Annotated in this window: 32 protein-coding genes (1 of these 32 cut by a window edge); 16 read left to right on the top strand and 16 right to left on the bottom strand. The window is 70.0% G+C overall.

The features are described 5' to 3' along the window. Positions 1 to 481: 481 nt before the first annotated feature. Positions 482 to 1,297, top strand: a complete 816-nt coding sequence (locus tag D7W82_RS02475) for a hypothetical protein (RefSeq protein WP_120616781.1) — start codon at positions 482 to 484, stop codon at positions 1,295 to 1,297. Positions 1,298 to 1,344: 47 nt separating this feature from the next. Here D7W82_RS02475 and D7W82_RS02470 read toward each other — a convergent pair whose 3' ends face one another. Continuing rightward, on the bottom strand, positions 1,345 to 3,795 hold the full coding sequence (locus D7W82_RS02470) for a transglycosylase SLT domain-containing protein (RefSeq protein WP_120616780.1): 2,451 nt from the start codon (positions 3,793 to 3,795) through the stop codon (positions 1,345 to 1,347). A gap of 209 nt (positions 3,796 to 4,004) precedes the next feature. Beyond that, positions 4,005 to 4,694 (bottom strand): DNA-binding protein, encoded by a 690-nt coding sequence (locus tag D7W82_RS02465; RefSeq protein WP_120616779.1) that lies wholly within the window; start codon positions 4,692 to 4,694, stop codon positions 4,005 to 4,007. Positions 4,695 to 4,948: 254 nt separating this feature from the next. Here D7W82_RS02465 and menA point away from each other — a divergent pair, with 254 nt between their 5' ends. The 5 genes from menA (at position 4,949) to D7W82_RS02440 (ending at position 11,644) form a co-directional block, all read left to right on the top strand. After that, positions 4,949 to 5,875 (top strand): 1,4-dihydroxy-2-naphthoate octaprenyltransferase, encoded by a 927-nt coding sequence (gene menA / locus D7W82_RS02460; protein ID WP_120567802.1) that lies wholly within the window; start codon positions 4,949 to 4,951, stop codon positions 5,873 to 5,875. 248 nt (positions 5,876 to 6,123) lie between these two features. After that, on the top strand, positions 6,124 to 8,034 hold the full coding sequence (locus D7W82_RS02455; protein WP_120616778.1) for a hypothetical protein: 1,911 nt from the start codon (positions 6,124 to 6,126) through the stop codon (positions 8,032 to 8,034). A gap of 16 nt (positions 8,035 to 8,050) precedes the next feature. Continuing rightward, complete coding sequence (locus D7W82_RS02450) at positions 8,051 to 9,175, top strand: hypothetical protein (RefSeq protein ID WP_120616777.1); 1,125 nt, start codon at positions 8,051 to 8,053, stop codon at positions 9,173 to 9,175. Positions 9,176 to 9,276: 101 nt separating this feature from the next. Continuing rightward, the gene (locus D7W82_RS02445; protein WP_120616776.1) at positions 9,277 to 10,530 is read left to right on the top strand and encodes a cytochrome c; all 1,254 of its coding nucleotides are present in this window, start codon (positions 9,277 to 9,279) and stop codon (positions 10,528 to 10,530) included. Positions 10,531 to 10,798: 268 nt separating this feature from the next. Next, on the top strand, positions 10,799 to 11,644 hold the full coding sequence (locus D7W82_RS02440; RefSeq protein ID WP_147439188.1) for a DUF5995 family protein: 846 nt from the start codon (positions 10,799 to 10,801) through the stop codon (positions 11,642 to 11,644). An 11-nt stretch (positions 11,645 to 11,655) separates the two neighbouring features. Here the strand turns inward: D7W82_RS02440 and D7W82_RS02435 are convergent, their stop codons facing one another. After that, positions 11,656 to 13,053, bottom strand: a complete 1,398-nt coding sequence (locus D7W82_RS02435) for a BamA/TamA family outer membrane protein (protein ID WP_370450922.1) — start codon at positions 13,051 to 13,053, stop codon at positions 11,656 to 11,658. Positions 13,054 to 13,257: 204 nt separating this feature from the next. Between D7W82_RS02435 and D7W82_RS02430 the strand changes: the two genes are divergently transcribed. Both D7W82_RS02430 and D7W82_RS02425 read left to right on the top strand, forming a co-directional pair. Beyond that, on the top strand, positions 13,258 to 13,734 hold the full coding sequence (locus D7W82_RS02430) for a MaoC family dehydratase (protein WP_120616773.1): 477 nt from the start codon (positions 13,258 to 13,260) through the stop codon (positions 13,732 to 13,734). A 94-nt stretch (positions 13,735 to 13,828) separates the two neighbouring features. After that, positions 13,829 to 14,980, top strand: coding sequence for a fatty acid desaturase (locus D7W82_RS02425; protein WP_120616772.1), 1,152 nt, complete (start codon positions 13,829 to 13,831; stop codon positions 14,978 to 14,980). Positions 14,981 to 14,983: 3 nt separating this feature from the next. Here D7W82_RS02425 and D7W82_RS02420 read toward each other — a convergent pair whose 3' ends face one another. Next, the gene (locus D7W82_RS02420; RefSeq protein WP_120616771.1) at positions 14,984 to 15,481 is read right to left on the bottom strand and encodes a hypothetical protein; all 498 of its coding nucleotides are present in this window, start codon (positions 15,479 to 15,481) and stop codon (positions 14,984 to 14,986) included. Positions 15,482 to 15,619: 138 nt separating this feature from the next. On the opposite strand from D7W82_RS02420, the gene def reads away from it, so the two are divergent. The 5 genes from def to D7W82_RS02395 all read left to right on the top strand — a co-directional run bounded on the left by def (position 15,620) and on the right by D7W82_RS02395 (position 19,934). Beyond that, positions 15,620 to 16,246 (top strand): peptide deformylase, encoded by a 627-nt coding sequence (gene def, locus D7W82_RS02415; RefSeq protein ID WP_120616770.1) that lies wholly within the window; start codon positions 15,620 to 15,622, stop codon positions 16,244 to 16,246. After that, positions 16,243 to 17,310 (top strand): NADH:flavin oxidoreductase/NADH oxidase, encoded by a 1,068-nt coding sequence (locus D7W82_RS02410; RefSeq protein WP_120616769.1) that lies wholly within the window; start codon positions 16,243 to 16,245, stop codon positions 17,308 to 17,310. The genes def and D7W82_RS02410 overlap by 4 nt, the downstream gene beginning before the upstream one ends. Before the next feature lie 19 nt (positions 17,311 to 17,329). Beyond that, the gene (locus D7W82_RS02405; RefSeq protein WP_120616768.1) at positions 17,330 to 18,178 is read left to right on the top strand and encodes an MBL fold metallo-hydrolase; all 849 of its coding nucleotides are present in this window, start codon (positions 17,330 to 17,332) and stop codon (positions 18,176 to 18,178) included. Positions 18,179 to 18,208: 30 nt separating this feature from the next. Next, positions 18,209 to 19,369, top strand: a complete 1,161-nt coding sequence (locus D7W82_RS02400; RefSeq protein ID WP_120616767.1) for an FAD-dependent monooxygenase — start codon at positions 18,209 to 18,211, stop codon at positions 19,367 to 19,369. A 142-nt stretch (positions 19,370 to 19,511) separates the two neighbouring features. Continuing rightward, entirely contained in the window at positions 19,512 to 19,934 is a 423-nt protein-coding gene (locus D7W82_RS02395) for a hypothetical protein (protein ID WP_120616766.1), read from the top strand. A 9-nt stretch (positions 19,935 to 19,943) separates the two neighbouring features. On the opposite strand, the gene D7W82_RS02390 is transcribed toward D7W82_RS02395, so the two are convergent. The 5 genes from D7W82_RS02390 to D7W82_RS40870 form a co-directional block, all read right to left on the bottom strand. Next, a complete protein-coding gene (locus D7W82_RS02390; protein WP_120616765.1) occupies positions 19,944 to 21,143 on the bottom strand; it encodes a DUF6348 family protein in 1,200 nt (399 codons plus the stop codon). Positions 21,144 to 21,150: 7 nt separating this feature from the next. After that, positions 21,151 to 21,915, bottom strand: coding sequence for an alpha/beta fold hydrolase (locus D7W82_RS02385; protein ID WP_120616764.1), 765 nt, complete (start codon positions 21,913 to 21,915; stop codon positions 21,151 to 21,153). Between the two features lie 14 nt (positions 21,916 to 21,929). Continuing rightward, entirely contained in the window at positions 21,930 to 23,489 is a 1,560-nt protein-coding gene (locus D7W82_RS02380; RefSeq protein WP_120616763.1) for a mucoidy inhibitor MuiA family protein, read from the bottom strand. After that, complete coding sequence (locus D7W82_RS02375; protein WP_120616762.1) at positions 23,489 to 25,702, bottom strand: DUF4139 domain-containing protein; 2,214 nt, start codon at positions 25,700 to 25,702, stop codon at positions 23,489 to 23,491. The genes D7W82_RS02380 and D7W82_RS02375 overlap by 1 nt, the downstream gene beginning before the upstream one ends. Before the next feature lie 125 nt (positions 25,703 to 25,827). Next, complete coding sequence (locus D7W82_RS40870; protein ID WP_171423287.1) at positions 25,828 to 25,965, bottom strand: hypothetical protein; 138 nt, start codon at positions 25,963 to 25,965, stop codon at positions 25,828 to 25,830. A 288-nt stretch (positions 25,966 to 26,253) separates the two neighbouring features. Here D7W82_RS40870 and D7W82_RS02370 point away from each other — a divergent pair, with 288 nt between their 5' ends. Beyond that, positions 26,254 to 27,246 carry an alpha/beta fold hydrolase gene (locus D7W82_RS02370; protein ID WP_120616785.1) on the top strand — a complete coding sequence of 331 codons (993 nt, stop codon included), beginning with the start codon at positions 26,254 to 26,256 and terminating at the stop codon, positions 27,244 to 27,246. A gap of 4 nt (positions 27,247 to 27,250) precedes the next feature. Here the strand turns inward: D7W82_RS02370 and D7W82_RS02365 are convergent, their stop codons facing one another. From D7W82_RS02365 to D7W82_RS02355, 3 genes are read right to left on the bottom strand one after another with little or no spacing between them, the layout of a single operon-like run. Continuing rightward, the gene (locus D7W82_RS02365; RefSeq protein WP_120616761.1) at positions 27,251 to 30,565 is read right to left on the bottom strand and encodes a helicase-related protein; all 3,315 of its coding nucleotides are present in this window, start codon (positions 30,563 to 30,565) and stop codon (positions 27,251 to 27,253) included. Continuing rightward, positions 30,562 to 32,448, bottom strand: coding sequence for a phospholipase D family protein (locus D7W82_RS02360; protein ID WP_120616760.1), 1,887 nt, complete (start codon positions 32,446 to 32,448; stop codon positions 30,562 to 30,564). Before D7W82_RS02360 ends, D7W82_RS02365 begins: the two co-directional genes overlap by 4 nt. Next, complete coding sequence (locus D7W82_RS02355; protein WP_147439185.1) at positions 32,435 to 33,658, bottom strand: DUF6361 family protein; 1,224 nt, start codon at positions 33,656 to 33,658, stop codon at positions 32,435 to 32,437. Before D7W82_RS02355 ends, D7W82_RS02360 begins: the two co-directional genes overlap by 14 nt. Before the next feature lie 204 nt (positions 33,659 to 33,862). Here D7W82_RS02355 and D7W82_RS02350 point away from each other — a divergent pair, with 204 nt between their 5' ends. Next, entirely contained in the window at positions 33,863 to 35,071 is a 1,209-nt protein-coding gene (locus D7W82_RS02350) for an extracellular solute-binding protein (protein ID WP_120616758.1), read from the top strand. Between the two features lie 3 nt (positions 35,072 to 35,074). Here D7W82_RS02350 and D7W82_RS02345 read toward each other — a convergent pair whose 3' ends face one another. Next, on the bottom strand, positions 35,075 to 36,880 hold the full coding sequence (locus D7W82_RS02345) for a serine/threonine-protein kinase (RefSeq protein WP_233587248.1): 1,806 nt from the start codon (positions 36,878 to 36,880) through the stop codon (positions 35,075 to 35,077). 192 nt (positions 36,881 to 37,072) lie between these two features. On the opposite strand from D7W82_RS02345, the gene D7W82_RS02340 reads away from it, so the two are divergent. Further along, positions 37,073 to 39,484: a PAS domain S-box protein gene (locus D7W82_RS02340; RefSeq protein ID WP_233587247.1), complete on the top strand. Its 2,412-nt coding sequence runs from the start codon at positions 37,073 to 37,075 to the stop codon at positions 39,482 to 39,484. Here D7W82_RS02340 and D7W82_RS02335 read toward each other — a convergent pair. The 3 genes from D7W82_RS02335 to D7W82_RS02325 form a co-directional block, all read right to left on the bottom strand. Next, positions 39,481 to 40,026, bottom strand: coding sequence for a D-alanyl-D-alanine carboxypeptidase family protein (locus D7W82_RS02335; protein WP_120616756.1), 546 nt, complete (start codon positions 40,024 to 40,026; stop codon positions 39,481 to 39,483). The two genes, D7W82_RS02340 and D7W82_RS02335, sit on opposite strands and share 4 nt — an antisense overlap. A 121-nt stretch (positions 40,027 to 40,147) precedes the next feature. Continuing rightward, positions 40,148 to 40,549 (bottom strand): MGMT family protein, encoded by a 402-nt coding sequence (locus tag D7W82_RS02330; RefSeq protein WP_120616755.1) that lies wholly within the window; start codon positions 40,547 to 40,549, stop codon positions 40,148 to 40,150. 88 nt (positions 40,550 to 40,637) lie between these two features. Beyond that, a protein-coding gene (locus D7W82_RS02325; RefSeq protein ID WP_233587246.1) for a patatin-like phospholipase family protein crosses the window boundary here: on the bottom strand, positions 40,638 to 41,826 show its 3' portion. 419 nt of this gene lie beyond the right edge of the window; the window shows 1,189 of its 1,608 coding nt (coding positions 420-1,608); its start codon lies off the right edge, out of view; its stop codon occupies positions 40,638 to 40,640.

Genomic DNA, 41,826 nt, shown 5'->3' with positions numbered 1-41,826 from the left:
AGCTGGCCGGGGGCGGGGCGCGTGCTGCTGGAGGACTCGAAGCCGTCCTTGAACGCAAGGGGGCGGTTCCGGGACTTCGTCTCCGTCGTCCGGGCGTCCTGCGAGGACAGCCGCGAGACGGAGGTGAGGGGACGCGAGCTGTCGTTGATCTTCGAGGCCATGGTGGGGTGTCCGGGGGGGAGGAACCGCGCTCCCCAGATTATCCGCCGAACCCCCTGGGGAGTTGTGCGTCACGGCAAAGTTCCGCCCGCGTCCGGTTCATCCCCTGAATCCCCGTTTCAAAACCGCGCCCATGAGTGCGACGTCCTGACGCTCCGTGTGAGACCCGGCTTGCTACAAATCACATGTTTCATGTGACGCCCGGCGCTACTCCATTTTCTCAATCAATGAATGACACGAGTGAAAACAGACAGGCTCCGGGTGTTGGCGCGAGGGGTGCAGTGGGGCGGTGGGCAGTCCACCCCACACCATGAGGTAGCGGATGCATTTGAAGATCACGGGTTCCCTGCTGGCTTCCGTGCTGCTGAGCATCACGGGTTGCGCGGGCGGTGCCGACGACGGCCAGGCCTCCGGTTCCCTGGGCGCGCAGGAAGCCGCGGCGTCCCAGTGCGTGAAGAAGTTCGACGGCATCACCAGCTGCGCGCTGGGCGGCGCGAAGGTGGATGCCGTCGCGGACGGGCTGGCGGTGTCCAACCTCAAGACCCAGAAGGACGGCGTCTCCAGCGGCTTCACGCAGGCCGTGAAGTGGGAGCAGCGCGTGGCGATGAGCCTGGGGGCGCAGGGCGGCTACCAGCTGTCCGCGCGTGATGGCGACCAGGTCGTCAGCACGCTGAAGGTGACGCCGGGCCGCGAGGCGAACACGGTCAACATGCTGCCCACCTTCACGGGCTCGCCGGGCGGCTCCGCGTACCGGATGAACATCTACCGGGGCGGCGTGCTCCAGGGCTCCAGCCCCCAGCCGGCCGGGCTGATGATCACCTTCACCAACTGGCGGGACTTCCTGCGCTGGGCGGAGATGCACCACCACTTCCTGAACGACTTCGACATCGACGGGCTGTCCACCGGCTCCGCGGAGACGAACGTGGGCGCGTGCGTGTGGCGCCTGGACTCGGAGAAGAACACCTTCACCGTGAACATCGACGGCAAGTCCATCACCGGTGACTCGGTGGAGTTCATCGAGACCATCGCGGATGGCGCGTACCCGTACCGTCACTTCACGGGCATCGACACGAACGCCATCGCCGGTGAGTACACCATCCGCTCCGAGTCCATCACCCAGCCCAAGGGCGTGAAGTAGTCACGACCGCGCCGGATGGGGATGTGCCTCCCGTCCGGCGTGAGCCGCTAGCGTCTCCCGGAGACGGAGGACGTGGGCGTCGCCGCGTTCCGGCCGCTGCCGCCCACGCCCGTGGCGGGGCTCAACGTGGGCGTGCGCGCGGCCTCCAGCGGCGCCTTGCGGGCCGGCGCGAAGGAGGCGGGGACCTGGTTGGCGTAGAGCAGCTTGTAGGCGCTGTAGCTGCTGAGCACGCGCTTCACGTAGTCGCGGGTCTCGTCGAAGGCGATGTGCTCCACCCACTCGTCAAGCTCCGCGTCGGGCAGGGCCTTGCGCCAGCGCTCCACCGCGTTGGGGCCCGCGTTGTAGGCGGCCACCGCGTAGGCGGGGTTGCCGTTGAAGTGCTTGAGCAGCGAGCCCAGGTACGCGGCCCCCAGCCGGATGTTCGGTGCGGGCTGGAGCAGCGACGACATCTCGAACGACGCCAGCTTGAGCGAGTCCGCCACCGCCTGCGCCGTCGTGGGCATCAGCTGCGCGAGCCCCAGCGCGCCAGTGGACGAGCGCGCGCGCGGGTTGAACCGGCTCTCCTCGCGGATGAGGCCCTGCAGGAGGTCGGGGTCCACGCGCGCGGCCTTCGAGTAGCTCTGGATGAGCGGCCGGAACGCGAGCGGCCACGTCGCCTCCCACACCGGACGGGACGCGGCGCTCAAGGGGCCCGCGGCCTCCTGGCGCAGCGTCACGCGAGCCACCTGCCGCGTGGCCCGGCCCCGGCCGGTGCGGCGCATGGTCTGGTAGAGCAGCCGTGCGGGCGCTTCCGCCAGGCCGCGCGTGTCCACCGCGAGCAGCTCCTCCACCACGCCCCGCTGTCCCAGGCGCAAGAGCTCCACGCCCGCGGCGAAGCGCGGATCCTTCTGGAGTGGGCCCGGGGGCAGGGGCCAGACCTCGTCGTTGGCCGGCGCGGCGGTGTTCACGCTCTTCGCCACCGCCGGTTGCGCGGCGGTCTCCGTCAGCCGCGCCAGTCGCTCCGGCGCGTGCTGCGCCAGCCGCGTCCGGGACAGGAGCCCGTACCAGGCCGTGGGGCGCTCGGTGGCGATGAGTTCGTAGCGCGCGAGCGCCGGTTCCACCGCGCCGGCGTTCTCCTGGGTCCGCGCCTGCCAGTAGCGCGCGCGCCAGAGGGCGTCGTCGGTGCGCGCGGACTCCGGCAGCTGCTCCACCGACATCAGCGACGCCAGGCCCGGCTGCGTCTCGCCCTTGCGCAGGTGCAGCCAGAAGGCGCGGAAGAGGGCCTCGGCGGCGAAGTTGCCGGCCGGGTAGCGCTTCGCCAGCGCCTCGTAGTTCTCCAGCGCTTCGTCCGCGCGGCCCAGGCGCTGCTGCGTCCAGGCCTCGAAGAACAGCGCGTCGTCCGCGTAGCCGTGCTCCGGGTAGTCTCTGGCCAGCGTGGCGTACGTCTCCACCGCCGCTTCCGGCTGCACCACGGACTGCGAATAGGCGAGCAGGTAAAGCGCCTGCGGCCGCTGCTCGGGCGACTGGCACTCGCGCGCCACCGGCTCCAGCACCTGGATGGCGCGGCGGTGCTGACGCTCCTTGCGCAGCGCGCGGCCCAGGGTGAGCTGGGCGCGGCAGGCCAGCTCGTCCGGGAGCTCCGTGCGGGGCCCCGAGCGGGCCAGCATGTTCATGGCGGCGACGTTCTGGTGCAGCTCCACCAGCGCCTCCGCGCGGCGCACGCGCCACTTCATGGGCAGGGGCAGGTCGCGCAAGAGGGCCTTCGCGCGGTCCGCCTCCGGCGACAGGGGCGCGGTGGCCCAGACCTCCAGCAGCGCTCGGTGCTCGGCGTTGTACTGCCCCGCCGCGCGAGCCAGGTCGCAGTACGCGAGCAGCGCCTTCATCCGCAGCGCGTCCGGCCCGCGGGCCTGCCGGTGGTCGATGAACTCCTGGAGCGCGGTCAGCGCCTCGGGGATCTTCAGCTGGCGCTTGAGCACGCGCGCCATGGTGAAGCGGGCCTCCGGATAGAGCGGGGAGCTGGGGCTCACCTGGCCATACTGCTCCGCCGCGCGCAGCGGCTTGCGCAGCCGTTCATGCGACTGCGCGGCCTTCATCAGGCAGTGGTCGCGCAAGGGGACGTAGTCCTCCGCGAGCGCGGTGAACTCCGTGGCGGCGGTCGCGAAGTCGCGCGCGAGGAACGCGCTCTGCGCCTGGAGGAAGCGGCCGGGGAGGGAAGGGGGAGACTCGGCCGCGAGCAGCGCCCGCGCGGACCTGTACCGGCCGCGGTCGAACTCCGCCTTCGCCTTCGCCAGCAGGCCCTCCGCGAAATAGGACGTGAGCCGCTCCGGCCCGAAGGCCTCCGCCGTCACCTCGTCCTGGGAGGGCTGCGCCGTGGGCGTGTCGAGCAGGGCCTCCAGCTTCTCCTCCGACATCACGTCGCCGGAGTCGTCCTCGTCCGGCGCCTGTGCCCACGTGGTGCCCGGGGCCCACAGGCCCGCGCACGCGAGCAACACCGCTGCTGTTCCTCGAAGTCCGTCCATGCCAGCCCTCGTTCGTCCGCCAGGGACCCGGATGGATTGGCACTGCCCGTGAGCTTGGAACCTGCCCGCCTGTCCGCTTGCCAGGCTCGCGTTGGCTTTCGTGCATCCGCTCCCAGGCACACATCCGGAGCGCTGCACGAAAGCCAACGGCCCGCGGACCCTGCGGCTGGCGTCTGGGGTGCTACATACCCAGGGGCGCCTGCCTGCTGTCAGGGCGCGGCGTTCTGCACCGAGAGGTCGCTGGGCATGCGGGGCGCCACCTCGTAGGTCGCCTCATACTGCGCGGCGAGCCCCACCACGGTGATGCTCTGTCCCACGGTGAGGGCCTGGAGCGCGGCCTTGTCGAACCCGGCGGACACGTGGACGAACACCTGCACCTCGCCGGTGCCGTCGTCGATGTAGAGCTTGTAGCCGTAGGGCGAGTCGTCCTGGAACGCCTGGGTGATCGCGCCGCTCACGCGGATCAGCTGGCCTTCCACGGACTCGCTCACGCCGCCGGTGGTGACCCCCTTGGGTGACACCTGCTCCGTGCCCGACTTCAGGTCCACGTCCTCGGGCACGCTCTTGAGGATGCGCAGCAGGTTCTGCTCATCCAGCGTGCCGGTGACGCGCACGCGGGCACCCAGGCCGAAGGACAGCTTCTCCTCCAGCTTGACGTAGATGCCGCCGGTGTCGTCCTGGATGGCGAAGCCCTCGTCGCCCAGGGCGGAGGAGAACGTGCCCGGCGCCACGGTGACCGAGCCCTCCACCGTCACCTCCGAGCCGTTGGAGCGCGAGCGCGCATCCTCGATGGAGAGCACCGGATGACAGCCGGCGAGTGCGAGCACGAACGCGCCCAGCACCGTCAGGGTGCGCCGGCGCGAAAGGGGAGGGGAGGAAGGGAAGGAGTTCGGGTTCATGGCCTCCTTCTAGCATCCAGCGCGCAGGAATGGCTGGTATTTCTGATTGTTCTCGAATTTAACCGAAATAGGACTGGCGTCTGCCTTTGTGTCGCATTGAGGCCGGGCGGATTGTCGACACACTGCGTCTGCGACGGAGCGTGGGGGCTTGCGACAGGTGATACATGAGGAGAACCGATGTGAATCATTGGCTCCTCTTGCGGTTCACGGGCCTGTAGCTTTACCGTGCGCCTGCTGCTCTCCCCCGGACATCAATGACCACTTCGAGTCTCCCTTCGTCGAGTGTCGCGGTCGAAGCCAAGCCCTCGCTGGCCCGCATCTGGTGGCTCGCGCTGCGACCCAAGACGTTGACGGCCTCCATCGCGCCCACGGTGCTGGGGTGGGCCTTCGCCAACGCGGAGGGGCAATGGCGGCTCGCTCCGGCGCTCACGTTCCTGGTGGGCTTCGTGCTCATGCAGATCGTGAGCAACCTGGTGAACGACTACGCGGACTTCGAGCGGGGCGCGGACACCGAGGCGCGCCTGGGGCCCGCGCGCGTCACGCAGAAGGGTTGGCTCACCGCGCGTGAGGTGGCGACGGCCGCGGCGCTGGCGTTCACCGGCTCGTCGCTGGCGCTGCTGCTGCTGACCCGGGCGGAGGGCTGGACGGTGTTCGCGGGCGGCGCCTTCTGTCTGGCGGGCGCGGTCCTCTACTCCGCGGGCCCCATCCCCCTGGGCTACCTGGGGATGGGGGACGTGCTGGTGCTGATCATCTTCGGCCTGCTGGGGGTGAGCGGCAGCTACGTCGTGCTCACCCACCACGTCACGCCGGCCGTGCTGCTGGCGGGGCTGTCCATGGGGCTGTTCTCCGCCGGCATCCTCGCGGTGAACAACCTGCGCGACCGCGAGACGGACGTGGTCGCCGGCAAGCGCACGCTGGTGGTGCGCTTCGGCCAACGCTTCGGGCGTTGGGAGTACACGGTGGCGGTGGGGGGCGCGTTCGCGCTCCCGGTAGCGGCCTGGCTGCTCATGCCCGAGCACGGCCGGGCCTGGCTCTTCACGCTGCCGGCCCTGCCGCTCGCGGTGAGGCAGATCCGCGCCATCTGGCGTGAGGATGGCGGTGCGCTCAACCCCCACCTGGGGAAGACGGCGGCGCTGGGGCTCGTCTTCGCGCTGCTCCTGTCCGCCGGCCTCAGCCTCTAGTCCGACGCCCTGGGTCACCCGCCCGCGGGGCTCAAGTCCTCCGCGCGATCTGAAGTCCACGAATTGCGCGGACTCTCATAATGTGGTCAGTTTGAACCGATGAGGTGTTCTCCTCCCAACCCTTCCCGATCCTCACCATCTCCGCGTGGCGGAGCGCTGGCGTCGTCGGGAAGGGTGGGTCGCGTGGGCCCGCGCGTGAGGATACCTGCTCCCTTTCCTCCCCCTGACTCCCCCCGGCCTCGTCTTCCATGAACCGCTCAATCCTGCTGAAGAGCGCGTGGTGCGCCCTGCTGGTGCCCCTGCTGTCCTGCAACCTCCTCAAGGTCACTGACGACGAGGGGTCCACCACGGGCCGCGGTGCCAAACGGTTCGACCCGTACCAGGGCCTCAACTCCGGCGCGATCCGGCTGAGCCTCCAGTACATCAACGGCTGCGCCTTCCTGCCCAACGGGCAGATGGTGGCGAAGAACAGCGTGACCGGCTCGTACCCGGACATGTGCATCACGCCGCTCGCGCAGAACCCGCTGACGCTGTCGCCTCCTACTGGGACGCTGCAGATCCTGTCGGACACCCAGTACTTCCTGAACCAGTTCTCCGTGTCGGAGACCGTGGTCAACCAGCACAACGACCCCAACGACCAGACCGCCGCGCTGGGGTGGATCAAGAACGAGTCCGTGTTCGCGGGCCTGGACTGGACCAACGTCAACCAGGGTCCGGACGAGTGGAGCTTCTACAGCCTCGCGGGCGCCGTGGAGGACTGCTGGACCCGCGAGGTGCAGTTCGGCAACGCGAACTGGCAGAAGGTGAAGGACGACACCATCACCGTGGAGGTGCTGGACGAGACGGGCACCCCGCGCGCGAGCCAGACGTACCTGCGCTCGGAGCTGCTGGCCTCCTCGCCCTACGCCGGCCACAGCCGCTTCTCCTGGCGGTCGGAGAACCTGAAGCCGCCGCGCTTCCCCGGCGACAAGGACCCCGGCACCGTGACGGGCTTCGCGGGCGGCCTGGACCAGAGCGCCATCACGCGCACCATCGCGCGCGTGGACTGGGTGGGCAGCACCAACCCCTTCAAGGTGCTGCGCGTGCCGCGCCTGTCGGGTCCCGGCGCGCTCAAGGCCACCTGGAGCCAGCTGCCGGACAAGCCGTTCTTCTTCCCCGTCACGTACATCATCCCGGATGACCGCCCGTCCACCTGCACCGACGACGCCGGCAACCCGGTGCAGTGCAGCCCGGGCCTGGACTCGCGGCTGGTGTTCTCGCCTCCGAAGGAGGGCAGCTTCTACAAGCCCGGCGAGGACGTGAGCGTCTACGTGGACCTGCGCGACAGCGCGGGCGCGCACCTGCACTCGCGCGACCTGTTGCCCAGCGCTCGGGAGATCATCGCCGGCCAGTCCAACGGCATCCAGACCTTCGTCCCCAACGTCATCGCGACCGTCACGGAGAACGACTCCATCTCCAACGTGGCCATCGCCGGCCCCATCCAGGACCTGAAGGTGCTGGGCAACCCCAGCGACAAGCCCGAGTTCTTCGCCCGGCCGTTCCCGTTCGCCATGCTGGATGACGCCACGCTCACGGGGCTGACGCCGGGCCTCATCGACTACAAGTGGCCCACCCGCCAGACGTTCACGCTGCCCGCGAACGCGAAGCCGGGCACCTACGTGGCGCTGGTGAAGTTCAACCGCGCGTCCCTGGGTGAGCGCGTCGCCAAGTTGAACCCGTTCTTCTTCCAGGTGGGCCAGGACGAGCCGACGACGTACCCGGGCAACGTGGGCAACTGCCAACTCTGCCACCGCGGCGTGCTGTCGCTGGACAACCTGCGCCACGGCCTGTCGGTGGACCACATCGAGAGCTGCAAGGTCTGCCACCACTACGACACGGACACGGTGGGCCGCACGCAGGAGATGGTGCACCGCATCCACATGAACTCGCCCAGCTATCCGGCCAACCGCGCGGACTGCACCGTGTGCCACCTGACGCGCAAGAGCACGGAGCGTCCCAGCCTGTCGCTGTGCGGCTCGTGCCACATCTCCCAGCACGGGGATGAGTTCTTCCAGATCGCCTTCAAACAGCGCGGCACGCCCAGCAAGTTCGGCAACTGCGCGCAGACCTGCCACGGCGGCGATCAGCTTCCCGCCAGGCACATCCTCCCCGCGAAGTAGGGGAAAGCAACCCGCCATGCACAGAGCTCTCTTCGTCGGAACGCTCCTCGGCGCGGCCCTGCTGAACGCCGGCTGCCAGGAATCCAACAACCCCTCGTCGTCCACCTTCACGCCGCGCCCCACGTATGAAAACCGCGAGCCGGAGGGCCTCACCTCCCGGCTGACCGGCTTCACCGTGGACCCGGAGGCCTACTTCTTCAACCTGGCCGGCTGCGCGCCAACGCCCGAGCAGTGCCAGCTGCCGCCGCTGTACGCGGAGTTCAGCCCGCTGTTGCAGCGCGCGGTGGTGCAGAACGCGCCCATCTCCCTGCTGGACAGCGCCACGGGCCAGGTGCTCGCGGAAGGCGGCGTGGTCGCGCCGTCGGACCCCAACGGTGTCTGGACCCTGGACAAGGTGCCCACGCGCCGGGGCGCGCCGTACTTCGTGCTGTCGCTGGGGGGGCCGCAGGCCGCGCTCGCCAACAACGCCGTGATGCCGCTGCCGCCGCCGATGTTGACGCTGCAGCCCGTGCCGGCGGGCAACTACGTGCCCACGCTGACGGTGCGGCCGGTGGTGCCGGCGCACAGCGCCTGCGTGGGCCTGGAGGCCCTGCAGATGAGCGACAAGGGCATCCTGGAGGCGGTCGCGAAGTACCTGACCGCGGAGGGCACGGCCACCACGGTGGCGGACCTGCTCGACCCGGGCCGCTTCGGCGGCGTGACGGTGTTCTGGCTGTACCGGCCGGGCTTCCCCGTGTTCCGCGTACCGGCGGCGAACACCACCGTGGTGGCCAGCGCGGGCCGCGTGCTGAACATCGAGTGGGCGCCCGTGGGGGTCCTGCCGCCGCCGCTGGCGCCGTTCCAGTCCACGCGCGGCTTCTTCATCCCGCCGGGGCCGCCGGCGCCCTACAGCTCCCTGGGCCTCGTCGCCGTGGTCCACCCGCCGCTGCCGCTGCCGCCCATGGGGCCGCCGCCGGTGGTCCACTACGAAGCGAAGGACTCCACCACGAGCGACCCGGAAGGGCGCCCGTGGGTGCTCCAGCCGCTGGATCTTCCCGTGGCCCCGGGCAGCGTGACGTTCGCCGGCCTCCAGATGTACAGCAAGACGCCCTCGACGACGCCCCAGATTCCCCCGCCCAGCACCTGCCTGCCGGGCCAGTAGCCGCCTCACCCGTTCCAACACCGGCGCTGCTGTCCACTCCTCCCCGTGGAGCAGACAGCGGCGCCGTTTGCCGTCCCCGTTGATCCGGAGAAGCGTTCCCCATGATGAAGAAGATCCTGATCGCCATTGGTGCGTTGGTCGCCCTGGTCCTGATTGGCGCGGGTACCGCCATGGGCGTGGCCAGCCACAAGATCAACAAGACGTATGACTATGTCGCGCTGCCCAACATCACGCGCGACAGCTCGCCGGAGGGCATTGCCCGCGGTGAGCAGGTGTTCCGCGCGGTGTGCGCGGAGTGTCACGCGGGCGGTGGCAATACCAAGCCCGTGGGCGGCCGGATGCACGACTTCCCGCCAGACCTGGGCACGTTCTACTCCGCGAACATCACCTCCGACATGGAGAAGGGCGTGGGGGCCTGGACGGACCAGGAGATCGCCCGGATGGTGATCAACGGCATCGACAAGAGCCACCACTTCCGTCCCATGCCCGCGTTCCCCAACATGGGTGACAAGGACATCGCGGCGGTCATCGGCTTCATGCGCTCAGGCCACCCGGACTTCGCGCCGGAGAAGTCCCAGCCGCCGCGCTCCGAGCTGACGCCCCCGGGCCGGATGGTGTTCGCGTTCGCCATGGGCATCAACGACAAGGGCCGCACGGAGCCGGTGCCCGTGCCCGCGAAGGCGGCGGACTCCGTGGAGTACGGCCGCTACCTGGCCGGCAGCGTCTACGACTGCGTCTTCTGCCACTCGCCGGGCTTCGACGGCAGCGCCGTGAAGTTGCAGCACCCGGACACGGTGCTGAGCGGCGGCTTCGAGTTCGACCTGGTGCCGCTGGGCGGCGAGGGCAAGCTGCTGTCACCCAACATCACCGTCAGCGAGACGGCCGGCATCGGCAAGTGGACGCTGGATGAGTTCAAGCACGCCATGATCACGGGCGTGACGCCGGGCGGCTACATCCTGCGCCCGCCCATGCCCAAGTACCGCTACGCGGACGACGTGGAGCTCGCGGCCCTCTACACCTTCCTGCGCTCCATGAAGCCCAACGACACGGTCGTGCCGCCGCCCTCCGGTGGCCGTCCCAAGGCGGAGCCCTCCGCCGATCCGGAGAAGATGTTCAGCTCCCTGGGCTGCGCCACCTGCCACGCCCCCGGCAAGGCCTTCGAGGCCAAGCTCCAGGGCGCCAAGGGCAAGGCCCCGGAGGAAGTGGCGAAGTGGATCCGCAACCCGGAGTCCTTCAAGCCCGGCACGCAGATGCCCACCTACGAGTCCCTCGTCGACGAGAACAACGCCCTGGCGCTGGCCAGGTACGTGCTGGGCAGGACGGGCGGCACCGTGAGTGAAGGCACCGCGCCCTGAGTTTGACAGCGGTGTGACATTGGCCCCCGCGTGAGTGTCAACACGCGGGGGTCCGGTGAAACATCACGTTTCTTCCGGGGGGTGGGCGTCACAGGAAGTACAGGTTCAGATAAGCTTTCATGTGAAGTCGTTCCCCCACCCCGCGGAGCGTCAGTCCATGAATGTTTCACCGGCCTCTCCCTCGGCTCACCGGTCGCAGCGCCCCCAGCCGCTTCACCTCCACGAGACAAAAGCCCCGGATGCGCAGGGGCCCATCCGGTTGGATGACGTGCTCTGGAATCCGGTCAACGCGGAGGAGGCGCTGGAGGGGCTGGAGAAGATCCTCGCCCGGCTGAACGCGCGCAATGACTCACGCGCCATCTTCCTGGACATCTACGCCATCGTCACGCGCAAGGTCGTCCACCTGCTGAGCCGGGAGGACGCGGGCGGCTTCCTCGAACCCGAGTGGCTGTCTCACCTGACGGGCCGCTTCGCGGAAGAGGCGCTCATCGCGGTGCGGGACTCGCTGAAGAACCTGCCGCTGCCCACCGCGGCGTGGCGCTTCGCGACGCACTACCCGGCCCAGCGCCTCACGCAGCCGTACCAGGACGCGCTCCTGGGCGTGAGCGCCCACATCAACCACGACCTGGGGATGGTCGTCTACGACAACATCGCCCACCAGTCGCCGCCGGCGGATGCGCGCCGCATGGCGCGCTACCGGCACGACTACTTCCACGTGAACGAGATCCTCCGCTCGTGCATCCCGGAGTGCGTGGACCTGCTCGCGGAGCGCTACCAGTGCGCGTCCACGCGGCTGCTCTTGCGCGTGCCCTTCAGCCGCCCGGTGGTGGAGCGGGCGGTGATGCGGATGCTCATCGTCTGGCGCCAGCGCGTCTGGGACAACGTCGTCGCGATGCTGGAGGCGCAGACGCCCGAGGAGCACCAGGCCGTCGTGGAGCGCGTCCGCACGACGTCCGGCCGCATCGCGCAGGCGCTGTGCGCGGACAAGGCGCTCTGGTGGACGGTGCGCGGCGAGTCGCCGCCGTTCAGCCTGGACCTGCCGCCGGAGGCGTGGCCCGGCGTGGTGCCGCCTCCGGAGCCGGAAGTGGACGCGAGCGCTGCCCGCGCCGGCTAGCAGCGCCGCCTTCAGGAGGGCGTCACTCCGGCCACGAGGTAGAAGCGCACCTGGCCGGAGTTGACGGCGTAGGCGACGTCCACGCCCAACAGGGGCAGCACGACGTTGTTGAGGTACAGCCGCAGGCCCCCGCCCACGCCCTGGGCCACGGTGACGGGGTTCTGGCCCGTGATGGTCACCCGCAGGTAGTCGCGGATGACGCGTCCGTTGGCGTCGAGCAGGAGCCCATCCTCGGCCACGTCCCGCCACGCGATGGCTCCCGTGTCGGAGAAGGCCACGCCCCGGAAGGCCAGCGACTTCACCTTGAAGAGGGGGAAGTGGTACTCGGCCGTGAAGGTGAGCCGGCTGTCGCCGCGGAACTGCCGGTACTGGAAGCCGCGCAGCGTGGTGCCGCCCATCACGAACTCCTGCTGGAAGGGCAGGTCCCTGCCCAGGACCAGCTCGCCGCGCAGCACCAGGTTGTTCTCCTCGAAGAAGCGGATGCCGTGGCGGTAGAGGAGGCCGACCTTGCGGTAGTCGAACTCGCTCCACACGCCCGGGCTGGACACCTCGTAGGAGGCCTCCAGGTTGAGCCCCTCCGTTACGGCGTGCAGCGTCTGGCGCGAGTCCAGGCCCACCATGAGGCGCAGGGACGTGTCCCGCATGGCGGGGCCGGTGGAGAACGGCGGCACCGTCACCGGCTTCTCCGGGTCCGGAGACTTCGCGTCGATGCTGGACAGGCGGTACTTCGCCGCCGCGCGCACGCGCTCGAAGAGGATGAAGCCCAGCTCGGAGCTGATGGACGCGGAGTTGAAGCGCGTGCGCCGGAGGACCTCCGGGTCGTCCTCGCTGGGGTCCATGCTGTACTCGTCCACACGGTCGCTCTTCAGCTGCCCCTCCAGGCTGAACTTGAGCTGCGGCAGGCCGAAGAGGATGGGATCCAGGAAGCCCACGTACAGGCCGCTCTCGCCGGTGCTCACCTGCGCCGCGACGGCGAACTTCTTCGCGCGGCCGCCCAGGTTGTTCTCCGCGTAGAGCAGCCCGCCGCCGGTGTTCGCGGAGGACAGCGCCACCGTGGGGGCCACCACCCACGACGCCTTGTCCTTCACCCGCAGCACCAGCCGTACGCGTCCGTCGGCCATCGGCTCGGTGCCCACACGGACGTCCTGGAAGAGGCCGGTGGCCAGGAGGCGCCGCTCCACCTTCTCCAGCTCCTCGCTGTCCACCTCGTCGCCCACGCCCACCTGTCCGAACGAGCGCACCGTCGAGGACCGCGTCTTGTTCGCGCCCTCCACCGTCACGTCTCCGACCTGGGAGCGTTGAGGGGTGGACACGGGCGTGTCCTCGTCCGCGTGGGCCATGGGGGCGCCCAGGCCCGTCAGGGCCACGGCGAGGACGGACAGGTGACGGCGCAGGCAGGAGAGAGGCACGCACTGCTCATACTCCACGGGCCGCGGGCGCTGGTTGTTTCGGCGTGTGGCGAGCGGCGCGGGCGCGCGATGTTCAACGTTCGGCCCGGCCTGCCAGCGGCTTCCCGTGCGCCCTGGAGCACAGTGGCCTCTGGACGAGCGCCCCGCATCCGGACGTATTATGGTCGTAATTCATACGGACATCCGTCCTGGAGGGACGCGGGCATGGCATCGACGGCAGAGGGCGGGCGGCAGGAGCTGTTTCTGGACGACCTGTCCGTGGGGCAGAGGTTCACCAGCGGCACGCACACGCTGGACGCGGCGCAGATTGTCGCCTTCGCGCGGGAGTTCGACCCGCAGGGCTTCCATCTGGACGACGCCACGGCGAAGGACACGCTGTTCGAAGGGCTGGCGGCGAGCGGCTGGCACACGGCCGCCATCACCATGAAGCTCAACGTCCAGAGCGGTCTGCCCTTCAAGGGCGGTATCGTGGGGGCGGGCGGGGACCTCCGCTGGCCCATGCCGACGCGCCCGGGGGACGTCCTTCACGTGGAGAGCGAGGTGCTGGAGGTGACTCCCTCGCGCACGCGGCCGGACCGGGGCATCGCCACCGTGCGCAGCGAGACGCGCACCCAGAGGGGCGACGTGGTGCAGGTGCTGGTCGCGAAGCTGGTGCTGCCCCGCCGCCCGGCGAGCGGGTGAGCGGGACGGGACGCTTTGCGTGAGCGCGGGCGGAGGCTACGGTGCGGCCGGCATCGGCCGTGGTCCCCGTCCTGCTCCCGAGGAGTCTCTTCACATGTCCCGCGCTGCCCCCGACTTCGACCTGGCCTCCGTGGACGTGGAGGGCTTCTACCGGGAGCTGAAGGAACTGCGCGCCCGGCTGGACGCGAACCTGGGGGAGGCGGACGCCGCGCACCTGCGGAAGCTGGAGCGCTGGGGGAAGGTCGCGTCGGTGCTGGGCGTGGCCACGGCGTGGATCGCGCCCAACCCGCTCTCCGCGGTGGCGCTGGGCCTGGGCCGCTCCACGCGCTGGCTGCTGATGCACCACGTGGGGCACCGGGGCTATGACCGCGTGCCGGGCATGCCCGCGTCGCGCACCAGCAAGGGCTTCGCGAAGGGCCACCGCCGGTTCGTGGACTGGCTGGACTGGATGCTGCCGGAGGCGTGGGTCTTCGAGCACAACGTGCTGCACCACTCGCACACCGGCGAGGAGGCGGATCCGGACCTGCTGGAGCGCAACGCGGAGGGCACGCTGAGGGACACCGGCCGGCCGCTGGCCCTGCGCTACGTGCAGCTGGCGCTGCTGGCCGTCACCTGGCGCGCGAGCTACTACGCGCCGGAGACGCTGGGCTCGCTTCGCCGCAAGGGGCGGCGCGAGGGTGGGGCGCTGACGCGCGCGGAGCAGTGGGAGCTCTTCACGCGCTGCTACCTGCCGTACGCGACCGTCTTCTTCGGGCTGTACCCGGCGGCGTTCCTGCTGGTGTCGCCGTGGGCGGCGTTCAGCGTGTTCTGCAACTCCGTGCTGGCGGACGTCGTCACCAACCTGCACACGTTCTTCGTGGTGGGCCCCAACCACACCGGCGAGGACCTGTACCGCTTCGACTCCGCGCCCGCGAACAAGGCGGAGCGCATGGTGCAGCAGGTGGTGGGCAGCGCGAACTACCGCACGGGCGGCGACGTCAACGACTTCGCCCACCTGTGGCTGAACTACCAGATTGAGCACCACCTCTGGCCGGACCTGCCGATGCTCAAGTACCGCGAGGCGCAGCCGCACGTGAAGGCCCTCTGCGAGAAGTACGGCATCCCGTACGTGCAGGAGAGCGTCTGGACGCGCGCGCGGAAGATGGTGGACATCGTCGTGGGCAAGGCGTCCATGAAGCGGCTGGTGAAGCCCGTGGCGCCCGGGATGTCGGCCGCGGACGCCCGGGCGGAGGCCTCCGCGGCCTGAGCGTCACGCGGGCGGCGCGCGGCGGCGGCGGGGCAGCGGGGCGAGCGCCACGGGCGTTCCTTCCGTGGCCGTGTCCTCCTGGCGCACGGCCTCCGCGTTCACCACGCGCACGCCGTCGGGTTGGACGGGCAGCCCCAGGGTCTCCACGAAGAGGCGGTAGCTCTCCTCCAGGCGGCGGTGCAGCGCGTTGAAGGTCTGGTGCGCGGTGCCGGGCATGTCCTCGGTGTACGTGAAGTACCAGCGCAGCTCGTCCAGGCGTCCGTAGAAGTGGTCCACCACCGCCTGCTCCTGTTCGGTCAGGTGGATGAGCTGGGCGAAGGCGCCGTCCGCGTAGCGTGAGGCCACCGTCTCCACCAGCGGGCCGCGGCTGCGCAGGCGGGAGAAGAGGAGGAACATCTCCTCCCGGCGTGCGGCCAGCCGCCGCATGATGCCGGCGGCGTCGAGGGCGAGCAGGTTGCGCACGCGCGCGGTGGTTTCGTCGGCCTTCTTGCGGCGAGCCATGGTGCGACACAGCCTACCGTCAGTGGCACCCCTCCACGCCAGGGGCTGCCCTCTTCGTGGGGAACCGGGCGGCCGGGCCCATGCCCGTCCTACGGCGATGCGGCGCGGCGGGAGAGCGGTTGTTACGGTGGGGCCACCATGGTGCTCAAGATCGTCCAGGCGGGGGAACCGGTGCTGCGCCAGCGCGCGCGGGAGCTGACCCCGGAAGAAATCGGCAGCGAAGCGACGCGGCAGCTCATCCAGTTGATGCGCGACACGATGCGGGACGCGCCCGGCGTGGGGCTCGCGGCACCCCAGGTGGGCGTGGGCCTGCGGCTGGTGGTCATCGAGGACCGCGCCGAGTACCAGGCCGGCGCGTCGCCCGCGGACCTGGCGCTGCGCGAGCGCGCACCGGTGGCCTTCCACGTGTTGATCAACCCGAAGCTCGTGGTGGAGGACCCCACGCCGATGGAGTTCCACGAGGGCTGCCTGAGCGTGAACGGCCTGGCGGCGCTGGTGGCCCGGGCGCGGGGCGTGCGGGTGGAGGCGCTGGATGAGCACGGGCAGCCGGTGACGGTGTCCGCGCGCGGCTGGTACGCGCGCATCCTCCAGCACGAGCTGGATCACCTGGACGGCACGCTCTACGTGGACCGCATGGAGACGCGCAGCCTCACGACGCAGGAGAACCACCGCCGGCACTGGCTGGGCAAGAGCACGGCCCAGGTGCGCGCGGCGCTGGGATTGCCAGAGCAGACCCCTTCGCTTCCCCGAAAGGACCCGACATGAGCAGCAAGCTGTTCTCCCCCTTGAAGCTGCGGGACATCACGCTGCGCAACCGCGTGGTGGTTTCGCCCATGTGCCAGTACTCGAGCGACGACGGCTTCGCGAACGAGTGGCACGTGGTGCACCTGGGCAGCCGCGCGGTGGGGGGCGCGGGGCTGGTGGTGACGGAGGCCACGGCGGTGGAGCCGGAGGGCCGCATCTCGCCGCAGGACCTGGGGCTGTGGAAGGACGCGCACGTGGAGCAGCTGGCGCGCATCAACCGCTTCATGCACCAGAACGGCGCCGCGTCCGGCGTGCAGCTGGCGCACGCGGGCCGCAAGGCCTCCACGCCGCGGCCCTGGGACGCGGGCAAGCGCGTGGAGCCGGAGCACGGCGGCTGGCAGGTGCTGGGGCCCACGACGGAGGCGTTCGAGGAGGGCTACCCGGTGCCCACGGCGCTGGACGAGGCGGGCATCCAGCGCATCGTGAAGGCGTTCGCGGACGCGGCGGTGCGCGCGAAGGCCGCGGGCTTCCAGGTCATCGAGCTGCACGCGGCGCACGGCTACCTGCTGCACGAGTTCCTGTCGCCGCTGTCGAACAAGCGGACGGACAGGTACGGCGGCACGTTCGAGAACCGGACGCGCTTCGCGCTGGAGGTGACGCGCGCCGTGCGGGCGAAGTGGCCGGAGTCGCTGCCGCTCTTCATGCGCGTCTCCGCGACGGACTGGGTGGAGGGCGGCTGGACGCCGGAGGACTCGGTGGCGCTGGCGCGGCTGGTGGCGAAGGAGGGCGTGGACCTGCTGGATTGCTCGTCCGGCGGCGTGGTGCCTTACGCGAAGATCCCGGTGGGGCCGGGCTACCAGACGCAGCTGGCGGAGCAGGTGCGCAAGGAGACGGGCCTGCTCACGGGCGCGGTGGGGATGATCCGCTCCGCGTACCAGGCCGAGCACATCCTGGCCACGGGACAGGCGGACGTCGTCTTCCTGGCGCGCGAGCTGCTGAGGGATCCGTACTGGCCGCTGCGCGCCGCGAAGGAGCTGCGCGCGGACGTGCTGTGGCCGCACCAGTACGAGCGCGCGAAGAACTGATCGGCGTAGGCTTCCGCGCATGCTGACCGAGGTGCAGGCGGGGCCCTATACCGTGCGCGGCGTGTCCGTGGGCGGCGTGTACACGTCGCTCCTGGTGCCGGAGCTGGGGGTGCTGCTCGACGCGGGCATCCCCATCCGCTCCTTCGCCACCACGGACCGCATCTTCCTCAGCCACGGGCATGCGGACCATGCGAGCGCGCTGGGCTCGCTGCTGGGCATCCGCGCGCTCGTGGGCAGGGGGCCGCCGTTCGTCTACCTGCCGGCGGAGATTGAAGCGCCCGTGCAGGAGGCGCTCGCGGCCCTGGGGCGCCTGCACCGGATGAAGTCCGACATCCGCACTGTTCCCATGCGCCCCGGTGACACCGTGAAGGTGCAGCAGGACCTGTGGGTCCGCGCCTTTCGCACGCACCATCCCGTGCCGTCGTTGGGCTACCAGTTCCTGCGCCGCGTCGCGAAGCTCAAGCCCGAGTTCCGCGAGCTGCCTCCGGCGGAGATTGGCCGCCGCCGTCAGGCAGGCGAGCCGCTGTTCGATGAAGTCGAACGCCTGGAGCTGGCCTACTGCACGGACACCCTCTCCAACGTGCTGGAGCGCCAGCCGTCCCTGTTCGACAGCCGCGTGCTCATCCTCGAATGCACGTTCATCGACGCGGAGCGCACCGTGCGCGACGCGCAGGAGCGGGCCCACATCCACCTGGAGGAGATCGCCTCCATGGCGGACCGCTTTCAGAACGAGGCCCTGGTCCTGATGCATTTCAGTCAGGCTTACAGCCCCGCGCAGGTCCACGCGACGCTCCAGGCCCGGCTGCCGGCGTCGCTGTTGGAACGCGTGCGAGTCTTCGCGCCTGACGCCGGCCGCTGGTTCGGTTGACCCGTGGCGCCGGCGCGACTGGAGGCCGCCATGACGTCCGCATCCCCTCGCCACGTCCTCATCGCTGGAGCCGGCATTGGAGGCCTCACCCTGGCCTGTGCGCTCCAGCGCGCGGGCCTTCGCGCCACGGTGTTCGAGCGCGCCGAAGCCCTGCGGCCGGTGGGCGCGGGCATCATCGTGCAGATGAACGCCGCGGTCGCCCTGCGCCGCATCGGCCTGTGTGACGCGGTGGTCGCGGAGGGCGAACGCGCGGAGCAGACGCTCATCCTGGATTCGACGGGCGCCCGGATCACCGCCGTCGATGTCCGCTCGCTCCAGGAGGAGCTGGATATCCCGATGGTGGCCATGCACCGCGCGCGCCTCCAGGCCGTCCTTCGCGCCCACGCGGGCCCGGAGGAGGCCGTGCGGCTGGGTGTCAGCGTGACGGGCTTCGAGGACGACGGGGCCCGCGTCACGGTGACGCTGTCCCATGGCGAGACCGTCACTGGCGACGTCCTGGTGGGCGCGGATGGCCTGCGCTCCGCCGTGCGGACCGGCCTGCTGGGCGCGCAGCCCACGCGTTACTCCGGCTACACCAGCTGGCGCGGTGTGTGCCCGGGGGCGGACCTCGTGGAGGCGGGGAAGGTCACCGAGACGTGGGGCCCCGGGGCCCGCTTCGGCATCGTGCCCATTGGCCATGGCGAGGTGTACTGGTTCGCCACGCTGAATGCGCCCGCGGGGGCGGAGGATGCTCCGGGACAGACGCTCGCCATCCTCCAGGAGCGCTTCGCGGGATGGCACGCGCCCATCGCGAAGCTGCTCGCGGCGACGCCGTCCGCGCGCGTCCTGCGCACGGACATCCACGACCGTCCTCCAGTGTCGCACTGGAGCCGGGGCCGGGTGACGCTGCTGGGTGACGCCGCGCACCCGATGACGCCGAACCTGGGGCAGGGCGGCTGTCAGGCCATCGAGGATGGCGTGGTGCTGGGGGAATGTCTCGCGGCTCCGGGCAGCGTGGAAGACGCACTGCGTGCATACGAGTCCCGCCGGGTGAAACGTGCCAACGCGCTGGTCGTGCGCTCACATCAGGTGGGACGTGTGGCCCAGTGGGAGAATGGCGCCGCGCGCTTTGTCCGTGACGCACTATTTCGGCGAGTCCCGCAGTCGGCCGCGAAACGTCAGCTTTGGACGCTGGTCCAAGGCATGCGCTGAGACGTATCAAGCGCTGTAGAGTTTGTCTTTGCCAGGGGAGTGCAGCCTGTCCTGGCGGGGGGAACTCATGCAGACGAAGCCCACGCGGCTGGCCGCCTTGGTACTCGTGTCATCTGCTTCCTGTCAGCGCGCTGAAGTACCCGTGGCAGCCGCTCCCAACGTCGTCACCGGGGCGCCGGATGCTGGAACCGCCGACGTCAACACTCGAATCCAGCGCATCCTCGGGGAGCCCGCGAAGTATGAGCAGGTCTTCACGGCGTTCAAGAAGGCGGTGGCCGCGCACGACGCGAAGGCGGTGGCCGCCCTGGTGGCGTATCCCTTCGCCGCGACCGTGGGCGGCAGGAAGGTGAAGCTGCCAGACGCAGCCGCGTTCGTGAGGCACTACGACGTCATCGTCACGCCGGCCATCGCCAACGTCATCACCCGGCAGCGCTACGCGGACCTCTTCGTCAACGCCGACGGTGTGATGTTTGGCCAGGGCGAAGCGTGGCTCAATGGCATCTGCAAGGACGATGCTTGCAAGGACTTCGACGTCCGCGTCATCGCCATCCAGTCCGCGAATTGATCAGGGCCGCTACCAGAACTTCCACCAGGGACGCCGGGGGGGCGCGGGCGCCTCGGAAATCGTGAGTATCGCGGGGGTCGCGGGTGTAGCGACGGGAGGCGACACGAAGGGCTCGGACGTCAACCATTCCGCCATCGCCTTGGGCGAGAGCGTGATGAGTGGCGGAGTGAACTGGAGGTCCTTGGGGTCCGAGCCCTGATTCAGGAAGTCGTTGAGGACTCGGACCGTCGCTCCAGAAGTGGAGAGGCGGATCAATTGCTCGCGCGTCAGGGCGGTATTCCCCTGGAAGGCCTGCTCCGCCAGATGGACGGCATCGCGCCACAGCGGATCCTCCGCCAACACCACGGTTCGCTGGACAATCGGAGGATTGGCGGTGAATTCGGCGGTGCGCGAAGACTCCGCGCCCAGCTTCTTCATCACGGGCTCGCCAAAGGCCAGGGGCAGATACGCGTCGAGTTTCTCCGCTTCCAGTCGGGTCGCGCCCTGTTCCTGGAGGAGTGCAACCGGATCGCCGTCCTCGGGAACGTCAAACCAGGCCGCGACCGCGCGGCTCACGTCCACGCCGCCCTGGAGCACCAGGAACAGCCTCCGGCTGAGAAACCCGGGGGCAGCGGGCCAGGAGGCGGTCTCGAGCAGATCCGCCAGCGCCTGCCACGGCTCGTTGTCGAGCAGCACCTCCAGCGCCATGCGCTTCTCTTCCCTCTGGGCGTAATAGACGCGCACCCAATGGGTGCCGGAGGTCAGCGGCAGCGACCGGAGCGCGCTCTCGAAGGCCTTGAACCACGGCTCCTCGAGTTGCGGGCCGGGGTTGTCGCCTCGGGTGATGATATTGCCCAGGATGACCTTCCGGTCGATGCCACCCACCTGCCAGGTCTCGACGGTGACGTGCTCATCGGGAGGACGAACGAAGGCGGCCAGGAGCACGTGCAGGCTCGCCTGGGCGAAGTGCATCAGGGCATCGTTCAAGGCCTCTTCTTCCGTCTTGCCAACTCCCACCACGGACTCGACGACCCTCCGGCCGGTCCATGGCTCCAGCCAGACGTCGAGTCGTCGTGTGCAGATGCCTGGCTCGGTTCGCGTGTCGGTGAACGTTGCCTGGAGGCGCGGGCCCCGGGGGCTCACGCGGAGCCATTCCCCCTCCTCCTGGAGGGCGAGGTCGTGAGCACGGAGGAGTTCCGCTAGTTGCTCGTTCGCGGGAGTCGACGTCATGGAAACCTCAGGTTCGCGCGACGGATGCGAGGAACGGCAGCACGTGTGGCAGCACCTTGGGCGCCTTCGCCCAGGCGCCGCCGTGGTCGGCGTGCTCGATGGTCGCGAACGCCACGCCGGCCCGCTGCGCCACGGCCTTCATGGAGTCGTGGTACGGGTCCATCGCGCCGCAATAGAGCAGCCCCGGCTTGCTGGAGCCCACCAGCGCCTCATCCAGGCCCGCCGACGTCTCACAGGCCTTCATGCATAGCCGGAGCGCGTCCAGGTCTCCCGCGTCGATGGCCTCTGCCAGCTCCGGCGCGCGCCGTGCTCCCATCAGGAGCATCTGGAACCAGTCCACGGTCGTTCCCGGCTTGAGCTGCTTCGCCAGGGCCGCGTAGGCCGCGGGCAGGCCGACCGCCGGATCCCAGCCGCCCACCACGTATGACGCCAGCCGCTCCGGCGCGAAGGACGCCAGGCCACACACCGTCCATCCGCCCATCGAATAGCCCCACGCATGCGCCCGGTCGATGGACAGCGTGTCGAGCACCGACAGCGCGTCCTCCACGCGATGCCTCAGCGCGTAGGCCTCCAGGTCGTGCGGCGTGTCGCTCTGGCCGTGCCCCAGCGAGTCGAACGTCACCACCGTGTACGCATCCGTCAGCGCGGGCAGGTACCCCTTGAGCGACCAGTGCGAGCCCAGCTGGAGCAGGCCGTGCAGGAGCAGCAGGGGAGGGCCGTGGCCCTGGACCTCGTAGTGGATGCGGCGGCCGGACCTGGTCGCGAAGGGCATGGCGTGGTGATTCCCTACAGGCCCGCGACCTTCGCGGCTCTGGCCACCGTGAAGCCGAAGGCCACCGTCTGGCGGGAGCGCGCCGGCACGCTCAGCTCGAAGCGCACGATGCCCTCGTCGCTCACCTTGGTGGGCGCGGGCTTCGTGGCGTCCTTGAGCAGCGCCGCCTCCACGGCCTCTACCTCCGACACCGGCATGCGCTCCTCCACCGCGAGCGCCGCGGGCTTCGCGCCCATGTTGGAGATGAACAGCTTCACCTTCTGCGTGCGCGTGCGCCGGCCGGTGATGCGAGCGACCTCCTCGCCCACGTCCACCTGCCTGGACACGCGCAGCGAGTCCTCGCTTCCGAAGCCCAGCTTCACGCGCTCGCCCCGGCCCGCGAACTTGAGCTGCGCGCGGCCCACGTAGCCGTTGGCGCGCACCAGTTCCACCGGCCCCGCGAGCAACACCGCCGGCCCCGAGTTGTCGAACTTCGCCACGCGGTGCACCAGCGGCGACTGCTCAGGGCAGGCCACCAGCTCCGATGTGGCCGGTGACGTGAACGCGAACAGCGCCACGCGGTGCGCCTCTCCATCCGACGGCACCGTGGCCTTGTGCGGCGCGGACAGCGTCACCGCTTCGCCGCCGTCGTCCATGCCCGGCAGCGCGTCCGCGGCCTTCGTCGCTCCCGCCTCGCCCGTCTCCTGGAGGGACTCCTCGCGCATGGAGACGTCCACCACCTGCTTCTCGCGCGACGTCTTCTCCCGCAGGGAGAGCCAGTCCTCCGTGAGCCGGGGCGGCGTGGCGCCCAGCGTGGGCCGCGCCGTGGAGAAGGCCAGCGTCACTTCCTTCCACGCCTCGCCGGTGTTCTGCCAGACCACGGCTTCGCACTCCAACTTCACCGAGGACGCCGCCTCCGCGAGGCCCAGCACCGCGCGGTAGGCCGGCCGCCACGCGGCGCACGGCACCAGGTAGCTGAGCGTCAACGTCGCTTCACCGCCCGCGGCGTGGCTCACGTCCAGCTCGGCGCGCACGTCCAGCTTGGGCTCCGGCACCTCCGTGCGGGACAGCACGTCGCGGCTCTCCTGGATGTGCTGCCGCTCCAGGCGCCCCAGCTCACGGCGGGCCTGCCGCAGTTGATCGTCGGCCGCGGTCTGCTCCTGGCGGACCGTCGCGAGCTGTTCCTTCCATTTCGCAGGATCCGCCTCGCCCGCGCCGGTGCGCTCGGAGATGGCGCGGAGGATGTCCCGGCGCGCGGTCTCCAGCAGGCCGTGCCTCGCCTCCAGGCGCCGCACCTCGGCCTGGGCGCGTGCCAGCACCTGCTCGCGTTCGAAGGCGCGGCGTGCCAGCTCCGAGTGGTGCTCGCGCAGCGCTTCGGGCAGCACCGCGCGCATGGAGCGGCGCAGGCTGGCCTGGGTCACCATGCCGCCGGTGAGCTTCGCCTGGAGCGAGCGGTCCACCGCCACCGCCGGCAGCCCGTCCACCACGAGGCGGCAGGGGCCCGGGGGCAGCGTCACCGTGCCGCTGCGCTCGACGAGCGCCCGGTCCTCCAGGACCGTCACCTTGACCAGGGGCAACAGAATGGAAGTGCGCATCACGTCCTCCGGTTCCCGCCGTTCAGCATCTTGCTGGCGGGCAGCTTCACGACCCACGTCGCCTTCATCGAACGCTTCTCTCCAGCGGGGACGCTCACGCGCCACACCCGCTCGCCCTCCACCGCCTCTTCACCCGGCAGCGGCGTGGGCTTCTGCCAGGGCGGCGCCACCTCCGCCTCCTCCACCTTGATGTCCTTCTGGGATTCAGGGACCGCGCTGATCCGCTCGGAGATGGCGATGTTCGCGGCGCGGGAGAGGTGGTTGGCCACCTCCACGGAGACGTGGTGCGTGAGCACCGTGCTGTTGCCGAACATGCCGCCCGACGCCTCGTCGAAGCGGGTGTTGCGCGCCACCTGGAGCGCCTCCTCCACGCCCAATCCCAGCCGCTGCGTCTCGCCCGGCCCCAGCGTGGGCATGGGGGACGTCATCAGGAACTCGTCGCCGAGCGTCACGTCCACCGGCCCCGCGAGCAGCGGGTGCGGCGAGGCGTTGTCCAGGCGCACCGTGCGGAAGACGCGCGGCTCCACGGAGGGCACGCACACGTATTCGGCCTTGAGCTCCAGGGGCACCGTCAGCATGGGCACGGTGTGCCACGCGCCATCGGACGGCACGTCCGCGACGGCCTCCGCGTCGAAGCGCGCATCGAAGTGACGGGCGGAGTCGTGCGGTGGCACCGCCCAGGTGGGGGGCGCCACGCTGTTCACGGACTCGGCGATGACGAAGGCCTGGGCCTCCAGGCGCACCACCTCCACCTGCACGTTCACCGACGTGATGGACAGCATCGCCTGGGAGACGAGCGCGGAGCGGGGACGCAGCCGGCCGCGCTGCGCCTGGGAGGCCGCGGAGGCCAGCGTCAGCGAGTCGTAGTCGAACAGACGGTCCGCCGGCTCCAGGCCCGCGGCGCTCCGGAGCTCATCGCCGGCGCCGCCCTCTTCTTCATCCATCGACAGGTCCGCCATCGGGGCGTCGTCGAGGTCTTCCTCCACGACCGCGCGCTTCTTGCTGCGCAGGCGGTCCATGCTGCCACCGCCACGGGCCGAGGGCATGCTCTGTGCCGGGACGGCGCCGGTGACGTTGCGCGAGGGACGCACCGCTCCCAGAAAGGCCCCCGAGGACTTGGGTGCCGGAGCCATGGGCGCGGGCGGAGGAGGCGCGGACACGCTGGGCGGTGCTCCGGGCGCGCCTCCGAACGAGGCCGACTCCTTGTAGGCCTTCTCCTGCTCGTACGCGCTTTCCATGACCGGCATGGGCGGCGGTTGGGGCTTGGGGAGGACCGGCTCCGGGCGGGCGACGTGCAGGGCGTCGTAGCCCGCGAACAGCTCCTCCAGGCCGGGCGCGGGTTCACGCCACCCCGAACGCACGGGGGCCGGCTGGCTGCGTCCGATGCGCAGCGACTTCAGCTCCGGCACCTCCGCGCGCCGCTCCAGGCTCGCGGTGGAGACGGCGAGCCGCACCCCCGTCCAGTCCTCGCCGGTCCGCTGGACGACGGCGGCGCGCATGCGCAGCGTGCCTTCCTCCAGCGTGCGCGGCAGGCGCAGGTCGTAGGTGGGGACCCAGCGCGCGCCGGCCACCGCGTACTCCAGCACCAGCCGCGCGTCCGTGTTCGCGGCGATGGGGCCGGACAGCGTCAGCAGCGCCGCGCGGAACAGCCGGGTCCGGTCCACGCTCCGCGCGGAGGACAGCTCCTGGACGCGGCGGCGGCGCAGCTCCAGCTCGTTCGTGGCGTCGCGGTGCTGGCGCGCCAGGTCCAGCTCCTGGGCCTGCAGCTCCGCCAGCTCCGCTTCCACGAAGCCGGTGAGGGACAGCATCGAGGCCAGCGGTGCCTCGCGCGGGGGATGGCCTTTGCGCTGGGCCGGCCAGGTGGGAGTCAGGCCGCGCAGCGCCGCGATCTCCGCGCGAACCCGCTCCAGCCGGCCATGCACGGACGCCAGGGAGGCCTCGGCCGCTTCGAGCGACTGCTGTTCCGCGGGCAGCTCCGACTCCGGCGGCATCCGCACATCGAACGTGGGCTTGAGGTCGCGGACGAGGAGGTCCGACGGGCCCTCCACCACCCGGGCACGCAGCGAGCCCGTGCGCAGGGACAGCGGCAGGCCGTCGACGCGGACCTGGCCGGGCAGGTGTCCGTTCTCGGGCGAGAGCACGAACGCGCGTGTGCACAGCGCGCCCTCGGCGTGAACGGTGACGGATTCCAGGACGGACGGTACGACGCGCATGGGCCCCCTCTTCCGTGAGAGGCCCGCAGGCTACCCCGAGGCCGCCGCGAATGGCGACCGGGGAGGCGAGGAGCGATTGCTTTCCACGGCGCGGATCGCGCACCGCGCCGTGGGCCCCGGGTGAATCAGAACGCGCGGTTCACGGCGTACGCGCAGATCTTGTGCTCGGCCTTGTACGTGTTCGGCCCCGTCACCCCGTCGATGAGACCCGTGTATCCATAGTCACGCTGGCCCACCGTCTGGATGCGCTTGTAATGTTCCACGAACCGCCGTCGCGCTTGGGATTGGCGGCGGCGTACGCGCGCGCCCGGTCATGGATGGGCGAGTTCGCTTCACCCTCCACCGTGCCAATGGCAGACACGTCCTGTCCGGGAGCCGCTACCTCCGGGCCGCCGCACGCGGCAGGGGACCACGTCATCCAGTTCGAGCGCATCGTCTGTCTCCAGGGAGACAGATGAGGGATGGAGAATTACGCTTATGCCAGGCCATGCGTGATTTGCAGACTTGAGTCCGTTCCGTTGTCGCGGTGGGCTGTGCAATGGTTTCCGCCCATGCGAACGTCCTGGCTCCGTCTGTCGTGGGTGTTGTGGCTCTCCGCTTGTGCGACCACGCCGTCCCCGCCGCCCGTGGGCACGGCGGACCCGCTGCACCAGGTGAGCCGGGCGCGGGTAGCCCCGGAGGTCGAGCTGGAGGTGCTCGACTACGGCGGCAAGGGGCCGGCGCTGGTGTTCCTGGCGGGCCTGGGGAGCACGGCCCACGTCTTCGATGTGCTGGCGCCGGAGTTCATCGCCACGCACCACGTCTACGCCTTCACCCGGCGAGGCTTCGGTGCGTCGAGCTGGCCGGCGACGGGTTACGACAGCGCGACGTTGGGGCACGACGTGCTGGCCGCGATGGAGGGTCTGGGGATCGCGAAGGCGACGCTCGTGGGGCACTCACTCGCGGGGGATGAGCTGAACTGGATGGGGCTGAACCATCCGGAGCGAGTGGAGGCGCTCATCTTCCTGGACGCCACGGACAACAAGGGGGAGATCGCCGAGTTCCTGAAGCCCGGTCCGTTGCCGCCGCTGCCGTTCACCGTGCTCGACGGGCAGCCGTCACGTGAGGCGGTGACGGCGCTGCTGGCGCGCGACCTGGGCGGCCCGTTCCCGCCGCATGAGATTGAACAAGCGTACGAGTTCGACGCTGGCACGGGCGCGTACCTGCGCTACCGCCGCTTGCCGGAGGCAACGGAGCAGGGCATCCGGGGCGCGGCCGTGCCGGACTACGCGAAGCTGAAGGGCCCGGTGCTGGCCATCTCCGATGATCAGGCCTTCGCGGGCTGGGTGGCGTACCTGTCCCAGGCGGAGAACATCCCCGCCGACCTGCGCGAGCGGGCCCGGGTCTTCCTCCCGGAGCTGCGCCAGCACGAGGCCGACCAGGACGCCCTGCTCAAGAGCCTGCCCAACTGGAAGATCGTGACGCTCCCGGGCGCGGGGCACTACCTCTGGCTCACGCGGCAGGCGGAGGTCATCTCCGAGATGCGCGCGTTCCTTGGGCGGTGATGCCTCACGTCGAGGCCGCCGGGGATGCGGCTTCCGCCGCGAAGGGTGACAGGTCGATGCGTGTCGCGGCGAGCGCATCTTCCAGCACCTGGGGGTCCACGGTCTCGACCAGATAGTTGATGAGGTCGTCTTGCCGTGGCTGACCAAAGGCCATCCTGTAGATGGCGAGTGACCTGGACAGGCGCTCCGCCCGCTCGAACTCGCGGCTCAGCGGGAGCGCCAGGACATGTCGCTCAATCCGCGCGCCATCGTCCACGGGGTAGACCCAGTACGGAACGATGTCGGTCGATCCCTTCGGACGCGCCTGGCGTGCCTTCTCGAACATCACTTCCCAGACGTCCGTCGCCGCGGCGTTGAGGGCTTCCAGCCCGTGGATTCGCGCCACGTTCTTTCGGATCGCATGTCCCTTGTAGCGGTGGACCCGGCCCTCGCGTTGCTCGAGGTCCACCGGGTTGCCAGGCAGATTCCAGTGCACCACCGCATGGCAGTACGCGTGGAAGTCCAGCCCCTCTTGTCCCACCGAGGTGGTTGCCACCACGAAGGGCCAGAATGGAGAGTTGAACGCCTTGCGCACGGAGTCCGCGCGGGTGGCCACCTGACCATCGTCGGACTTCTCGTCTCCGAACCGCAGGGCGAAGTGGCAGCGCATGCGGTGGGTCTCCTGTTGGACCGTCCGTCCGCCCTGGCTCGGCTCCACGTCGTAGGTCGTCAAACTCGCGGTGCGCAGTGACAACGCCTCCGCGATGTTCTCCGCGATCTCATGCACCCGCTCGGCGGCGCTCCCCGTATGCAGTCCCAGATGGTCCCGGAGCACGTGCGCATACTCGTCCAGCACGGCTTGCAGGCAGCCGTCCACCGAGTAGCGGAGCACGGCCCTCCAGTAGGGCAGGTCCCTGGGCTCGGCGACCTCGCGGTGCAGCATCTCCGCGAACTCAGGCTGGTTGAACAGGGCACGGAATGACCAGGCCGCCATCGCCGCGGCATCCCGGATGCGCATGCCCTCCGTGTCGGTCAGCGCATCCGTGCGAAGCTCGAGCACACGAAGCATCGACCTGAGGAGCGTGACGCCGGGGGCCGCGATCGCCATCTCCGCGAGGACGTCCACGAGGTCGTCAGGCCGGCGCCCCAGGGGCTCCCCCTCACCACGCAACATCTCCCGCGCGGCCTCCACGTGGGCGTGCCACGAGTGCTCAGCCTGCTCCGGGTCGTTCGTCCCCATCCACAGCTCTGGCAGGTCCGCACGCTCGAACCACTGCTCGGTGGTGTCCGGATCGATGGCTCGATCCAGGAGGAGGGGCGCCGCCCAGTACCACCGCTCGTCCACGCGTCCTTCATGGGGAGCGGATGGCAGGCGCCTCAAGGCGACCTCGAGCTGCATGCGGGCCGCCGAGAGCACCTCGTCGAGCTCGACGAGCCCCTCTGCCGGCGCACCGTCACGATACGACTCCGCCGCGAAGCGCACGGGGTCGCAGGCGCGAGCGAGGAAGACACTGGGGTAGAGCAGGGCCAGGATGGGCATGCCCGTCGGGCGCCCATCCGTCACCTGGAAGCGAAGGGACGCACCCCGGCGGCGCCGCCGCTCGGAGGAGTAGCCGTCGCGCTCCTCGCGCCCGTACATCCGCCGCTCGGCCTCGTAGCTCAGCAGCGCCGCGATGGCCCTGGGAGCGAACCTCCAGGAGGAGAAGACGAGTCGCTTGGCGACATCACTCGCACCCGGCTCGGCCCAGGGCCCGCGCAGCCGGTAGTAGGCGAGCGACGGCTGAAGCCAGAGCAGACGGTGCGCCCCGCGCCCGAGGGTCTGTTCCACGAGCTCTCGCATCCGGGCATTGCCCAGGTCGATCTCCGCGTAGCGCTCGATCGCGGCCCAGGGGAGCCGCAGGTTGCCAGGGGCCGTCAGCGCCCGGGCCAGCTCGAATCGCGCCTGGCCGTCCTCGCTCCGCTCCAGGAGCGTGCGCTTGAGCTTGTAGCCCTCGTCCATGTAGCTCAACGCGTACGGGGTGCTCTTCCAGTACTCGAGCGTGTCGTGGTGGTCGCACAGCCGGGCCACCTTCTGGAGCGCGAGGTATCCCAGTGCGTCGTCGCGCGTCAGCTTCGCGCTGGATGAAGGAACCGCCTTGAGCATGCCGTTGCGGTCGGGCGTGGAGGCCAGCCGTTCGGTCCGCACCATCACCCGCCGCAGCCTGTCTTCCAGCTTCCAGCGGACGGCCTCGAGCTCGCTCCGCCGCTCCGCGTCGCCCAGCGCCATGAGGCCCTGTCGGTATTGCTGGAAGAGCTTGTCGATGTCGTCAGCCCCCGCCAGCTTCCGTTCGAGGAAGCGGAGGGTCCGGGCGAAGTCCTGATAATGGTCCTCGCCGCCCGCCTCGCTGGCGGTCGTGTACATCTTGTACGGAGTCGCGGAGAGCAGCAGGGTCCGCACGCCCTCGAAGTCGAAGAGCGCGCGAGCCAGCTCGCTGGCTTCATCCTGCCCATCGAGCAGATGGCTGAAGCGCTGGAACTCGTCGAGGACGACGAGGTCGGGCTCCAGCGTCGCGACACAGCTGGATGCGAGCGCCGAGCGCAGCTCTCCCACCAGCCGGGAGCGCAGCCGGGACGTGGCGACGTCTGGCTGGCTCCTGGACGTGGAGTACGCCTGGCGGAGCTCGTCGAAGCGCGTGCGCAGATCCGGTTCACCCCGTGCCCGGGCCTCCGCCGCGCGCTTGTCGAGCTCCTTCGCGAAATAGCGGGTGCTGTCTCCCGTCGGGTCGAAGTCCGCGAGCCGGGTGTTCCGGACGCGCTCGCGGAAGCGCTCGCTGTCCACGCCTCCCTGGAGCACGTTCATCGCGGTCGCGCTGGTGCCCAGCCCCCACAGCTCACTCAGCATGGCGTGGAGCAGGAGGCGTTCCTCCACGTGCCCCAGTCCTCCACCCAGGTCGAACGACGTCGCCGGCGTGAAGGAGATGAAGTTGACGCGGGACGGGGAGTCCTTGAGTCGCTGGGCCGCCTTGGGCAGCAGCGTCAGGCGGGAGGCGAGCGTGACGTGTTCCCCCTCGAGCTTGAGGCGGCTGACGTTCTGGCGCGCGATGTCCGCGTTGGAGCAGATGTAGACGACATCCAGCCGGTCCACCCGGCCGCGGAGGTGCTGGACGGTCTTCGCGATGACGCCCTTGGCGATCATCGTCTTTCCCAGTCCCACCTCGTCCGCGACGAGGAAGCGGCCGGAACCATCCGGGAAGAAGAGGCGCTCGAAGACGTAATCGACCGTCTCCCGCTGGAAGTCCTTCAGGCCACGCAGCGCGCGCTCCGCTTCAGCCAGGATCTCCGTCTCCGATGAGCGGCTCACGCTGCCACCTCCCCCGTCAGGGACTTCCGCGCCGCCCAGAGCGGCTCCCAGGCCGCGAGGAAGCCGTCCGGCAACAGCCGCCGCCCTTCCTCTGTCGACAGGAGGTCCTGTACCACTTGATGGATGGCATCCAGGCGCGCCGGATCCCGGTCCAACGCCCGGATCATGGCTTCGAGGAGCGGCACCTCCGCGCCAGTGCCTGCACCTGCGCCAGGGCCGGCCGGGTCGGCTCCTGTCATCTCCAGGGCCGCCAGGCCCTCCAGGATGTCCAACGGGTCCGAGGCCAGGAGCATCCGCAGGAAGCGCAGCACCTTGGCGGGATCATCGAGCATCGACTGGAGGATGCGCGCGGCGCGGTTCGCGGGGGCGTTCTGGAGGATCGCGGTGACGACGAAGACGGCTTCGGCCCGCTGGTCCCCCACGGTGGTGGTCAGGGAGAACGCGAAGAACGCCGTGATCGACTCGAAGCTGCGTGCCGCGAAGTCCACGCCCGCGTGTCCCGCATGCGACTCGAGTGGGCGCGCGAAGGTGTCCCGGGGAAGCGAGATGGGCCAGACGCTCACGGTGAGGTCCGCGGGAATCACGACCGGGCCCTCGGAGCGCAGGCGCGTCGCGAACCCTTCGGGGCCTTCCGTGACTTCGGCGATCCACGTCACCCGGCCCAGCTGGCTGCGGGCGACGCGCAGTCGTTCCTCCAGGGCCTTGGCGGAGGGATCCTCCTCCGTGGGCTCTTCCGGCGGAGTCCATGAGGCGAGCAGGGCGCGCAGGCCGGGCTCCCCCTGGCGGCCGTCGAGCAGGGCATCGATGCCCACCTGTTTCTTCCTCCCCGTCAGCTGCACGAGGAACTCGACGTTCTGGTGGAACGCCGCGCTCGTGGCATTGGCCGAGCCCGTCCAGACGTGGGCGTTCCAGCCCTCGTCCTGGACGAACAGCTTGGCGTGCAGCCCAGACGGGGGCGGTGAGTCCTCGCCTCCGTGAGCGGGCGCCTCTCCCGTGTCGCCGAACTCCAGCATCTCCGCGCCGTCGTGCAGCACATGCACCTCGAACGGCGCCAGGCTCTCCGGAGGGAGCTTCGCCAGCTCATCCATGCGGGAGACGAGGACTCCGCCCTCTGAGAGTTCCTCGAGCGCGGTCGCGGTGACGAAGGGCGAGACGATGAGCGCCCGGGGGGCCGTCTCCAGGGGGTGACGCGTGTAGCCGGGCAGGCCCAGGGGATGGAACCGCAGCTCCTCGAAAGGCAGCGGAAGCTCGAAGCGCACCCGTTCCAACTCGCTGGCGATGAGCGTGACGTCGTCCAGCACCCGCTGCGGGGGCGGCCGCACGGCGAGGGAGGGGAGGGCGCGGAAGAAGTCCGCCAGCGGCCGGTTCGCGGAGAAGGCCCGCTGCCGGTCCGCCAGCTCGCCGTCCAGGACGAGCGCCGTATCCCAGGAGGGGTCGAACGTGAGGTTCCGTGAGAGGCAGAGCACCCGGTACATCACCTCTCCCTCGCTGCCCACGAGGCGCAGCGCCCACATCTTCGGGTGGAAGACGCCGCCTTCGCTCGGTGCGTTCACCTCGACGACGGAGTCCTCCAGGTAGGCGAGGAGTCGCTGGTACCTGGGTGGTGCCGAGATGCGGGTGCTCTGGCAGAAGACCGTGGTGCGCTCGGCGTGGGCGCGGACCGCCTTCAGCAAGGCGAACGGATTCAGATGCTCGCTGGCCTCCGCGCTGCTCGACGCGTCCGCCTTGCCCCCAATCCCGTCGAACAGGGAGAAGGCCAGTGGCGCGGTGAGCATGGCCATCAGGTCGAGCGTGTACGTGGTCGCGAGGGCGCGGTCGATGCGGAAGCCCTCCGGGGGCTTGAGCGCCTCGAGCAGGACCCTTCGGGTGTCAGGCGCGAGCATGGCGGCCTCCGAGTCCGGCGTGGATGTCCGTCAGGATGCGAGCGGCGCTGCGCCAGCGGTAGTCCAGGCGGCCCACGCCGGAGGCCCCGTTCCAGAGCTCGAGTGCTCGCGGGTTGCCAAGCCGGGCCCGGGCTCCCTTCAGCTGGCGCTCGCGGTCACGCACCAGCCTTCGCACCGCTGCATCGTCGGCCGCGTTGCGCAGGCTCTGCCAGGGCGCGTGCTCCTGCCACTGTTCCACGAAGCGATGGGTGGCCCCGCTCACGCGGGTGTGCTGCTGGACCAGGGACCAGAAGTCCGCGCGCTTCCAACGGGAGAGAGCATCGCCGCGCTGCTGCAGCTCGGCCACCCAGGCCTCCAGCTCCTGACGGAAGGTCTCGGTGCGTTCGTCTTTGTGGGGACCGGGAGGAAGCTCCTCCGCGAGCATGAGGTTGTAGAGCAATGCCGCTCCGTGGAGGGACTCCGCGAGCAGCTGGCCATGGTGGAGGAGCTCCTGGATGTGGGCGGGGAACTCGGCGAGCTGGGGATGGGTCCAGGGATAGTCGGCGTCCACCGTCTTGCCTCTCAGGACCAGGAACGCGAGGAGCGAGCGCGGAGCGGAGAAGCAGATGCGCTCGGCGATGTACCGGGCCTCGTCGGGGCGCAGCTCGAAATCCGCGCCCTCGGGGAAGCTGTCCGGAGCCGGGGGGAGGTGGAGATGCCAGGGGGCCATCCGCCCGCCATCCAGCAACTCTTCATCATCGTCACGGCCGCCCTCGTCCGCCGTGTGAAGGCGCTCGAAGTAGCGGTGGTACTCCTGTTGCGAGCTTGGATAGAGGCGGATCTTCCAGGCGCCAAGGCCCTGCCAGTACACGTTGCTGGGCAGCCGCTTGAGGGCGGCGCCCGCGACCTTCCCGAGGACGCCCACGGTGTCCGCGGACTGGAGTAGCGCGTCCCGCAGGTGGATCTCCTCCTTGCGAGCGCGGGCCATGACCTTGTCCGCCGTCACCTGCTTCTCGTGCAGCTGGCGGTACATCCAGGGCACGAAGAGGAAGTAGCGCGCCCGCGTCTGGATGGTGCTTGTCCCCGGAAAGAGCAGGTCCGCGAAGGTGTCACGGATGGCACCGAGCCCCAGCTCGTCCCGGGTGTCGGTTTCCTTGAAGCGGTCCACGGCTTCGAGCACGCGCCGCCGATCATGCTCCGAATGATCCAGCCACGTGAATGTCGACGGCATCAAACCCCCGGGGAGACGAGGCACCAAGGCTATCGCGATTCCTGCGCGCCAGAGGTGCCTTGATGGCGTTCGCGTGGGTGCAGGCAGACCCCGGTTTTCGAGCGTCCGAGGCCACGGATGAGAGTCTTTATGAACCGCGAGGCCCGCCGTTGAAATACCCACTTTGGGTAGATTGACGGGCATCCCTTCAGAGAGGTCACTGCCATGCGTTGGAGAGCCCTGATCTGCCCCGCCGTCCTGATCCTGAGCGCCTGCTCGGAGTCGTCCGATCCCGACCCCACTCCCAAGCGTCCACTGAAGGCGGTCCTGTTCCCATACATCCCCGACTCCGCGGGGGACAGCTTCGCCAGCCTGGAGCAGCGGTTGGAGTCCGACTTCGAGGCGGCCCATCCGGACATCGACCTGGACGTCGTGTTCGACGCCAACCTGGATGTCTATGACCTGGATGAAGGCGGGACGCTGAACCAGCTGCTCGGCACGGGGGCCGGGGCCGCCCAGGTGGTGGAGGTGGACACGCTGATCCTCGGCTCGCTCGCGGAGAAGAAGTGGATCCAGCCGGTCGCGCTGGACGCGGGCGTCATGCACTCCGCGGCGGAGGAGGCCGTCCGCATCGGCGGTGAGAGCTACGGCGTGCCCACCTACCTGTGCACCTACGTCGTCTACTCGCGGACCCCGAACATCCGGTCCGCGACGGACAGCGCCTCGCTCGCGCGAATCCTCCGCGAGGCCGCTCCCGGCAAGCGCCCGCTGGCGGCGAACTTCGACGGGAGCTGGACGCTGCCTTCCTCGTACATCGATGCCTGGGCGGACACGCACCCGGGGGATGCGCTCGCGAGCGCCATCTCGCTGCCGCTCGACGCACCGACGCTGAACGCGTTCGCGGACGTCGTCGACAGCTGCTCGCTCGAAGCGGGCGTCAATCCTTGCCTGGATGGCAGCTACGCGGACAACACGGTCGCGGAAGTGGCCTTCGCCCAGGAGCAGGCCAACGGCTTCATGGGCTACACCGAGCGCCTCTTCTACATCCTCCAGTCACAGCCCTCCATGCCGCTCCCGGAGGTCATCTCGGTCCCGCTGGGCGCGGGCTCGGCGCCGGCGGTCTTCGTGGATGCGCTGGTGCTCAACGCGAACTGCACCGGGACGTGCGCGGAGGACGCCCGCGCCTTCACGTCGTTCATGCAGGACCCCGGAACGCGCAGCCTCATCGCCTTCAGTGCGGACGCCCCCCAGGGAACCCGGCCCCGCTACCTGCTCCAGGCCAACCGCGCCTTCTATCAGCAGGAGCCCGCACGCTCCGACCCCATGTACCAGCAGTACGAAGACATCCTGAGCGGAGCGCGGCCCTATCCCAACCAGCGCTTCCCAGAGAACCGGAAGGCGCTCCAGGCGGCCCTGCGCGAAGCCCTCCAGTGAGGCTCAGCGCCTGGGTCGAAGCGGCAGGGGCGCGTCACCGGCCGCGGGCCTGGGCGCGAGCACTTCCGTGGTCGAATCGATTTCGAGCGTGTTCGCGACCTGGGTCGCCGCCACGGACGGCGGCGGCCTTCGAAGCAAGGCCTCCACGTCCGCGGGAGTGGGGTCGCTCAGTGTCAGCAGTCGCTGCTCACGGGCCCAGCGCTCCGGGAACCGCGAGCGCAGCCAGCCGGCCAGGTCCACCGCTGGCAACGCCTGGCGCGCCGGCTCCAGCGCCTGGCGAAAGGCATTGGCGTTCGCGAAGCGGTGAGCCGGGTCCGGATGGAGCGCCACCTCCAGGACTCCACGGAGCACCCGTGAGGCTTCGAGTGCGTCCGCCCGCTCCACGGCCTTCGCCTGCTCCGGGGCCGGAGGCATCACCCGCGACAGATTGCCCGTGAGCAGCTCCAAGAGGACGCAGCCGAACGCGAACAGGTCTCCGGAGGGGGTCGCCTCGGCGCCCTCCATCCGTTCGGGAGGCATGTACGCCAGCTTCCCGATGATGCCGCCCTCCTGGGTGAGGCGCCCGTCGCCGGGGGGTGGAGCCGCCCGGCCGGTGCGCTGCTCCGGGAGCGCGCCGGTCCTCTGGGCGATGCCGAAGTCCACCACCTTCACGACGCCGTCGAAGGAGACGACCAGGTTGTCCGTGCTGATGTCCCGGTGCGTGACGCCCTGCTCGTGGGCGTAGGCCAGCCCGCGCAGCGCCTGCTGACAGAGCTCGATGATCACCTCCAGCGGCAGCGCCCCGGCCGTCGTGGCGCGTTGGGCGAGTTCCAGCGCGTTCACGCCGCTCAGGTACTCCATGACGATGAACCACGCGCCGTCCACCTGCCCCAGGTCGTGGACGGAGACGATGTTCGGGTGGTGCAGGCGCGCGGAGGTGCGCGCCTCGCCAATGAAGCGCCGCACCCGGACCTCCGCGGCCTCCGCCTCCTCACCGGCCTCGTCGTCCAGCATCCGCTTGAGGACGACCAGCCGGTGGAAGCCCGCGCGGCCGGTCCGGAGCGCGAGCCACACCTCGCCCATGCCGCCACGTCCCAGCCGTGAGAGTCGCCGGTAGCGGTGGATGCCCGTTCCCAGGTCCGCGCCGCGCAACGAGCGCGCCGTCAGGATGGCCAGCGCCGTGGACGACAGCAGGAGGAATGGCAGCCCCACCAGCGGCAGCACGTGGAACCCGTCCACCCACCCGAGGTCCACCGCGAGCTCGCGCAGCAGGAGCGCCAGCGCACAGAGCGCGGCGGTGAGCACGGCCACGGCCATCGCTCCCCGCCGCTTCAGCAGCCGCGCCGCTTCGGCGGTCCAGGTCGCGCCCACGCCCGCCGCGAGCAGCCAGAACAGGGTCAGCCCCAGGCTCGCGGTCTCCTGCGCCAGGCGCTCCGCGCTCAGCCCCTCCACGGGCGCCGGGTACAGCGAAACCCCGACCGCCAGCACCCGCACCGCGCCCAGCGCGACCGCCACTCCCAGCATCACCCGCCGCCAGCGAGTGAGTGGCAGGTCCAGCAGCGACCAGACGACACGCAGCAGGACGTAGGGCAGCGGAATCGAAGTGAGCGCTCCCAGCAACAGCCACGGGCGTGTGTCCGTGAGCGTCGCCGTCGCCTCTTCGCGGGTCATGCCCGCCGTGATGCTGATGACCGCGAAGCCCAGGAAGCCGCACGCCAGCCACAGCTGGACGCGCTGCGAACGCACCGCCACCCAGGTGGCGAAATGCACCAGCGCGAGCATGGTGAACGCTCCGCTGAGTGTCAGGTGCACCATCATGAAAGGATTCACGGGCGTGAATCCTAGTCGCCAGCAGGGATTCCTTGTCCAACCCGTGAAAAAAGAGCGGGGTGACAGTGTCTGTCCGAGGGCGGCCCTTGGATGCCCGGCCGCCGCTTCGCGGAGAGGGAGGCGACGTCTGGCACATGGGCGGGCGAGCCCCCATCGTTGAAGAGGGAAGAGTCCGCCCCCTTCACGCGTCCCATGGCCCGCCTGCACGACAGCCCAGCGTCTCCACCCGAGCGGGCCTCGCCGCCAGGGCACGGCAGCCTCCTGGACGCCGTGCTTGCCAGCATGGGGGAGGGGCTGCTGGTGGCGGATGAGCACCAGCAGCTGGTGTTCCTCAACCCGAAGGGAGAACTCATCCTGGGCATGGGGCCCACCGACGAGCCGGTCAGCCGGTGGCCGGTGCATTACGGGCTCTACCTGCCGGACCAGGTCACGCCCTATCCGTCCGAGCGCCTGCCCATGAGCCGCGCCCTCCGGGGCGAGGCCGTCAGCCGCGCGGAGGTCTTCCTGCGCAATGCCTCGAGGCCGGCGGGGACCTGGCTGCACGTCAGCGCCAGTCCGGTTCGCGACGGGACCGGCCGGGTGCGCGGCGGCGTCGCCGTCATCAGCGACGTCACCAATTTCAAGCGGGCCGAGGACGCGGCGCGCGAGGGCGCCGAGAAGTACCGGTCGCTCTACACCAGCACGCCCGTGATGATGCAATCCATCGACCCTCGCGGGCGGCTCATCAGCGTCAGCGATTACTGGTTGAGCACGCTGGGCTACGAGCGCGAGGAGGTGCTCGGGCGGGAGTCGGTGGAGTTCCTCACGCCAGAGTCCCGGCGGTACGCCCGGGAGGTCGTCCTGCCCGAATACTACAAGACAGGGGCGTGCAAGGACGTGCCGTACCAGCTCGTGAAGAAGAGTGGGGAGGTCATCGACGTCCTCTTGTCCGCCATCGTGGAGCGGGACGCCTCCGGCCAGATGGTCCGTTCGCTCGCGGTGCTGACCGACGTGACCGAGCGGAAGCGGACAGCGGAGGCGTTGCAGGAGAGCGAGCAGCGGCTGCGCGCCATCCTGGACAACGCGCCGACCGTGTTCTTCCTCCTGGATACGCAGGCGCGCTTCCTGTTCGTGAACCGCGAGTGGGAGCGGCTCTTCCACCGCACCCGGCAACAGGTCGCCGGCAAGACGGTCTTCGACGTCTTTCCCCGGGACATCGCGGAGACGCTGCACGAGGCCAACCGGGACATCTTCCAGAGCCGGGTCCCCGTGCAGCGGGAGGAGCGGCTCCTGCACGACGATGGGATCCACGTCCACCTCACGCAGAAGTTCCCGCTGCTCGACACCAATGGGGTGGCCTACGCGCTCTGTGGAATCGCCACCGACATCACCCAGCGCAAGCGGATGGAGCTGTCCCAACGATTCCTGGCCGAGGCGAGCCGCGAGCTGGTGGCCTCGCTCGACCCTGAAACCACGCTCCAGCGCGTCGCCGAGCTGGCCGTGCCGCTCTTGGCGGAGCTGTGTGTCTTCTTCGTGCGGACGGACGGCGTGGGCCTGCGGCCAGTGGCGGTGGCGGACCGTTCGCCGGCTCGTGCCGCGAGCGTGCGGGAGTTCCTGCGACATCACCCGCTGGATCCGGACGCACGCCACGGTCCGGCGCGGGTGCTGGCCACGGGAGAATCGGAGCTGTCCGACGCGTCACAGGGCCTGTGGGCGCCCGAAGCGCTGACGGAGGATCTGCGCTCGCTCCAGGACCGGCCCTCGCTCGGGGTGCCCCTCCAGGCGCGAGGCCGCACCCTGGGCGTGCTGTATCTGCTCTCTCCCGAACCGGGGCGCACGTATGCGCCGGAGGAGCTGACGTTGACGGAGGAGCTCGGGCGCCGGGCGGCGTTCGCCATCGACAATGCGCAGCTCTACTGCTCGGCGCAGGAGTCCATCCGCGCGCGGGACGAATTCCTGTCCATTGCCTCCCATGAGCTGAAGACCCCGCTGACGTCCATGCGGCTGCGGGTCCAGCAGATGGAGTCCGTGCTGCTCATGGGGGCGCAGCCCCTGTCCACGGAGCGGGTGACGCGGATGCTGGAGGTCTTCCAGGATCAGCTCCAACGCTTGTCGAATCTGGCGGACCACCTGCTCGACGTCTCACGCGTCCAGGAGAAGCGGCTCGACCTGCGCATGGAGGAGATTGACCTGGTGACGGTCGCCCGGCACATGGCGGGCCATGTCGCGGAGCCGCTCCAGAAGGCGGGCTGCGACTTCGAGCTGGTGGCCCCGGAGCCGGTCTGGGGCCGCTGGGACCGACTGCGGATGGAGCAGGTGATGCTCAACCTGCTGACCAATGCGATGAAGTATGGCGCGGGGCGCCCCATCCGGATGGAGGTCGCGAAGCACGCGGGCAGGGCGCGGCTCACCGTCGAGGACCACGGCATGGGCATCCCCTTCGAATCCCAGGAGCGCATCTTCGAGCGCTTCGAGCGCGCCGCCTCCCTCAACTACGGAGGGCTCGGGCTGGGGCTCTTCCTCACGCGACGCATCGTCGAGGCCCACGGCGGAAGCATCCGCGTCGAGAGCGAGCCGGGGCACGGCGCGAGGTTCATCGTGGAGCTGCCGCCGCACATGGCCTAGCTCGCGTCCTGGCGGGCCACGGCGGGCGTGGGCTCCACCTCCAGGGGGCGGCCCAGACAGTCCGCACCGTCCTCGGGCGCGGAGGTGCTCTTGGGCCGGTACTCCCAGTGCCACGGCTCCGACTTCACGGTGCGGCGGAAGCCGAAGCGGCACGCGTTGCCCGCGAGCCATTCATACGCGGGGGACGCCTCCTTGCTGCCCACCACCAGGTCCACCGCGAGCCCCCGGTTGTGATTGGAGCGGCCCGGCCGCGCGGCCTTGGGCCCCAGGCCCTTGCGGTAGCGGCGCCAGAGGAAGCGCTGCTGTTGATACGAACGCCACCCGCTGGTGACGAGCAGGGGCTGCCCTGCCGTGCGCGCCTCCGCCGCCATGCGCTCGAAGGCCGCCGCCGCGTCGCGGTGGAGCCGGTGGCCGCTGTGGATCCGCACCAGGCGCGGGGCCTTCGCCTTGGCCTTGCGGACCTTGGTTTCCTTCGCGAACCCGGCGGGGGCCAGCAGACAGAACAGGAGCACGAGGCCCCAGCGGAGCAGGGGAGAGGACATTCGTCGGAGGTCCAAGCAGTGGGCGAGGACCTGAGGCTGCCGCCTTTATTCCGCGCTGAAAAGCAGGCGAGCCACCGAGCGCTTTCCCCTCGCATCCGGCCGCCCGGACGGCCCGTGGGGACTAGAAGAGCTTGAGCTGCGCAGAGGGTGCGGGCGCGTCCCGAGGCGGCAACACGCTGAAGCCGTGAGCGCGGGCCCAGGCCTCGCTCGGGCCCTTCCAGTGGTGCGCGTCCATGCGCACGTGGCCCGCGTCGTCGAAGGCGACGCCCTCCGCCTCCAGCAGCTCGCGCTGGCGGTGGCCGGAGGTGCTGATGCCTCCCGTGCGGTTGATGATGCGCTGCCACGGCACGGCCGCCGCTCGCGACCCCAGCGCCGCCATCGCATGGCCCACGGTGCGCGCATCACAGGCCCCGCCGACGATGGTGGCGATGTCTCCGTAGGTGGCCACCTGTCCGGAGGGCACCTGTTCGCAGACGCGGTAGATGCGCTCGTACGGGTCCTGCGTGTCGGTGGGGGGGGCCATCGGGTCTCCGGGCTGGGGCTGCCGGAATCCTACTCATGGCATCCCCCAATGCACGCGAAACCCGAGGCGTCCGCCAGCCCCGGGGATGCTAGGCCGCCACGGCCTGTCGCTCCCGCGACGGAGCGCCGGCTTGATTGAGCACCGCCCATTCCTGACGCAGGCGCTCGTACAGCGCATTCAACGGCTGGCCCGGCGCTTCGTACTGCCCGGCGTGGTGCTCCACGATGTGGCGCAGGAGCACGTAGCAGATGGTGGCCGCGCCCGCGCTCTCCACGGTGGTGAACTGGCCCGCGTCCGTGAACCAGAGCGTGGTGGGCATCTGACAGGCCTGCGTGCCCACGGCCACCAGGTGCGCACCGGGCTTGAGCCACGGGTGCTTCGCGAACAGGTTGGGCCGGTCCACCGTGAGCGCGGAGATGAGGTTGGAGATGCGCCGGTCCTTGAACCGCGAATCCCCATACACCTGACCGAACACGAGTCCCCGCACCCGCTTCATGAACACCTTGGACGTCAGCGCCAGCAGCGACGTCGCGCGGAGCACCAGCATCTGCGCGAACTCCGGCACGGTGAGCTTCTTGAACGACGGCCAGACGTCCAGGTCCATCTGCCGCTTCACCAGCGTGATGACATCCGCCAGCCGCGCACGCACCCAGACCAGCGCCGTCGCCACCGACGCCGTCAACACGCCGGGGATGAGGTAGAGGAAATAGTCCCTGGGCTCCCAGTTGCCCTCGCGAGCGGTCTCGAACCCGCGCCACGCGAGGATGGCGGCGGAGAGCAGGGTGAGGAAGAAGAGGCCGTAGGCCAACCAGGAGACGCCGTTCAGCGTCACCCAGCCACGCTTCGTCGGGTTCTCCGGGACGTTGTACATCTCCGGGTTCTGCACGCTGACGTCGGAGATGACCAGCGTGGGCGGCGGCTCCGTCTTGTTGAACGCGAGCAGCAGGCTGTCGATGCCCTGGTTGTCGTAGATGCCGCCATCCATCAGCGGCAGGCCGCTCTGGAAGCCCGGGCCCAGGGCCGCCAGCGCGGTGTCGAGCGGATAGCCCTGGGGCCAGTGGAACTGCTGCGGGAACACCAGCGGTTCGAAGCCGCCCGGAAAGCACGACGACGCGGCGGCGATGTCCGCCAGCCGGACGTGGCTGGCCACCGGGCGCGGCATCCGGTAGCCGTTGTTGCCCAGGACGGTGAGCGGGTTGTTGCTGCGCCGGAAGCGGAAGTCCAGGCCGGTGTGGAACTCGGTGGTGTTGAAGATGGCCTCCTGGAAGTGAAGCCCA

This window comes from Corallococcus sp. CA049B (assembly GCF_003611685.1).
Lineage (GTDB): Bacteria > Myxococcota > Myxococcia > Myxococcales > Myxococcaceae > Corallococcus > Corallococcus coralloides.
The sequence above is the reverse complement of the archived record's forward strand: the minus strand, read 5'-3'. Positions and strand labels throughout refer to the sequence as shown.

What these genes read in the sequence shown, in the direction of transcription:
- D7W82_RS02475 (WP_120616781.1), top strand. Translation starts at nt 482, where the DNA reads ATGCATTTGAAGATCACGGGTTCCCTGCTGGCTTCCGTGCTGCTGAGC.
- D7W82_RS02470 (WP_120616780.1), bottom strand. Translation starts at nt 3,795, where the DNA reads ATGGACGGACTTCGAGGAACAGCAGCGGTGTTGCTCGCGTGCGCGGGC.
- D7W82_RS02465 (WP_120616779.1), bottom strand. Translation starts at nt 4,694, where the DNA reads ATGAACCCGAACTCCTTCCCTTCCTCCCCTCCCCTTTCGCGCCGGCGC.
- menA (WP_120567802.1), top strand. Translation starts at nt 4,949, where the DNA reads ATGACCACTTCGAGTCTCCCTTCGTCGAGTGTCGCGGTCGAAGCCAAG.
- D7W82_RS02455 (WP_120616778.1), top strand. Translation starts at nt 6,124, where the DNA reads ATGAACCGCTCAATCCTGCTGAAGAGCGCGTGGTGCGCCCTGCTGGTG.
- D7W82_RS02450 (WP_120616777.1), top strand. Translation starts at nt 8,051, where the DNA reads ATGCACAGAGCTCTCTTCGTCGGAACGCTCCTCGGCGCGGCCCTGCTG.
- D7W82_RS02445 (WP_120616776.1), top strand. Translation starts at nt 9,277, where the DNA reads ATGATGAAGAAGATCCTGATCGCCATTGGTGCGTTGGTCGCCCTGGTC.
- D7W82_RS02430 (WP_120616773.1), top strand. Translation starts at nt 13,258, where the DNA reads ATGGCATCGACGGCAGAGGGCGGGCGGCAGGAGCTGTTTCTGGACGAC.
- D7W82_RS02425 (WP_120616772.1), top strand. Translation starts at nt 13,829, where the DNA reads ATGTCCCGCGCTGCCCCCGACTTCGACCTGGCCTCCGTGGACGTGGAG.
- D7W82_RS02420 (WP_120616771.1), bottom strand. Translation starts at nt 15,481, where the DNA reads ATGGCTCGCCGCAAGAAGGCCGACGAAACCACCGCGCGCGTGCGCAAC.
- def (WP_120616770.1), top strand. Translation starts at nt 15,620, where the DNA reads ATGGTGCTCAAGATCGTCCAGGCGGGGGAACCGGTGCTGCGCCAGCGC.
- D7W82_RS02410 (WP_120616769.1), top strand. Translation starts at nt 16,243, where the DNA reads ATGAGCAGCAAGCTGTTCTCCCCCTTGAAGCTGCGGGACATCACGCTG.
- D7W82_RS02405 (WP_120616768.1), top strand. Translation starts at nt 17,330, where the DNA reads ATGCTGACCGAGGTGCAGGCGGGGCCCTATACCGTGCGCGGCGTGTCC.
- D7W82_RS02400 (WP_120616767.1), top strand. Translation starts at nt 18,209, where the DNA reads ATGACGTCCGCATCCCCTCGCCACGTCCTCATCGCTGGAGCCGGCATT.
- D7W82_RS02390 (WP_120616765.1), bottom strand. Translation starts at nt 21,143, where the DNA reads ATGACGTCGACTCCCGCGAACGAGCAACTAGCGGAACTCCTCCGTGCT.
- D7W82_RS02385 (WP_120616764.1), bottom strand. Translation starts at nt 21,915, where the DNA reads ATGCCCTTCGCGACCAGGTCCGGCCGCCGCATCCACTACGAGGTCCAG.
- D7W82_RS02380 (WP_120616763.1), bottom strand. Translation starts at nt 23,489, where the DNA reads ATGCGCACTTCCATTCTGTTGCCCCTGGTCAAGGTGACGGTCCTGGAG.
- D7W82_RS02375 (WP_120616762.1), bottom strand. Translation starts at nt 25,702, where the DNA reads ATGCGCGTCGTACCGTCCGTCCTGGAATCCGTCACCGTTCACGCCGAG.
- D7W82_RS02370 (WP_120616785.1), top strand. Translation starts at nt 26,254, where the DNA reads ATGCGAACGTCCTGGCTCCGTCTGTCGTGGGTGTTGTGGCTCTCCGCT.
- D7W82_RS02360 (WP_120616760.1), bottom strand. Translation starts at nt 32,448, where the DNA reads ATGCTCGCGCCTGACACCCGAAGGGTCCTGCTCGAGGCGCTCAAGCCC.
- D7W82_RS02355 (WP_147439185.1), bottom strand. Translation starts at nt 33,658, where the DNA reads ATGCCGTCGACATTCACGTGGCTGGATCATTCGGAGCATGATCGGCGG.
- D7W82_RS02350 (WP_120616758.1), top strand. Translation starts at nt 33,863, where the DNA reads ATGCGTTGGAGAGCCCTGATCTGCCCCGCCGTCCTGATCCTGAGCGCC.
- D7W82_RS02340 (WP_233587247.1), top strand. Translation starts at nt 37,073, where the DNA reads ATGGCCCGCCTGCACGACAGCCCAGCGTCTCCACCCGAGCGGGCCTCG.
- D7W82_RS02335 (WP_120616756.1), bottom strand. Translation starts at nt 40,026, where the DNA reads ATGTCCTCTCCCCTGCTCCGCTGGGGCCTCGTGCTCCTGTTCTGTCTG.
- D7W82_RS02330 (WP_120616755.1), bottom strand. Translation starts at nt 40,549, where the DNA reads ATGGCCCCCCCCACCGACACGCAGGACCCGTACGAGCGCATCTACCGC.